At 67.6% G+C, this 48,560-nt stretch carries 44 protein-coding genes; 31 read left to right on the plus strand and 13 right to left on the minus strand.

The window, feature by feature from the left end; all coding sequences use genetic code 11:
• Nucleotides 1–384 precede the first annotated feature (384 nt).
• Entirely contained in the window at nucleotides 385–1,212 is an 828-nt protein-coding gene (locus LQD00_RS13315) for an enoyl-CoA hydratase/isomerase family protein (RefSeq protein ID WP_232717676.1), read from the minus strand.
• A gap of 115 nt (nucleotides 1,213–1,327) precedes the next feature.
• Nucleotides 1,328–1,519, minus strand: a complete 192-nt coding sequence (rpmB, locus tag LQD00_RS13320; protein ID WP_004023092.1) for a 50S ribosomal protein L28 — start codon at nucleotides 1,517–1,519, stop codon at nucleotides 1,328–1,330.
• Nucleotides 1,520–1,794: 275 nt separating this feature from the next.
• On the opposite strand from rpmB, the gene LQD00_RS13325 reads away from it, so the two are divergent.
• The 4 genes from LQD00_RS13325 (at nucleotide 1,795) to LQD00_RS13340 (ending at nucleotide 7,367) form a co-directional block, all read left to right on the plus strand.
• Complete coding sequence (locus LQD00_RS13325) at nucleotides 1,795–3,444, plus strand: DAK2 domain-containing protein (protein ID WP_232717677.1); 1,650 nt, start codon at nucleotides 1,795–1,797, stop codon at nucleotides 3,442–3,444.
• Nucleotides 3,441–5,696, plus strand: a complete 2,256-nt coding sequence (recG, locus tag LQD00_RS13330) for an ATP-dependent DNA helicase RecG (protein ID WP_232717678.1) — start codon at nucleotides 3,441–3,443, stop codon at nucleotides 5,694–5,696. Before LQD00_RS13325 ends, recG begins: the two co-directional genes overlap by 4 nt.
• Before the next feature lie 267 nt (nucleotides 5,697–5,963).
• Nucleotides 5,964–6,752 (plus strand): HNH endonuclease family protein, encoded by a 789-nt coding sequence (locus tag LQD00_RS13335; protein ID WP_232717679.1) that lies wholly within the window; start codon nucleotides 5,964–5,966, stop codon nucleotides 6,750–6,752.
• A 96-nt stretch (nucleotides 6,753–6,848) separates the two neighbouring features.
• Nucleotides 6,849–7,367: an ester cyclase gene (locus LQD00_RS13340; RefSeq protein WP_232717680.1), complete on the plus strand. Its 519-nt coding sequence runs from the start codon at nucleotides 6,849–6,851 to the stop codon at nucleotides 7,365–7,367.
• A 1-nt stretch (nucleotide 7,368) separates the two neighbouring features.
• Here LQD00_RS13340 and LQD00_RS13345 read toward each other — a convergent pair whose 3' ends face one another.
• Complete coding sequence (locus LQD00_RS13345) at nucleotides 7,369–7,707, minus strand: DMT family transporter (protein ID WP_232717681.1); 339 nt, start codon at nucleotides 7,705–7,707, stop codon at nucleotides 7,369–7,371.
• A gap of 108 nt (nucleotides 7,708–7,815) precedes the next feature.
• Complete coding sequence (locus LQD00_RS13350; RefSeq protein ID WP_232717682.1) at nucleotides 7,816–7,980, minus strand: hypothetical protein; 165 nt, start codon at nucleotides 7,978–7,980, stop codon at nucleotides 7,816–7,818.
• A gap of 302 nt (nucleotides 7,981–8,282) precedes the next feature.
• Here LQD00_RS13350 and LQD00_RS13355 point away from each other — a divergent pair, with 302 nt between their 5' ends.
• The 14 genes from LQD00_RS13355 (at nucleotide 8,283) to holA (ending at nucleotide 22,502) form a co-directional block, all read left to right on the plus strand.
• Nucleotides 8,283–9,566 carry a glutamate-5-semialdehyde dehydrogenase gene (locus LQD00_RS13355; protein WP_232717683.1) on the plus strand — a complete coding sequence of 428 codons (1,284 nt, stop codon included), beginning with the start codon at nucleotides 8,283–8,285 and terminating at the stop codon, nucleotides 9,564–9,566.
• A complete protein-coding gene (locus LQD00_RS13360) occupies nucleotides 9,566–10,489 on the plus strand; it encodes an AAA family ATPase (protein ID WP_232717684.1) in 924 nt (307 codons plus the stop codon). The genes LQD00_RS13355 and LQD00_RS13360 overlap by 1 nt, the downstream gene beginning before the upstream one ends.
• Complete coding sequence (locus LQD00_RS13365; protein WP_232717685.1) at nucleotides 10,489–11,883, plus strand: vWA domain-containing protein; 1,395 nt, start codon at nucleotides 10,489–10,491, stop codon at nucleotides 11,881–11,883. The genes LQD00_RS13360 and LQD00_RS13365 overlap by 1 nt, the downstream gene beginning before the upstream one ends.
• A 30-nt stretch (nucleotides 11,884–11,913) precedes the next feature.
• Complete coding sequence (gene nadD / locus LQD00_RS13370) at nucleotides 11,914–12,639, plus strand: nicotinate-nucleotide adenylyltransferase (RefSeq protein WP_232717686.1); 726 nt, start codon at nucleotides 11,914–11,916, stop codon at nucleotides 12,637–12,639.
• 18 nt (nucleotides 12,640–12,657) lie between these two features.
• Nucleotides 12,658–13,020, plus strand: a complete 363-nt coding sequence (rsfS, locus tag LQD00_RS13375) for a ribosome silencing factor (RefSeq protein WP_010841291.1) — start codon at nucleotides 12,658–12,660, stop codon at nucleotides 13,018–13,020.
• A complete protein-coding gene (locus LQD00_RS13380; protein ID WP_006865742.1) occupies nucleotides 13,017–13,730 on the plus strand; it encodes a histidine phosphatase family protein in 714 nt (237 codons plus the stop codon). The genes rsfS and LQD00_RS13380 overlap by 4 nt, the downstream gene beginning before the upstream one ends.
• 38 nt (nucleotides 13,731–13,768) lie before the next feature.
• Nucleotides 13,769–14,476 (plus strand): diglucosylglycerate octanoyltransferase, encoded by a 708-nt coding sequence (gene octT / locus LQD00_RS13385; RefSeq protein WP_232717713.1) that lies wholly within the window; start codon nucleotides 13,769–13,771, stop codon nucleotides 14,474–14,476.
• Between the two features lie 59 nt (nucleotides 14,477–14,535).
• Nucleotides 14,536–15,396 carry a DegV family protein gene (locus tag LQD00_RS13390; protein ID WP_232717687.1) on the plus strand — a complete coding sequence of 287 codons (861 nt, stop codon included), beginning with the start codon at nucleotides 14,536–14,538 and terminating at the stop codon, nucleotides 15,394–15,396.
• Nucleotides 15,397–15,593: 197 nt separating this feature from the next.
• Nucleotides 15,594–16,604, plus strand: a complete 1,011-nt coding sequence (locus tag LQD00_RS13395; RefSeq protein ID WP_232717688.1) for a ComEA family DNA-binding protein — start codon at nucleotides 15,594–15,596, stop codon at nucleotides 16,602–16,604.
• Between the two features lie 2 nt (nucleotides 16,605–16,606).
• Entirely contained in the window at nucleotides 16,607–17,992 is a 1,386-nt protein-coding gene (locus LQD00_RS13400) for a ComEC/Rec2 family competence protein (protein WP_232717689.1), read from the plus strand.
• Between the two features lie 198 nt (nucleotides 17,993–18,190).
• Complete coding sequence (locus LQD00_RS13405; RefSeq protein ID WP_232717690.1) at nucleotides 18,191–18,934, plus strand: hypothetical protein; 744 nt, start codon at nucleotides 18,191–18,193, stop codon at nucleotides 18,932–18,934.
• The gene (gene mddA, locus LQD00_RS13410; RefSeq protein WP_232717691.1) at nucleotides 18,931–19,776 is read left to right on the plus strand and encodes a methanethiol S-methyltransferase; all 846 of its coding nucleotides are present in this window, start codon (nucleotides 18,931–18,933) and stop codon (nucleotides 19,774–19,776) included. Before LQD00_RS13405 ends, mddA begins: the two co-directional genes overlap by 4 nt.
• A 23-nt stretch (nucleotides 19,777–19,799) precedes the next feature.
• On the plus strand, nucleotides 19,800–21,356 hold the full coding sequence (locus LQD00_RS13415) for an HD domain-containing phosphohydrolase (RefSeq protein ID WP_232717692.1): 1,557 nt from the start codon (nucleotides 19,800–19,802) through the stop codon (nucleotides 21,354–21,356).
• Between the two features lie 177 nt (nucleotides 21,357–21,533).
• Entirely contained in the window at nucleotides 21,534–22,502 is a 969-nt protein-coding gene (gene holA, locus LQD00_RS13420; RefSeq protein WP_232717693.1) for a DNA polymerase III subunit delta, read from the plus strand.
• 396 nt (nucleotides 22,503–22,898) lie between these two features.
• Here holA and rpsT read toward each other — a convergent pair whose 3' ends face one another.
• Entirely contained in the window at nucleotides 22,899–23,159 is a 261-nt protein-coding gene (gene rpsT, locus LQD00_RS13425; protein WP_006865751.1) for a 30S ribosomal protein S20, read from the minus strand.
• Between the two features lie 228 nt (nucleotides 23,160–23,387).
• Here rpsT and LQD00_RS13430 point away from each other — a divergent pair, with 228 nt between their 5' ends.
• From LQD00_RS13430 to LQD00_RS13445, 4 genes are all read left to right on the plus strand, one after another.
• Nucleotides 23,388–24,542 carry a sulfotransferase family protein gene (locus LQD00_RS13430; protein WP_232717694.1) on the plus strand — a complete coding sequence of 385 codons (1,155 nt, stop codon included), beginning with the start codon at nucleotides 23,388–23,390 and terminating at the stop codon, nucleotides 24,540–24,542.
• A gap of 79 nt (nucleotides 24,543–24,621) precedes the next feature.
• Nucleotides 24,622–26,442, plus strand: coding sequence for a circularly permuted type 2 ATP-grasp protein (locus tag LQD00_RS13435; protein WP_232717695.1), 1,821 nt, complete (start codon nucleotides 24,622–24,624; stop codon nucleotides 26,440–26,442).
• On the plus strand, nucleotides 26,439–27,416 hold the full coding sequence (locus LQD00_RS13440; RefSeq protein WP_232717696.1) for an alpha-E domain-containing protein: 978 nt from the start codon (nucleotides 26,439–26,441) through the stop codon (nucleotides 27,414–27,416). Before LQD00_RS13435 ends, LQD00_RS13440 begins: the two co-directional genes overlap by 4 nt.
• Nucleotides 27,413–28,261 (plus strand): transglutaminase family protein, encoded by an 849-nt coding sequence (locus LQD00_RS13445; protein WP_232717697.1) that lies wholly within the window; start codon nucleotides 27,413–27,415, stop codon nucleotides 28,259–28,261. The genes LQD00_RS13440 and LQD00_RS13445 overlap by 4 nt, the downstream gene beginning before the upstream one ends.
• Nucleotides 28,262–28,905: 644 nt before the next feature.
• Here LQD00_RS13445 and LQD00_RS13450 read toward each other — a convergent pair.
• Both LQD00_RS13450 and LQD00_RS13455 read right to left on the minus strand, forming a co-directional pair.
• A complete protein-coding gene (locus LQD00_RS13450; RefSeq protein ID WP_232717698.1) occupies nucleotides 28,906–29,331 on the minus strand; it encodes a type II toxin-antitoxin system PemK/MazF family toxin in 426 nt (141 codons plus the stop codon).
• The gene (locus LQD00_RS13455) at nucleotides 29,328–30,026 is read right to left on the minus strand and encodes an alpha/beta hydrolase family protein (RefSeq protein WP_232717699.1); all 699 of its coding nucleotides are present in this window, start codon (nucleotides 30,024–30,026) and stop codon (nucleotides 29,328–29,330) included. The genes LQD00_RS13450 and LQD00_RS13455 overlap by 4 nt, the downstream gene beginning before the upstream one ends.
• A gap of 50 nt (nucleotides 30,027–30,076) precedes the next feature.
• Here LQD00_RS13455 and lepA point away from each other — a divergent pair, with 50 nt between their 5' ends.
• The 7 genes from lepA to LQD00_RS13490 all read left to right on the plus strand — a co-directional run bounded on the left by lepA (nucleotide 30,077) and on the right by LQD00_RS13490 (nucleotide 38,995).
• On the plus strand, nucleotides 30,077–31,963 hold the full coding sequence (lepA, locus tag LQD00_RS13460) for a translation elongation factor 4 (RefSeq protein ID WP_232717700.1): 1,887 nt from the start codon (nucleotides 30,077–30,079) through the stop codon (nucleotides 31,961–31,963).
• Nucleotides 31,964–34,015, plus strand: a complete 2,052-nt coding sequence (locus LQD00_RS13465; RefSeq protein ID WP_232717701.1) for a M3 family metallopeptidase — start codon at nucleotides 31,964–31,966, stop codon at nucleotides 34,013–34,015.
• Nucleotides 34,016–34,028: 13 nt separating this feature from the next.
• Entirely contained in the window at nucleotides 34,029–34,934 is a 906-nt protein-coding gene (locus LQD00_RS13470) for a cation diffusion facilitator family transporter (RefSeq protein WP_232717702.1), read from the plus strand.
• Nucleotides 34,935–35,078: 144 nt separating this feature from the next.
• Nucleotides 35,079–36,194, plus strand: a complete 1,116-nt coding sequence (locus LQD00_RS13475) for a sulfate ABC transporter substrate-binding protein (RefSeq protein ID WP_232717703.1) — start codon at nucleotides 35,079–35,081, stop codon at nucleotides 36,192–36,194.
• On the plus strand, nucleotides 36,191–37,072 hold the full coding sequence (gene cysT, locus LQD00_RS13480; RefSeq protein WP_232717704.1) for a sulfate ABC transporter permease subunit CysT: 882 nt from the start codon (nucleotides 36,191–36,193) through the stop codon (nucleotides 37,070–37,072). Before LQD00_RS13475 ends, cysT begins: the two co-directional genes overlap by 4 nt.
• On the plus strand, nucleotides 37,069–37,998 hold the full coding sequence (gene cysW / locus LQD00_RS13485; RefSeq protein ID WP_232717705.1) for a sulfate ABC transporter permease subunit CysW: 930 nt from the start codon (nucleotides 37,069–37,071) through the stop codon (nucleotides 37,996–37,998). The genes cysT and cysW overlap by 4 nt, the downstream gene beginning before the upstream one ends.
• 1 nt (nucleotide 37,999) lies before the next feature.
• A complete protein-coding gene (locus tag LQD00_RS13490; protein WP_232717706.1) occupies nucleotides 38,000–38,995 on the plus strand; it encodes a sulfate/molybdate ABC transporter ATP-binding protein in 996 nt (331 codons plus the stop codon).
• Between the two features lie 140 nt (nucleotides 38,996–39,135).
• Here the strand turns inward: LQD00_RS13490 and LQD00_RS13495 are convergent, their stop codons facing one another.
• On the minus strand, nucleotides 39,136–41,163 hold the full coding sequence (locus LQD00_RS13495; protein WP_006865765.1) for a glycoside hydrolase family 15 protein: 2,028 nt from the start codon (nucleotides 41,161–41,163) through the stop codon (nucleotides 39,136–39,138).
• 95 nt (nucleotides 41,164–41,258) lie between these two features.
• Here LQD00_RS13495 and LQD00_RS13500 point away from each other — a divergent pair, with 95 nt between their 5' ends.
• Nucleotides 41,259–41,459, plus strand: a complete 201-nt coding sequence (locus LQD00_RS13500; protein WP_006865766.1) for a hypothetical protein — start codon at nucleotides 41,259–41,261, stop codon at nucleotides 41,457–41,459.
• 100 nt (nucleotides 41,460–41,559) lie between these two features.
• On the opposite strand, the gene LQD00_RS13505 is transcribed toward LQD00_RS13500, so the two are convergent.
• Genes LQD00_RS13505 through LQD00_RS13525 form a run of 5 tightly spaced genes read right to left on the minus strand, consistent with a single transcriptional unit; the run spans nucleotide 41,560 to nucleotide 47,051 of the window.
• The gene (locus LQD00_RS13505) at nucleotides 41,560–42,291 is read right to left on the minus strand and encodes a sirohydrochlorin chelatase (protein ID WP_232717707.1); all 732 of its coding nucleotides are present in this window, start codon (nucleotides 42,289–42,291) and stop codon (nucleotides 41,560–41,562) included.
• Nucleotides 42,288–43,583: a sulfate adenylyltransferase subunit 1 gene (locus LQD00_RS13510; protein WP_232717708.1), complete on the minus strand. Its 1,296-nt coding sequence runs from the start codon at nucleotides 43,581–43,583 to the stop codon at nucleotides 42,288–42,290. The genes LQD00_RS13505 and LQD00_RS13510 overlap by 4 nt, the downstream gene beginning before the upstream one ends.
• Nucleotides 43,583–44,539 (minus strand): sulfate adenylyltransferase subunit CysD, encoded by a 957-nt coding sequence (gene cysD, locus LQD00_RS13515; RefSeq protein ID WP_232717709.1) that lies wholly within the window; start codon nucleotides 44,537–44,539, stop codon nucleotides 43,583–43,585. Before cysD ends, LQD00_RS13510 begins: the two co-directional genes overlap by 1 nt.
• Nucleotides 44,521–45,273, minus strand: a complete 753-nt coding sequence (locus tag LQD00_RS13520) for a phosphoadenylyl-sulfate reductase (RefSeq protein ID WP_232717710.1) — start codon at nucleotides 45,271–45,273, stop codon at nucleotides 44,521–44,523. Before LQD00_RS13520 ends, cysD begins: the two co-directional genes overlap by 19 nt.
• Nucleotides 45,270–47,051, minus strand: a complete 1,782-nt coding sequence (locus tag LQD00_RS13525; RefSeq protein WP_232717711.1) for a nitrite/sulfite reductase — start codon at nucleotides 47,049–47,051, stop codon at nucleotides 45,270–45,272. The genes LQD00_RS13520 and LQD00_RS13525 overlap by 4 nt, the downstream gene beginning before the upstream one ends.
• A gap of 403 nt (nucleotides 47,052–47,454) precedes the next feature.
• On the opposite strand from LQD00_RS13525, the gene hemW reads away from it, so the two are divergent.
• The coding region (gene hemW / locus LQD00_RS13530) for a radical SAM family heme chaperone HemW (RefSeq protein ID WP_232717712.1) at nucleotides 47,455–48,560 on the plus strand (1,106 nt) is incomplete at its 3' end.

Below are 48,560 nucleotides of genomic sequence, written 5' to 3' on the forward strand. Positions count from 1 at the left end.
AAGAGTCACGGCCCAGCAGCCAGACACGGTCCTAATCAGGTCACACCCGCCCCGGCCCTCACAGGTCAGGGTTTCGTAGATGACCGACCGCCGGGACGACAAATCTCGTCCAAGACAGCACCGTCAGCCACGAAGCAGGTCAGACCCAAACACGATCAATCACCCACAACCATTCTCACTGCCACGAAGGGCCTGGTGAGCGGATACTCACCAGGCCCTTCGTGGCTCGCTTCGCTCGCACCTCAGGGAGCAGGGACGTGCTTCGCTCGCACCTCAGGGAGCGAGAGGTGGTGGTCGCTCGCACCTCAGGGAGCGAGGACGTGCTTCGCTCGCACCTCAGGGAGCAGGGACGTGCTTCGCTCGCATCGTCGGCGCGCTTGGAACTCAGCGGGTCTTGCCGAACTCCGGCACGCGCTTGCCGACGAACGCGTCGACACCTTCGATGCCCTCGGGCAGGCCCGACCGCTCGGAGATGGAACGTCCTTCGAGGGCGAGCTGCTCGATGAGGGAGTTCTCCGACGAGACCGAGAGCAGGCGCTTGGTGCCCGAGTCGGCGGAGCGGGGGCCCGCGGCGATCTTCTCGGCGTTGGCGCGTGCCACGGCCTCGACGTCCTCGTCGGCGACGATCTCGGAGAAGATGCCCCAGTTCAGTGCGTCGTCGGCCGAGAGGACGCGGTCGGTGAGGATGATCTGGCGGGCCCGGGCGGCGCCGACGGCGCGGGGGAGGGTCCAGGTGAGTCCGCCGTCGGGGGTGAGTCCGATGCCGCGGTATGCCGGACGCAACTTGGAGGAGGTGCCGCCGATCGCGACGTCGGCGTGCAGGACCAGCGACATGCCGGCGCCGGCCGACCAGCCCTTCGCGGCGGCGACGACCGGGATCTCGGCCTCGTACAGAGCCGCGACGAAGGCGTGGAAGTTGTCGGCGATCTGGCGCAGGTAGGTGGGACGGTCGTCGGCAGCGGCGAAAGCGCGGACGTTGCCGCCTGCACAGAAGTTCTTGCCCGGACCGACGAGCAACACCGCACCCACGTCGCGACGGCCACGAGCCACCTCGCGCAGCGCCTGGGTGCCGGCGGCGATCCCGTCGTCGTCGAGGGAGTTGCCCGCGCCCGCAGCCGAAACCGCGATCGTCAGGACGCCGTCGGCCTCGCTGACGAGAGCCGGGGCGCCGGGCTGGGTGGTGTCGGTGGCGGGGGATTGCGTGGAGGTCATGCGCGAAACATTATCCCGCGCACACCAAAGACCCGACGCCGGGGAGCTTGCGCTCGGTGGCATCGGGTCTTGTGCTCTCAGAACCCCGGATCACCCGCATGCGGGTGACGGAAGATCAGACAGCTGCGGTCTTGCCGGCCTTCAGGCAGGAGGTGCAGACGTTCTTACGCTTGCGGTTGCCCGGGGCGACCTCGACGCGAACAGACTGGATGTTCGGGTTCCAGCGGCGGTTGGTACGGCGGTGCGAGTGAGACACCGACTTGCCGAAGCCCGGGCCCTTGCCGCAAATGTCGCAGACGGCAGCCATCGTCGAACTCCCTTGATAGATGAATATGGTCTTTGGTCAGCCTTCCGGATCGGCACCACCGGAAGGTGTGCGCGTGGACCGAAAGGCAACCCTGCAAGGATAACCAGCTCGGGTGGGCGTGACCAAATCCGGGTCGGAGTGCGCCACCTCGCGGTGCGGACGTCCCCGGGTCGTCGGGGACGCCGAGTAACCTGACACACATCCTTCCAGCCGGTTCCGTCGGCCCGCGACCCAGCCCCGTCGTATGCCCACGTCAGAGCGAGAAAGAGTCACGCGTGATCGCCCGCACCATCAACCCGCAGCTGCTGCGCGACTGGGCCCGTGTCTGTGTCGACCAGCTCGAGGAGTTCCGCGGCGAGATCAACGACCTCAACGTCTTCCCGATCCCCGATTCGGACACCGGCAGCAACATGCTCTTCACCATGCGTGCTGCCGCCGAGGCTGCTGACGCGGCACCGGATGATGCGACGCTGCCGCAGGTCGCGCGGGCGATGGCCGACGGTGCGGTGGCGCAGGCCCGCGGGAACTCCGGCATCATCCTGTCCCAGGTTCTCGTCGGTCTGGCCGACGGCGCGGAGATCCTCGGCGACACCGACTCCTTGACCTTCGGAGATCTGGCGTCGCTCGGCCTGCGCCTGGGGTCGCTGGCGGCGACCCGCGCGGTCAGCGAGCCTCGCGAGGGCACGGTGCTGACCCTGGTGCGGGTGGCCGCCGAGTCGGCTGCCGCGCACGAGAAGGAGACCGCCGCCGACATCGTCCGGGCCGTCGCCGACGACTGCGCCGAGGCGCTCGAACGCACACCGGAGCAGTTGTCTGTTCTCGCCTCTGCGGGCGTCGTCGACGCCGGCGGGCGCGGCTTCCTCGTCATCGTCGACGCGATGGTCCGGGTGATCACCGGCGTCGCCAACCGCCGCCGCCGCTACCGGGGCATCCTCACCGACAGTGCGACCCTCGGACACGGAGTCGACGACTCGTGCGTGGAGAGCAGCGATCAGGACTTCGAGGTCATGTACCTGCTCGACGGCGCGGCCGGTGAGCAGATCGCCCGACTCCGCGAGCGGCTGAACGAACTCGGCGACGCCGTGGTCATCGTCGGCGACAGTTCGAGCGGCGAGGGCGAGCGCTTCTCCGTTCACGTCCACACCTGCGAACCCGGTGCCGCCGTGGAGGCCGGTGCGGGACTGGGGCGCCTGTCGGACGTCCGCATCAGCTGTTTCGCACTGGATGCCATTCGCTCACAAGCAGATTCGAACGAGCCTCCACCTCGGCACAAGCGGGCGGTGGTCGCGGTCGCATCCGGCGAGGGGGCTGCCGACCTCTTCGCTGAGGCCGGGGCGACCGTACTCCGCGCCGACGACGGGCTGACCGCACACGCGTTGGGGCAGGCGATCCGCGACACCGACAGTGCACACGTGGTCGTGATGGCCAACGGCGCCCTCAGTTCTCAGGATCTCGTCACCGTTACCACCGAAGTCCGATCGACGCAGCGGTCGGTGCTGATGCTCCCGACGTCGTCGATGACCCAGTGCCTCGCCGCGCTCGCCGTGCATGACCCGAGCGAGATCCCCGATGTCGACGCCTACGCGATGGCCGAGGCGGCCGCCGGTGCGCGGTGGGGATCACTGCAGCTCGCGACCACCAAGATGATGACGCTGGCCGGGATGTCGGAGGTCGGAGATGTCCTGGGACTCATCGGCGACGACGTCCTGGTGGTGGCGCCCGACCAGACCTCCGCGGGGACCGCACTCATCGACCTGATGCTCGCGACCGGTGGGGAGCTGGTGACCGTGCTCGCTGGGACCGACGTCGACGAGGACGCGCTCGAGGCCGTCGGGGAGCAGATGCGCCGCAACTACCCGGGCATCGAGCTCGCGGTCTACCGGACCGGGCAGCACAGCGATCTGCTGCAGGTGGGTGTGGAGTGAACGAACTGGCCCTGGCGGATTCGCTGTCCGACGTCCTCGGAGCCAAGCCTGCCGAGAAGCTCGCGGGACTCGGTGTGACCACGGTCGGTGAACTGCTGCGTTACACGCCGCGTCGGTACATCCGGCGGGGTCTCGTGGCCGACCATCAGCGACCCGAACCGGGGGAGTGGCTGACCATCGTCGGCCGGATCACCAAGTCCGAGCTGATCCAGATGAAGAGTCGTCGCGGTCAGTTCCTGAAGGTCAAGGTCACCGACGACAACGAGGTCTACGAGGCGAGCTTCTTCAACCCGAAGTTCATTCGGCACCAGTTGCGCCCCGGCGCCCGGGTGATGATGGCCGGGACGGTCAAGTACTTCCGTGAGCAGATCCAGTTGTCGCATCCGGAGTGGATGATCCTGCCCGACGGCGACCCCGAGATCGAGGACCATGTCGTCGGCTCCAAGATGCTGACCGAGATGTACGCGGTCGAGGAGGAGATCGCCAAAGACGAGGGGGTACATCCGGTCGTCGCGATGTTCGACCGCGAGATCCTGCCGATGTATCCGGCCACCAAAGAGGTTCAGACCTGGGACATCCTCGGTGCGGTGCGGCGAGTTCTGGATCACTGCGCGCCGATCCCCGATGCGTTGACCGATGCACAGCGTCGTGAGCGCGGACTCGTCTCGACCGACGAGGCGATCCGTAAGATCCATCTACCCGACTCCGAGGACGACGTGAAGGTCGCCTCGCATCGGCTGAAATTCGATGAGGCGCTGGCGATCCAGACGGTACTCGCCCAGCGGCGTCTTGCGGGTCGCAGCGAGGCGGCGCCACCGTGCCCGCACGTGCCCGGCGGCCTCGAGGACAAGCTGCGCGATCGCCTTCCGTTCACTCTGACCGAGGGGCAGGTCGCGGTCGGGGAAGAACTGGCCGCAGATCTCGAGCTCGCACAACCGATGTCCCGACTGCTGCAGGGCGAGGTGGGTTCCGGTAAGACTCTCGTCTCGCTGCTCGCGATGCTGCGGGTCGTCGACAACGGATACCAGTGCGCCATCCTCGCTCCCACCGAAGTGCTTGCTGCGCAGCATCATCGGACGATGAAGAAGATGCTCGGTGACCTCGCCGAGGGTGGCGAGCTGACTGCGGCCGAGGGGGCGACCCGGATCGCCCTGCTGACCGGGTCGATGAAGACCAAGGGGCGGCGCGAGACGTTGCTCGACGTGGTGACCGGCACCGCCGGAATCGTCATCGGCACCCATGCCCTGCTGGAGGAGAAGGTCGAGTTCTTCGACCTGGGCCTCGTCGTGATCGACGAACAGCACCGGTTCGGCGTCGAACAGCGTGATGTGTTGCGCAACAAGGGTCGTGACGGTCGCATCCCGCACTTCCTGGTGATGACCGCAACCCCGATCCCGCGCACCGTCGCGATGACCGCCTTCGGCGACCTCGAGACGTCGGTCCTCCGTGAACTGCCGCGCGGTCGTCAGCCGATCTCGACGTCGGTGGTGCCGATGGGCCGGCAGAACTGGGTCGACCGGGTGTGGTCGCGAGCCAACGAGGAGATCGACGCCGGCCGCCAGGTCTACGTGGTCTGCTCACGTATCGGCGACGACGACTCACCGGAACCCGAACCCGGCCCCGACGGCGAAAAGGGGCCGAAGACGACGTCGGTGGTCGAGCAGTACGAGGCCCTCGTGGCCGGTCCGTTCGCGCATCGTCGGGTCGAGATGCTGCACGGCCGTCTGGCGCCGGAGGAGAAGGCCGAGATCATGGACGCGTTCGGCCGCGGCGAGGTCGATGTCCTGGTGTCCACCACCGTCATCGAGGTCGGCGTGGACGTCCCCAACGCCACCACGATGGTCATCGTCGACGCCGAGCGGTTCGGAGTCAGTCAGCTCCATCAGCTGCGCGGTCGCGTCGGCCGTGGTCAGCATGCGGGCCTCTGTCTGCTGATGACCAACAGCAACGAGATCTCCCAGTCGATGCAGCGTCTGCGCGCGGTCGCCGGGTCGAACGACGGCTTCGAACTCGCCCGCGTCGACCTCGAACAGCGCCGCGAGGGTGACCTGCTCGGTTCGCTGCAGTCCGGTGTCAACACCTCGCTGCGGTTCCTGTCGCTGCTCGAGGACGTCGAGGTGATCGAGGATGCGCGCGGACTCGCCGAGGAGGTCGTGAGCGAGGACATCACGCTGCTGCACCACAGCCCGCTGGCCGATCTCGTCGACGGGATTCTGGTACCGCAGAAGATCGCGTATCTCGACAAGTCCTGAGCGCGCCGGTGGTCCCGCCCTCTACTCCCTGAGGTGCGAGGAGCGATAGCGACGAGTCCAGCCCGCTCCCTGAGGTGCGAGGAGCGATAGCGACGAGCCCAGCCCGCTCCCTGAGGTGCGAGGAGCGATAGCGACGAGCCCAGCCCGCTCCCTGAGGTGCGAGGAGCGATAGCGACGAGCCTCGAAGGGCCGGCGACGTAAATCGTTGCGTGGTAACGACTTTTCGCGTCCGTGGAACCGCGCCGGCCCGCAGTGCGTCAAAGTTCCATGGTCCTTCACGACGCGACGCTCCGTCTGCCGACGCCACGGCGGTGGCGTATGCGTCTTCGGTGGATCGGCTGGAACGGAGCGGCATCCGGGGCGTGGCCGGCGCGGCAGTGGGGGCTGCTGGTCCTCGTGGTGGTCACGGCGGTCGTGGTCGCGGTGGGGTCCGGTGGATTCGGCTCGCGACCCGACACCGACCCGCGGGTGCGTGCGATGGCGCGAGAGGCGTTGGCACGGTTGGGGTCCATACCTGTTTACGCCGAGCGTCCGGACCGTGACGACTACGACCGCAGCGCGTTCGGTTCGGCGTGGACGGATGCGGTGGCCGTCGCCGGAGGCGGCAACGGATGCGACACCCGCAACGACATCCTGGCCCGCGATCTCCACGACATTCGGGCCGGACCGGTCTCGAGCTGTCCGAGAGCGGTTCTCGCGGGGGAGTTCCGGAGTCCGTACAGCGGAGAGTTCGTGGTGTTCCGTCGTGACCGCGGGGCGTCGAGCGTGCAGATCGATCACATCGTTCCGCTGGCCTATGCCTGGGACATGGGCGCGTGGTCGTGGGAGTTCGGCCGACGACTCGACTTCGCGAACGATCCGGCCAACCTGGTCGCCGTCGACGGGGCGTCGAATCAGGACAAGAGCGACTCGGAACCGGCACGGTGGATGCCGTCGGAGCGGGGGTTCTGGTGCCAGTACGCGATCCAGTTCGTCACGGTCAGCGCGACATACGGTTTGACGATCGATGCGGGGACGAGGACGGTACTCGCCGACGCTCTGCGATGTGGCTCCTGAAGACGTGTCCGGCTACCCGTTGCTTGTGGGCTGCGGGCGGCGGATGCTGGAGGTCGAGTGCCGTTGTGCTGGAACTCGAGTCTCTCGGAGGTCACGATGACCATGTCGGATCCGGTCGAGATCGCGGTCCGGGCGATGACGGCGATGGGAAGTGGAACCCGTGCGGACATGGTCGCCGTCACCCACCCCGACGCCGTGAACCGAGAGGCGATCAACGAGCCGCCGGAGTGCCGGGGTCGTGGCCCCGACGCCATGTGGGCGACTGCGATCTGGCTTCGCACGGCATTCTCGGATCTTCGGCACACGCCGCATGATGCGGTGGCCCAGGGGGATCTCGTCGTGATCCACGCGACCATGTCGGGAACGCAGACCGGCCCGTTCGTCGCCTACGACGAGAAGGCCTCGATCACAAAGGTTTTCGCGCCGACCGGACGGGACTTCGCCGTGACCCAGACGCACTGGTTCCGGCTACAGGACGATCTCTGCATCGAGCACTGGGCCAATCGCGACGACCTGGGGATGGGGGAGCAGTTGGGATGGGTGCCGCCGACACCGCTCTACCTGTTGCGGTGCGCGCGGGCCAAGCGCACTGCACTGCGCGCCGAGCGGATGTGAGTCAGGCGGCTTCACCGCCGGATGCGTTGTGCAGCAGGTTCAGTCCGACGACACCGACCAGGATGAGGAAGATGCACCCGAGACGAGCGAGTCCCGCGGGCTCGCGGAGGAACAGCATGCCGTAGATCGACGTGCCGACGGCGCCGATGCCGACCCAGACCGCGTAGGTGGTGCCGAGCGGGATGGATCGGATCGCGTACGCGACACCGGCCATGCTGGCGATGACGCCGACGACGAAAATGGCTGTGGGCCACAACCGGGTGAAGGTGTCGGACTTCTCCAGCGCGGCCATGTAGACGATCTCGATCAACCCGGCGGTTACCAGCACAACCCACGGCACGTCCGACACTCCTCGCAAACCCGGCTCCACACTCGTTCGTCACCCTAAGTGCGGTCGGGCCGGTCCGCTGATCGAGCGAACAGGGGGCCGGCAGCCGGAACTGCGGCATCAGTGAGTGCCGATGAGCTTCGCGACGATTCCCCGTGCGCCGACCCAGAAGACGGTCGCGCCGAACAGGGCCGCGATCAGTGATTCCGCGAGTGTTCCGATCGACGCCGACATGGTCGAGTCCAGGCCGGCCTCGGGAACGTAGGACGCGGCTGCGAACAGCATCACGCATCCGATCACCACAGCGCTCGCGCGTACGGCTGATGAAGTGCCCACGCGCCGGAGGCGCTCGTGGGCATACGAAAGAACGGTCATCGAATCTTCTCCCCGCGGCAGATGCGACAGCTGACCCGCTCACTGGAGTGCAGCGAATTCAAATAGCAAAGATCGGTGTACCGGAGGAACCGCGGCGTGAGCAGCCCCACATATCCCTTTGGGGACGGATCGACGACGGCGCTACTCTTGACAACGGCATATCTCCCGCGGCGACCTCGTCGCGGTGACCACCCGCGAAGTCGAGGAAGTTGATGAGCGCACCCACCGCAGAGCCCTCCGTCGCAACAGGCGAGTCCGACACCCAGAAGGTCGTCCTCGGACTCGCCAGAGCTGCGAAAACGGCATCCCGCTCGCTGGGTGGACTGACGACGGCGGACAAGAACGACGTCCTGCTCGCGGCAGCCGACGCCATCGAGGCAGCTACTGAGACGATCCTCGCGGCCAATGCCGAGGACATCCAGCGTGCCGAGGAGGCGGACATCGAGGCGAGCCTCCTCGACCGCCTGCGTCTCGATGCCTCCCGCGTCGTCGGCATCGCCAACGGCCTGCGACAGGTCGCAGTCCTGCCGGACCCCATCGGTGAGATCGTCGCCGGCAAGACCCTCCCGAACGGACTCCAGCTCCGACAGCTCCGGGTTCCGCTCGGTGTCGTCGGCATCGTCTACGAGGCGCGTCCCAACGTCACGGTCGACGCCTTCGGTATCGCCTTCAAGTCGGGCAACGCGGTGCTGCTCCGCGGGTCGTCATCGGCGCGGTCGTCGAATACCGAACTCGTCCGCATCCTGAGGGAGACCCTGTCCTCCAAGGGGGTCAGCGCCGACGCCGTGTCGTTGCTGCCCAGCGAGGACCGCTCGAGCGTCACCGCGCTCATCCGCGCCCGCGGGCTCGTCGACGTCGTGATCCCGCGCGGCGGTGCCGGACTCATCGAGGCCGTCGTCTCCAATGCGACCGTCCCGACCATCGAGACCGGCGTCGGCAACTGCCACGTCTACATCCACGCGCTCGCCGACCTCGACGTCGCCGTCCGCGTCATCCTCAACTCCAAGACGCGCCGGCCGAGTGTCTGCAACACCGCCGAGACCGTCCTCGTCGACAAGGCGGTCGCCGCCGACGCGCTGCCCCGGATCACCCAGGTGCTGCAGTCCCAGGGCGTGGTCATCCACGGCGACGAACCCGGCATGGAACCGGCCACCGAGGACGACTGGCACAAGGAGTACCTGTCGATGGACGTCGCGCTGAAGATCGTCGACGATCTCGACGCCGCGGTCTCGCACATCGACACCTACGGCACCGGGCACACCGAGGCGATCATCACCACCGACCTCGCGGCCGCAGATGAGTTCACCCGCCGTGTCGACGCCGCCGCCGTCATGGTCAACGCGTCGACCGCCTTCACCGACGGCGAGCAGTTCGGGTTCGGCGCGGAGATCGGCATCTCCACCCAGAAGCTGCACGCCCGCGGCCCGATGGGCCTGCCCGAACTGACCTCCACCAAGTGGCTGGTCTGGGGCAACGGCCACGTTCGGCCGGCCTGATGACGACCCCCGCCGAGTACACCGGCTCCGGACCGCAGGTCGTCCCGTCGTTCACCTCCGTCGACGACGTCGTCGGAAAGTTGCGTGAGACCGGCTACCTCGCCGACGATGCCACCGCGACGTCGACCTTCCTCGCCGACCGGCTCGGCAAGCCGCTGCTGGTCGAGGGGCCCGCGGGTGTCGGCAAGACCGAACTGGCCAAGTCGATCGCCGCGGCCACGGACGCCGAACTCGTCCGCCTGCAGTGCTACGAGGGCATCGACGAGGCGCGGGCGCTCTACGAGTGGAACCACGCCAAGCAGATCCTGCACATCCAGGCCACCGGCAACCGCGCCTGGGAAGAGGCGAAGACCGACATCTTCTCCGATGAGTTCCTGCTGCCGCGCCCGCTGCTGAAGGCGATCTCGCGCGAGGGTTCGACCGTCCTGCTGATCGACGAGGTCGACAAGGCCGACGTCGACATGGAAGGTCTTCTCCTCGAGGTGCTCAGCGACTTCGCGATCACCATCCCCGAGATGGGAACCGTTGCCGCGCAGCGTCGTCCGATCGTGCTGCTCACCTCGAACGCCACACGGGAACTGTCCGAGGCGCTCAAGCGTCGCTGCCTGTACCTCTACATCGACTTCCCCGACGCCGAGCGGGAGAAAGAGATCCTCGCATCGCGGGTGCCGAACCTGTCGTCGTCGCTGAGCGCGGAGCTCGTTCGCATCGTCGGGGTGCTGCGGACGCTGGACATCCGTAAGAAGCCGTCGGTGGCCGAGACGATCGACTGGGCCAACACCCTGCTCGCCCTCGGAGCGGGCGAGCAGGCCGACACCAAGCGCGGCGGTCTCGACGACGGCCTCATCGCGCGCACGCTCGGTGTGGTGCTCAAGCATCGGCCCGATCTGAAGACGGCTCTCAAAGAACTCAAGTTGGGCTGATGACGACTCCGCTCGTCGCGCACCTCACCGATTTCGTCGACGAGCTGCGTCGTCGTGGGATCGTCGTCGGGCCGTCGGCCCTGATCGACGCGGCGAGCGCCATGGAGGTCCTCGACCTGCTGGAGCGTTCCCGTCTCCGCGAGGGTCTGGCGACCACGCTGCTCGTCGACAACGCCCATCGCGGGGTCTTCGACCGCGTCTTCGACCTGTGGTTCCCGGTGGGAGCCGGAATGCGCACCGTCACCGAGGATCTGCCGCGCGACGAGGAGGGCGACCTCGACGTCGAGGCCGTGCGCGATGCGCTCGCGGAGATGCTGGCCGACGATGCGGCAGCCAGTGACGGCCGGCTCGAGCAGGCGATCGCGATGATCGTCGACGAGCTGGGCCGTTACGGTTCGACGAAGGGTGAGGCCTTCTCGGCATATCAGGCGATCTCCGCGGTCAGTCCGCAGACGCTGATCGCCAAGATCGCCGCGGCGATGGCCGGGGACGGCGAGGGCGACGGCGGCCGACCGGGCACCGAGCCGCTGTACCGCCAGGCCGCCCGGCAGAAGGCCGCCGATCTGCGCGCTGCGATCGAACGCGAGACGCAGCGTCGGATGGCGGATCGCAACGGCCGCGACAAGGTCGGGGCCTACGCGGTGCCGCCGCTGCCGGAGAACGTCAACTTCCTCTCCGCCGGCGCCAAGGAACAGGTGGAGATCCGCAAGACCATCGAGCCGTTGGCCCGGCTGCTCGCGGCAAAGCTCGAGACCCGACGACGCCGGGCCCATCGCGGTGCGGTGGACGTTCGCAAAACGCTGCGTGCGTCGATGTCCACCGGCGGTGTCCCGATCGAACTCAGTCACCGCAAGCCGCGTCCCGGCCGCCCCGAGCTGATCATCATCTGCGATGTGTCGGGGTCGGTCGCCGGCTTCAGTCAGTTCACGCTGCGGCTGGTGTACGCACTGCGCCAACAGTTCTCGAAGGTGCGGGTGTTCGCGTTCGTCGACACCGTCGACGAGGTGACCGAGTTCTTCGACCACGGCGAAGAGGATTTCGGCGCGGCGATGCACCACATGATCTCGACTGCGCGGATCTCCACGCGCGACGGGCATTCCGACTACGGCAACATGCTCGCCGGTTTCGTCGGCGACTACGCCGAGACGCTGACGCATCGAGGAGCGCTGCTGGTCCTCGGCGACGGCCGCAACAACTACCACGACGCCCACGTCGACGCCCTCGCCGAACTCGTCGACCGCGCCCGCCACGCGTACTGGCTGAACCCCGAGGCCAGAGAGCACTGGGGGACCGGTGACTCGGCCGCCACCGACTACGCGGAGGTCATCGACATGTTCGAATGCCGCAACGCGACGCAGCTCGGCACGGTCATCGCCGACCTGCTGCCGATCTGACCGCGGCGTCACCGCGTAGACTGACCATCCATGTCAACCGACCGCCACCGTGCGCGCCGCATCGGCGTGATGGGTGGCACGTTCGATCCGATCCACAACGGACACCTCGTCGCGGCCAGCGAGGTCGCTCATCGCTTCGACCTCGACGAGGTGATCTTCGTCCCGACCGGGCGCCCATGGCAGAAGCTCGGCGAGCACACGATGGTGAGTCCGCCCGAGGACCGCTACCTGATGACGGTCATCGCCACGGCGTCGAATCCGCAGTTCAGCGTCAGTCGCGTCGACATCGACCGCGACGGCGACACCTACACCGTCGACACGTTGCGCGACCTGCGGAAGCAACTGCCCGACGCGCAGCTGTACTTCATCACCGGCGCCGATGCGCTGGAATCGATCCTGTCCTGGCAGGATTGGGAAGAACTGTTCGACCTCGCCCGCTTCGTGGGCGTGAGCCGGCCCGGTTACGAACTCGACGCCACGCACCTGGCCCAGCACCTCGAGCAGATGCCCGATGACACGCTGCACCTGCTGGAGATCCCGGCGCTGGCGATCTCCTCGACGGAATGCCGCACGCGTGCGGCGAAGGGCCGCCCGGTCTGGTACCTGGTGCCCGACGGCGTCGTGCAGTACATAGCCAAGAGGAAGCTGTATCGTGCGCCTCGGGCGTCGTCGCCCGGAGTAGCTGCACCGGGAGCGGAGCGGGTGGGCTACGAGGAGCCTGCACCCGGGGCGGACCGGGCGTCGACCCGTAAGTGAATTTTCGAGAGGACTTGTGTGACTGCGTCAGCTGAAGCGTTGGAGATGGCCAAGGTGGCTGCTCTGGCGGCCGCGGAGAAGCTCGCCCATGAGGTGACCGTGATCGATGTGTCGGAACAGTTGGTGATCACCGACGCCTTCGTCATCGCGTCGGCGGACAACGAGCGACAGGTCAATTCGATCGTCGACGAGGTCGAGGAGAAGCTGCGCGAGGCCGGTCACAAGCCGCTGCGCCGCGAGGGCACCCGTGAGGGACGTTGGGCGCTGCTCGATTACGCGGACATCGTCGTGCACATCCAGCACACCGACGAGCGCCGGTTCTACGCGCTGGAGAGTCTGTGGAAGGACTGCCCGGTCGTCGAGGTCGAAGGACTTTCGTGAGCGGGGGTCCCGACACCCACGACACCGCGGTCGAACGTCTGACCCCGGTCGTCCGGCGGCTGATCCTGTTGCGCCACGGGCAGACCGAGTACAACGCGGGTAGCCGTATGCAGGGACAGCTCGACACCGACCTGTCCGAGCTCGGTGTGCGGCAGGCGAATTCGGCCGCCATCGAACTGGCGAAGCGACAGCCGCTGGTGATCTGGTCGTCGGATCTGAAGCGCGCCCGCGACACCGCGGAGGCGCTCGCCCAGCGAACCGGACTGGCGGTGACAACCGATGTGCGTCTTCGTGAGACGCATCTCGGCGAGTGGCAGGGCCTGACGCATCTCGATGTCGACGAGGTCATGCCGGGCGCGCGTGCGGTGTGGCGCGACGACGCGACGTGGACGCCGCCGGGCGGTGAGAGCCGCGTCGACGTGGCGAGGCGCTCCACCCCGCTGGTCGACGAGCTGATCGAGCAGTTGCCCGACTGGGGTGTCGGCGACAATCCCGAGGCTCCGGTGGTGCTGGTGGCCCATGGAGGGGTGATCGCGGCGATGACGGCGGCGCTTCTCGGTCTGCCGGTGGACAACTGGCCGGTCTTCGGTGGTCTCGCGAACACGAGCTGGGTGCAGCTGTCGGGCCACGGTGCGCCCGGCGACCTTCCGCGGTGGCGGCTGGACGTGTGGAACGCGTCGGCCGAGGACTCGGACCCCGCCGTTCAGTGACCGACGTGAACGGCGGCGCCCCGTCGGGGGAGCGCTGCATGATGGTCCTGTCCGACTCGCTGGCCTACTACGGCCCGGTCGGCGGGTTGCCCGCGAACGACCCGCGGATCTGGCCGTCGCTGGTCGGAGCCGAGGTGGGTCTGCCGGTGAAGCTGTTCGGCCGGATCGGCTGGACGAGCCGTGACGTCTGGTGGGCGCTGACCCAGGACCCGAACATCTGGGCGACCGTGCCGCACACCGACGTCGTCGTCCTGGCGTTCGGCGGCATGGACACGTTGCCCTCGCCCTTGCCGACCGCGCTGCGCGAGCAGATCCGCTATGTGCGGCCGAATCGACTGCGGCAGTTGGTCCGTGACGCGTACTCGTGGGTGCAACCCCGTGGCTCGCGTCTGGGGTGGCCGCTGGCGCTGCCGCCGAAGGTGACCGTCGAGTACCTCGACAAGATCCGTGAGGCCCTCACACAGCTCCGTCCGGATCTGCCGATCGTCGTGTGCCTGCCGCCGACGCATCGCAGCCCGTACTACGGCTATGTCCACACGGGCCGGATCCCGACGACGGCGGCGATCGCGCGGTGGGCCGAGCAGCACGGATTGCCCTGCGTCGACTTCTATCCCGTGACCCGGGATGCCTTCTGGGATCCGGCGGCGGAGATGAACCCGGACGGCATCCACTGGGGCTTCTCCTGCCATCGACAGATCGCCGATCTGGTGGCGCCCGTGGTCGAGAAGAGCCGGGCGAACACGTAGTAGGCGGAGGTCGTGACTCCCATGTGAGGTCCGACCGGTGAACCGGCTAACGTAGACGGGTGCCTGTCGTCGTCGTCACAGATTCGTCGTCTCGGTTACCGGAAGCGGTCACCGAGCGATACGGGATCCGGCAGGTCCCGCTGCATCTCACGATCGAGGACAAGGATTACCGCGAGGGCGTCGACCACATCCCGGAGGATGTCGTCTCGACGCCGGGAGTGACCACCTCGGGCGCCAATCCGAGCGAGCTGACCGAGTACTACGAGTCGGCACTCGAAGCGAGCGAAGGTGCCGGCGTGGTGGCCGTGCACATGTCGCGGAAATTGTCCGGCACCTGGAGTTCGGCGCGGCTGGCGGCGGAGAAGTTCTCCGGGCAGGTCCGCATCGTCGACTCCCGATCTGTCGGTCTCGCAGTGGGTTTCACGGCCATCGCGGCGGCACAGGCGTCCGCGGACGGCGCCGATCGGGATCGCGTGTACGAGTCCGCGATCCGGCAGGCCGCGACCGTCGACTCACTGCTGTGTGTCCAACAGCTCGACAACCTGCGCCAGAGCGGCCGGATCTCCGCCGCCGGCAAGCTCTTCGGTTCGGCGCTGTCGATCAAGCCGATCCTGCACATGGTCGACGGCACGCTCCAGCTCAAGGAGCGTCACCGCACCTTCTCCAAAGCCCTCGACAAGATGGTCGACGCGGCCGTCGAGTCGGCCGGCGGACGCGCGGTCACGGTCGGCGTCCAGCACTGTGAGACCCCCGACGTCGCGGCGGAGGTCCTCGCCACACTCCGAAACCGGCTGCGAATGGTGACGTCCGAGCTGACCGTCGACCTTGGACCGATCCTCGGCTCCCACGTGGGCCCGGGATCGGTGGGCATCGTCATCGCTTCGCATCTCGAACCGATCGACGGACTCGAGGAAGACTGAGCCGGTCCCGCGGCCGGAATGATGTCGCATGCGACATCGCTCCGACGGCACGACGTCGGTCGAGTTCGCGTGTGCGGATCGACGTCGCGCGCGACTCGAGCCGGGACCGGTGCACAGTCTGGTTGCTGTCCACAGATCTCTCGGCTGCCCGCTTTCCCAGGTCGATTCGGCGCTGAAACGCCCTAGCGTGTGGCGCCATGAGCGCATCAGGACGGCGGAATCCGCTGGACCGTCTGGGACCGGTCGTCGAGTCGCCGGCGCGGCGGGACCTGTCGCCGGCCGCCGCCGAATCCGACCCACCGCCCGGTGTCGTCGACCCGGTCGCGGCAGCTGTCGCGGTCGAGGAAGCCGAACATCCCGGCTGGGGGATCGGCGGGATGCCGACGTGGCTGGATGCGGCGCCGGCACCGCCACCGTCGCGACCACGGCCCGACCGGCTCGGGCGGTTCGACGAGGTCCTCGACCCCCACGACGACCAGGTGGGAGGGGACTGGGACGAGGACGACGATCCCGTTCCGCGTCGACGCTTTGCCGTGGCACCGCCCGCGGCGATCGCACTGATCGCGGTCGGGGTGATCGCCTGCGTCGTGGCCGGATTCGGACTGTTCCGCGGAACAGATACGACACCGGTGGTGGACTTCGGCACGGCCGGACCGTCGTCGACGGCCGACGTTTCCGCACCCCCGGTTCCACCACCCAGTACGACGCCGGCGCAACTGGTGGTGAGTGTCGTCGGGCTGGTGAACAAACCGGGACTGGTGCGGCTGGCTCCCGGCGCCCGGGTGGCGGAGGCGATCGATCAGGCCGGCGGGGTGCGCAAGGGTGCGGACCTGTTGTCGCTGAATCTCGCCCAGGTGCTGCGAGACGGGGATCAGGTGCTCGTCGGTTACGCCGGTGGCGATGGTCAGATGTCGATGCGCAGCGCGGTGGTCGGTGCGGACGGCGCATCAGCGGCACCCGGTCCCTCTGCGGGTCCGAGCGGTCCACCATCCGAGTCGTCGGCGGCCGCACCCGGCGGTCGGGTCGACCTGAACACGGCGACCGAGACGGAGTTGGATGCGCTGCCCGGCATCGGACCGGTGACGGCGAAGGCGATCCTCGACTGGCGAGAGCGCAACGGGCGCTTCTCGTCGGTGGACCAGCTCGCCGAGGTCGACGGGATCGGCCCGGCGCGACTGGCGAAACTGCGTGACCACGTGACGGTTTGACGATGGACTTCCGGCTGCTCGTGCCGGCGGTGATGGTGTGGTCGGTGACGGCGTGCGGTCTGGTGGCCCCGGTTGGTGTGAGCGTCGGCATCGCGATCATCGGGTCGGTGGTCGCCGTCGCCGGTGCGTTCGGCTCCCGCCGGTTTGGTTGGGGAGTGGTGGGGCTCGTGGTCGTGGGAGCCGGCCTGGCCGCTGCGTGTGCGGCATCGCTCGCTCTCCGGCAGGAAGTGCGCGCCGATCATCCGTTGGCGCATGTGTCGGGAAAGGCTACGGCGGTCATGACCCTCCGCAGCGATCCGACCCCGATCGGCCCCGTCGGTCAGGGACGCATCCGGGCACGAGTGGAGGTCGAACAGATCGGCGGTCAGCGGGTTACGAGCGCAGCTGCAGACCTGCGCGGTGCGGCACAGGCATGGTCGGGGTTGTTGCCCGGCCAGCGGGTTGTCGCGGTCGTGAAGGTGCGGGCACCGCCGGACCGAACCCTGCTCGTAGCATCGGTGACGGCTTCGACTCCGAAGCTGGTCGGTGAACCGCCCACGTATCAGCGAGTCGCCGGTTCGATCCGGCAGCGCCTCCAACTGGTGGCCACCCGCGGCCTCGAACCAGAGGCAGCGGGTCTGCTGCCGGGGCTGGTGATCGGTGACGAGAGCGGCGTCGACGAGGACCTGCGCGACGACTTCCGCGCCGCCGGGCTCAGCCATCTCACGGCCGTGTCGGGAGCGAACTTCGCAATCGTCTGCGGTGCGGCGCTTCTCATCGTCCGGAGCATCGGGGTGCCACCTCGCGCGGCGGCGGTGATCGGGCTCGTGGTGATCGTCGGGTTCGTGATGCTCGTCCGACCCACGCCGAGCGTGCTGCGGGCTGCGCTGATGGGGGCGGTCGGGGTGCTGGCGCTGTTCGCGTCGCGGCGCTCGCAGTCGATGCCGGCTCTCGGGGCCGCGGTGATCGGTGGCTTGCTGTGGTGGCCCGAACTCGCCCTGCAACCGGGTTTCGCGCTGTCGGTGGCGGCCACGTGCGCCATCGTGCTGTGGGCACCGCGTCTTCGGGACCGGTTGCGGGCGTGGCGATGTCCGACTGGGCTGGCGGAGGTGATCGCGATGGCGGTTGCCGCGCAGGTGGTCACCGCGCCGATCGTCGTACTGGTCACGGGTCGGCTGTCGGTGGTCGGAATCGTGGCCAACCTGCTCGTCGCGCCGGTCGTTGCGATCATCAGCGTGGTTGGTACCGTCGCCGCCCTCGTGGGTGCGATCGGGCCGCCGGACGGGGTCGGCGCGGGGATCGCGGAACTGCTGGTCCGCGCACTCGGGCCGGAGCTGTGGTGGATGGTCCGGTGCGCGCACGTCCTCGGCGGGCCGGGGTGGGCGAGTGTCGACATGCCGTGGGCATGAAAACCGCCCCTGAAATCCGCCCCTGGGAACCGCCCCCAGGATGCGCCCTCCAGAAACTGGCCGTCGACACTATGTCGCCGACGTCGCTGCACAGGGCGCTTTCCGGGGGTGGTTTTCTGCGAGCCCGAGAGGGATTCGAAACGGAAGATGAGGCAGATGCCCCACGCGGGTGAGGTGGGCGCGGACGACGCTGGGGTCATGAACACACAGACACCCCGTCAGGTCGTCGCCGATCTGCACGCCCACCCTCAGCTCGTGGATACCAGCGACGAACGATTCGCCGGATACGGCGTCATGGGATTGCCGTTCGCGTCGGGCCACTATCTGGCCCTGCGCGACATGATCGCCAGTTCCATCGGGCCCGCGTACCGGTCCGTCTGGCATCGGAATCCGAACGGGCACTGGACGATCTACACGACGACCGAGCCCGAACAGAGTTGCCCACGCTACTTCGGTAAGGGGGCGACCACCCGCTACGTTCCCTCGATCGACGTCGGATGGAACGACGACCGGACCATCGAGGTGGCGATGGGCGAGACGTTCCGCTGGCAGATCGAGCTGACCTCGTCACCGGCGACGAGCCTGATGACCGCCCTGAGCGGTGCGACGCCGGCCGCAGCGTGGCATAGCCGGGCCCTGCTGCATGCAATCGGGCCGATGGCGACCGTGATGTTGCGCGCCGGCCGGATCCGGATGTGCGCACGAACCCCCAACGGACCGGAGTTCCGCGGCACGCCGCTGTATGTCTGGCGTGTCGCCGACAGCCGGGCATCGCTCGACGGCCAGGACTTCGGCGCTCCCGCACCACTCGACGAGCAGATCAGCGTCGGCGACATCCCGCTCCCGCAACGCGGACTGTTCTTCGTCGGACGATCGGCCTTCGATGCACCCGACACCGCAGACACTCACCAACATCTCACCGACACAGGAGTTCAGACATGACCACGACAGAGACCGCCTCGACAACTGATACCGTCCCGCCGACAAGTCTTCTCACGCGCACCGGGTACCTCGCCTACGGGGTGGCGGCCTACGTCGCCTTCCTGGTGGTGTTCCTGTGGGCCATCGCCTTTGTCGAGGATGCCTCGATCGTGATCGGAGGCGTCGAGATCGTGCCGCGGACCATCGACCGCGGCGGGCCGTCGGCGGGCGTCGTGACCGCGCTGACGATCGACCTCGGACTGCTGACACTGTTCGCCGCACAACACAGCGTCATGGCGCGCGACGGATTCAAACGACGGTGGACGCTAATCGTGCCGCAACCGATCGAGCGCAGCACCTACGTTCTGGCGGCCACGGCATGCCTGGCAGCCCTCCTGTGGTGGTGGCACCCGATCACCGCCACCGTCTGGGATGTCTCCATCCCCGCCCTGCGGTGGATCCTCGTCGCGGTGTCGCTGTTCGGCTGGGTTCTCGTCCTGACCTCGACGTTCCTCATCAACCACTTCGACCTGTTCGGTCTGCGGCAGGTGGTCGCCCACGCACGTCGGCGGCCGCTCCCGCCGTATCGGTTCATCACGCCCCTCTGGTACGGGATCGTGCGTCATCCGATCTACCTGGGCTTCGTCATCGCATTCTGGGTGACCCCGACGATGACCGTCGGACATCTCGTGTTCGCGTGCGCGACGACGGGATACATCTTCGTCGGAATTCACCTCGAGGAACGGGATCTGATCCGGTCGTTCGGGGACGACTACGTCGAGTATCGGCGTCACGTCCCGATGCTGGTGCCCGGGCTACGTACGCGTCGAGCGTCGTCGCGGACGCACGCACAGGTCGGCTGACACCCGAGGCGATGAGGGCGACAATGAACGCCATGAGCCCGCAGACGGTGCTGCCGCGTCGTGTCGAGGTGCTGGCCGGCCTGTCGGTCGCCATCGACCTCGGGCTCGGCCAGCCCGCCGAGCACATGCTGCGGTCTGCGGTCGTCGCCACACGATTGGCACGCCGGCTCGGGCTCGACCGCTCGCAGCAGGACACGGTGTACTACGCGACGCTGGTGATGTGGATCGGTTGTCATGCCGATTCCGCCGAGTATGCGCGCTGGTTCGGCGACGACATCGCGGTGCGTCGCGACGCCTATCTCGTCGACTGGTCGGGGCTTCCGTACCTACGTTTCCTCGTCGGCAATCTCGGTCGCGGAGAATCACTTCCGCATCGGATGAAGATCATGGCCGAACTCTTACGGGATTCACGCGGCAACTTCGCGGCACTCGTGCACTCGCATTGCCTGTCGGCGGCTGCATTGGCCGCCCACATCGGACTGGGGCCCGACGTGGAACAGGCGATTACGTACACCTTCGAGCGGTTCGACGGGGGAGGGCTTCCCAGCGGGATGTCCGGCGCGGAGATCCCGATCGAGATGCGGGTGGCACAACTCGCGGACATGGCCGAGGTCCATCAGCGCACGTATGGCCTCGACGGTGCGGTCGCGATGGCGCGGAGCCGGCGGGGTGGGCATTTCGATCCCGACGTCGTCGATGTGTTCGTCGACGATCCCGCTGAACTGTTCCCGGCGGACTCCGATGACCCGTGGGAACTGGCGCTGGCCATCGCGCCGGATGCCGAGTTGCGTCTCGACGATCCGGGACTCGATCACCTTCTGCTGGCCATCGGAGATTTCGTCGATCTGAAATGTCCCTTCGCGCTGGGGCATTCACGCGGGGTATCGACGTTGGCGGAATCGGCTGCCGGACACCTCGGTCTCGAGCGGTCGGAGATCGACGAGACCCGTCGTGCGGGCTGTCTCCATGACGTCGGGCGGATCGGGGTGTCGAACCAGATCTGGTCGAAGGCCGGCGACCTCACCGCGGCGGAGTGGGAGCGCGTTCGCATGCACCCGTATCTCACCGACCGCGTCCTCACGCGCATCCCCGGGCTCCGGGACGTGGCACGCATCGCCCGCACCCACCACGAGCACCTCGACGGCACCGGCTATCCGCTGGGACTCAGCGGACCGGCGCTCGGGCAGCCGGAACGCATTCTTGCTGCCGCGGTCGCGTATCGGTCGGCGGTCGAGCCACGGCCGTATCGGGAGGCGATGTCGACGGACGAGGCGGCTGCACGGCTCGAGCGCCGTGCCCATCGCGGTGAGCTCGACGCCGACTGCGTCGAGGCAGTCCTCGCCGCCGCGGGTCACGCGCGGGCCCGGGCACGACGCACCGACGCGCTCACACCGAGGGAGCGGGAGATCCTCGGACTCGTCGCGCGTGGGCTGACCAACCGGGAGATCGCGTCGAAGCTGGTGTTGAGCGAGAAGACCGTGCGCAACCACGTCGAGCGGACGTACACGAAGATCGGGGCGTCGAACCGGGTGGGCGCGAGCCTGTATGCGCTGGAGAACGGGTTGGCGGGACCGGCATGAGTCGCCGCCTGAAATCCGCCCCCGGAATCCGCCCCTGGAAACGACCCTCCAGCGGGCCGCGGCCGACAATACGTCGTCGGAGCCGCTGCACAGGGCGCTTTCCGGGGGCGGATTTCAGCGGGGGCGGACCGGCCACACCCGCGAACCCGTGTCGGCCCGATCTGGCACGATGAGCACGTGACCGATCGCCTGCACCTGCTCCTCGGAGACGACGACTTCCTGACCGGCCGGGTGATCTCCGGGGTCGCCGAGGCGACGTCGAAGGAGGCGGGCACCCCGGTCCCGGTGACCCGGGTCCGAGCGGGTGACGTCAGCGAACACGAGCTCGCCGAGTTGCTGAGCCCGTCGTTGTTCGCCGAGGAACGCATCGTCGTCGTCGAGTCCGCCGCCGAAGCGGGCAAGGAGCCGGCGGCGCTCATCGCGGCGACGGCCTCATCCCTGCCCGAGGGCATCACGCTGATGGTGATCCACACCGGTGGCGGACGTGCCAAGTCGATGGTGCCGGCGTTGAAGAAGGCCGGAGCCGTCGAGCATGCGACCACCGCACCGAAATGGGCGTCGGACCGGATGACCTTCGTCCGCAACGAGTTCCGGTCGCTAGGTGTGAAGGTCAGCGCCGACGTCGTCGAGCAGGTCGTCGAAAGCGTGGGTTCGGAACTGCGCGAACTCGCTGCCGCGTGTGCGCAGCTCGTCGCCGACACCGGCGGCAAGGTGAACCGCGAGAGCGTGCAGCTGTACTACCAGGGCCGGTCCGAGGTGACCGGTTTCGAGGTCGCCGACAAGGCGGTCCTGGGGGACAGGGCCGGAGCGCTCGAGTCACTCGCCTGGGCGCTGCACCACGGTGTGCCGCGCGTCCTGCTGGCCGATGCCCTCGCCGAAGCCGTCCACGCCATCGCCCGCATCCGGCCGATGGGTTCGATCGATCATTTCGCCGCCGCCTCCGAACTCGGCATGCCGCCGAACCGGGTCAAGAGCGTGCAGGCGAAGGCCAAGGCGTGGGACTCGGAGTCGATCGCCCGCGCGGTCGGGGTAGTTGCGAAACTCAACGGCGACGTCAAGGGCCAGGCCGCCGACGCCGACTACGCACTGACCTACGCCGTCGCCGCGGTCGCGGACCTGCGGCCGGACGGTCGACGACGCAGCTGATTCAGCAAAAGGTTCCGCTGAGCGATACCTGTTGCTGAATCGCGTCGGGCAGGGCTGGTTTCGATACAGCTCCTCGCTGCGCTCGTCGCCACTCAACCGGCGTTCGGTGGGCGTCGCTGCGCTCGTCGCCACTCAACCGGCGTTCGGTGAGCGTCGCTGCGCTCGTCCCACTCAACCGGCGTTCCGTGAGCGTCGCTGCGCTCGTCGCCACTCAACCAGGAGGTGGCGAGGTGCGCGTGGGGTAGCTCAGCCCGCGTGGGGAGCCGCCCGAACCGGCAGGGCCGAAGAACGACGATCACCCCGGCAACCGCGTGGATGCTGCCGGGGTGATCGTGAGTATGAACATATGGCGGCGCGCTACGCGCCGAGGCGACCCGGGGGTCGGGGTGGGTCAGCTCAGAGCTTGTTGACCGCGAGAGCGATGGCCGACTTCTTGTTGGCGGCCTGGTTGGCGTGGATGACGCCCTTGCTGGCGGCCTTGTCGAGCTTGCGGCTCGCAGCCTGACCGAGCTCGGCAGCCTTGTCCTTGTCGCCGGCCTCGACGGCCTCACGGAAGCTACGGATCGAGGTACGCAGTGCCGACTTCACCGACACGTTGCGCTGCCGGTTCTTCTCGTTGGTGCGGTTGCGCTTGATCTGAGACTTGATGTTCGCCACGCGTGTTACCTCTGTCGTTGCTGGTGGATATGTCTGTCTGTTCTGGTCGGGCGGCGGACCGGGTGGCCCGAACTCGCACCGCGCGGTGTCGGCGCGTGAAGGATCTTCACGGCGTCACCGCAACAGCGGACAACATTACCAGCCGGGATCAGTCAGCCCAAAATCCGTGGTCGGGCCGATGTGCGCCGAAAAGAATCATCGTGGGTGAAAGTCTAGGCTCGAGTCATCATGTCCGTCGTTTATGTACACATCGGCCTTCCCAAGACCGGCACCACGCACCTGCAGGATCGACTCTGGCGTAACCGTGACCTGGCGTTACAGACGTCAGGGTTGCTCTACCCGGGCAATGTGATCTCCGATCACTTCCACGCCGCGGTCCACCTCCAGCCGGAGCGCTACCTCGACTGGGCCGACCCGGCCTTCTCGGGGGTGTGGCCCAAGCTGCTCGGTCAGATGCGGGCCTGGCCGCAGACCTCGCTGCTGTCGCATGAGCTCTACAGCACCGCGACGAGCGAGCAGATCGAGCGCCTCCTGGCCGACCTGTCGTTCGCCGACGAGGTCCACGTCATCGCGACCGTCCGCGACCTCGCCCGGCAGCTTCCGTCGGTCTGGCAGGAGAACGTCAAGAACCAGCGTCGTGCCTCCTTCGACGAGTTCGTCGACGCGGTCGCGTTCGCGGCGGAGTCGAACACGGTGGGCGAGGCATCCGCGGAGGATGCCGGTCCGCTCGTCGAGGACGAACCGTTCTGGGAGTTCCAGGACCACGTCGGCATCCTCGCGAAGTGGGCGAGGTTCGTCGGACCGGAACGCGTCCACGTGGTGACCGTGCCGCGTGGCCGTCCGGAGCCGGGCGACACCCTCTGGGATCGCTTCCTCCGCGTGATGGAGGTCGACCCGGCACCGTTGAACATCCCGGTGCCGAGCCTCAACAGTTCGCTGTCGGCGTCGCAGGCCGAGTTCCTCCGCGGTCTGAATCAACGCCTGCAGCCGGAGACCATCGAATGGCGCCGGTACGAACGAGTCATCAAGGGACAGGTGATCGGCGAGATCCTGTTCGAGGCGCGCTCGGGCGCACCCCAGGGGCTGACGGTCAAACACCGGCAATGGGCCGCCGCGCAGGCGACCACGATGGTGGAAGCGGTACGCAGCGCGGGATACGACGTCGCGGGTGACCTCGCCGACCTCGACGTGTCGCCGGACGGCGCCACCGACGACGCACCGATGCCGTCCGATGGGGAAGTGCTCGACGTGGCTCTCGACACGATCGCCTCGATGGTCCTCGCCGCGCCGCTGCCCAAGGTCGGACCGCCGGTGAAGACGCGCGCAGCCAATGTCCTGCGGCGGGTCAAGCGCCGCGCCCTCGCGATGCGACGCTCACTCTGAGGCGCCGGCGCGCAACGCGCACGACACGGTCTGCCAACCGCCGTGCCGATTTCGCGGTTATGCGGCACCATGGCAAATTATGACCCCCGCATCGACAAGTGCGCCCGCCAAGAAGGCGGCGCGTAAGTCCGCATCCGCGAAGACAACGACGTCGAGCTCGTCCGGGAAGGCGGCTTCGGGCCGTTCCGGATCGTCGAAGAGTTCGGGGTCGGGAGGCAGATCCGGCAAGTCGAGCGGTGAGCAGAACTTCACCGGCAACTTCGGCGGCTACTCAAAAGGCCCGTACGGCAAGGCATATGACGAGATGTTCGATGCCGCGGGGGATGTGCGCACCCCGTACCGCGGCATCTACAAGGCGATGGCCGACGAGGACTCGTCCGACCTGGTCGAGGCCCGCGTCGAAGCACTGGGTCGCGCCTACCTCGATCAGGGTGTGACCTTCTCGCTGTCCGGCCAGGAACGCCCCTTCCCGTTGGACATTGTGCCGCGCGTGATCTCGGCCGGTGAGTGGAGCAAGCTCGAAGCGGGTATCACCCAGCGAGTGCAGGCGCTCGAGCTGTTCCTCGACGACATCTACGGCGAGCAGGAGATCCTGCGCGACGGCGTGCTGCCGAAACGGCTCGTCCACTCCTGTGAGCACTTCCATCGGCAGGCTGCAAACATCCGTCCGCCCAACGGTGTTCGCATCCACGTCGCCGGCATCGACCTGATCCGCGACGAGAACGGCGACTTCCGGGTCCTCGAGGACAACCTGCGGTCGCCGTCGGGTGTCTCGTACGTGCTCGAGAACCGCCGTGCCATGGCGCGCGTGTTCCCCGACCTCTTCTCCAAACACCGCGTCCGCGCGGTCGCCGACTATCCGAGCCACCTGCTGCGAGCGCTGCGGGCGTCGGCGGCGTTCAACGAGGCCGACCCGAACATCGTCGTGCTCACCCCGGGTGTGGCGAACTCCGCGTACTTCGAACACTCGCTGCTCGCACGCCTGATGGGCGTCGAGCTCGTCGAGGGTCGAGATCTGTTCTGCCGCGACAACGTCGTCTACATGCGCACCACCGAGGGCGAACAGCGCGTCGACGTCATCTACCGCCGCATCGACGACGACTTCCTCGACCCCATGCAGTTCCGTCCCGATTCGATGCTGGGTGTCGCCGGACTTCTCAACGCGGCCCGGGCCGGCAACGTGGTCATCTCGAGCGCGGTCGGCAACGGTGTCGGCGACGACAAGCTGATCTACACCTACGTCCCGGAGATCATCGAGTACTACCTCGGTGAGAAGCCGAGCCTGCAGAACGTCGACACCCTGCGCTGCTGGCTCCCGGAGGAATGCGAAGAGGTGCTCGACCGCATCGACGAACTCGTCGTGAAACCCGTTGAGGGATCGGGCGGTTACGGCATCGTCTTCGGGCCCGAGGCCACCAAGGCGGAGCTGGACACCCTGGCCCGCAAGGTGCGCAACGACCCGCGCGGCTGGATCGCACAGCCCGTCGTCCAGCTGTCGACGGTGCCGACGAAGATCGGCAACGAGATCCGCCCCCGTCACGTCGACCTGCGTCCGTTCGCCGTCAACGACGGCGAGTCGGTCTGGGTCCTACCCGGCGGACTCACTCGCGTCGCCCTGCCGGAAGGGTCGCTGGTGGTGAACTCCAGCCAGGGCGGCGGCTCCAAGGACACCTGGGTGCTCGCCAGCCGGACGTCGGAGGCCGAACGCGAACTCTCCGGCGCGAAGGTGGTCACCACCAGTGGTGTCGCCGCGGCCCGGCCCGCCGACAACGCCCCCGACCCGGTGCACACCCAGACCCAGCAGCAGCAACAGGGCGTGTCAGCCCAGTCGCAGTCACCGGGCAAACAGTCCCAGAGTCTCGGCGGCATGACTCAACAGCAGGGTGGTGATCTCCGATGATGTTGGCGCGCAACGCCGAATCCTTGTACTGGATCGGCAGGTACGTGGAACGCGCCGACGACATGGCGCGCATCCTCGACGTCGCGATCCACCAGCTGCTCGAGGACACCACCGTCGACGTCGACCAGCAAGCTCGCCTGATCATCCAGGTGCTCGGGCTCGAGGCGCCGGAGACCGACGAGGAACTCGACGTCTGGTCGCTGACGGAACGGGTGGCCTACGACGCCGACGCGGTCGGGTCGGTCGTCGACCTCATCCGCGCGGCGCGCGAGAATGCCCGCGGCGCACGGGAAGTCACGTCGAGTGAGCTGTGGGAGTGTCTCAACACCACCTACAACGGACTCGACGCCGCCGAACGCCGTGCGCGCCGACTCGGTCCGCACGAGTTCCTCTCGTACGTGAAGAACCGGGCGGCCATGTTCGCCGGCCTCGCCGACGCCACCCTCAGCCACGACGACGGCTACCGCTACCTGCTGCTCGGCCGTTCCGTGGAACGGGTCGACATGACGATCCGAATGCTGTTGTCGCGAGCGGGGGATCGCACCTCGTCGCCCGCATGGGTCAACGTACTGGTCTCCGCCGGCGGCCACGACACCTTCCTGCGCACCTACCGCGGCGTCCTCGACGCGGAGAACATCGTCGAGTTCATGTTGCTCGACCGCCTGTTCCCGCGGTCGATCTTCCACGCGCTCAGCGTCGCCGAGCGCAACCTCGGACAGCTGGAGAAGGGCCCCAGCCGTGTCGGTGCCCAGGCCGAGGCCCAGCTGCTGCTCGGTCGGGCGCGGAGTTCGCTGGAGTTCCTCGAACCCGGCGAGCTGCTCGACGGGCTGCAGGAACGTCTCGTCGATTTGCAGGACACCTGCCGTGCCGTCAACGAGGCGGTCACCAAGCAGTACTTCCATGTGTCGCCGTACGTTTCGTGGGCCGACACGCGCGTCAGCGACAACCAAGTGATCGAGGAGAGTGAACTGTGAGCTGGCGTCTGCGCGTCGTCCATTCCACCGGTTTCGCCTACCACAGTCCCGTCACCTCGTCGTACAACGAGGCCCGGATCACGCCCCGCAGCGACGCCCGGCAGAACGTGATCGTCAACCGTGTCGAGACCGTGCCGGCCACCAGGTCGTATCGGTACACCGACTACTGGGGTACCGCGGTCACCGCCTTCGATCTCCATGCGCCGCACGAGGAACTCGAGGTGTCGGGTATGTCGGTCGTGGAGACCGATGCCGGACAGCGCCCGTCCGAGGAGGACCAGGCGTCGTGGGAGGACATCCGCAGCGAGGCCATCATGGACCGCTACGACGAGATGCTCTCCAACACCACCTACGTGCCGAAGAATCGTCAGCTGATCGCGGCGGCGAAGAAGGTCGCCAAGGGGCTCACACCGGAGGAGACGGTCGAGGCGCTGGCGCGATACGTCCACCAGGAGATGGAGTACATGCCCGGCACCACCGGCGTGCACACCACCGCCGTCGACGCCTGGAACGAACGCAAGGGCGTCTGTCAGGACTACGCGCACCTCACCCTGGTGATGTTGCGCGGCTTGGGTATTCCGGCCCGCTACGTGTCGGGATACCTGCACCCGAAGCCGAATGCGGCGATCGACAAGACGGTCCAGGGTCAGAGCCACGCATGGATCGAGGCCTGGACCGGTGGCTGGTGGGGCTACGACCCGACCAACGACACCCCGATCACCGAACAGCACGTGTCGGTCGGCGTCGGCCGCGACTACGCGGACGTGTCGCCGCTCAAAGGGGTCTACACCGGCGGCGGCGCAACGGATCTCGACGTCATCGTGGAGATCACCCGGTTGGCGTAGGGGCGTCACCAGGCCTTCGAGGCTCGTCGCTTGCGCTCCTCGCACCTCAGGCAGCGAGGGGGTGGCGGCGCAACGGATCTCGACGTCATCGTGGAGATCACCCGGTTGGCGTAGGGGCGTCACCAGGCCTTCGAGGCTCGTCGCTTGCGCTCCTCGCACCTCAGGCAGCGAGGGGGTGGCGGCGCAACGGATCTCGACGTGATCGTGGAGATCACCCGGTTGGCGTAGGGGTGTCACCAGGCCTTCGTGGCTCGTCGCTTCGCTCCTCGCGCCTCAGGCAGCGAGGGGGGGCGGCGCAACGGATCTCGATGTGATCGTGGGATCACCCGGTTGGCGTAGGGGTGTCACCAGGCCTTCGTGGCTCGTCGCTTGCGCTCCTCGCGCCTCAGGCAGCGAGGGGGGCGGCGCAACGGATCTCGATGTCATCGTGGAGATCACCCGGTTGGCGTAGGGGTGTCGCCAGGCCTTCGTGGCTCGTCGCTAGCGCTCCTCGCACCTCAGGCGGCAGGGGTGGGTCGCTTTAGCTCCTCGCACCTCAGGCGGCAGGGGTGGGTCGCTTTAGCTCCTCGCACCTCAGGCGGCAGGGGCGGCGGCGCAACGGATCTCGATGTCATCGTGGAGATCACCCGGTTGGCGTAGGACTCTTAGCGCCAGCCGAAGCGTGACCTGAGTTCGTCGGCGACCGCGTCGAAGCGGCGACGGTCGAGGATGGCGCCCTCGCGTCGGATGCCGTCGGCGTCGACGACGAGGACGCGGTCGAGGCGGACGAAGCTCGGCCGGTTCTGTGAGTCCCAGCTCCCGGTGCCGACGGCGAACCAGTCGTCGTCCTGGTGATAGTCCTTGCTGGACAACATGAGTCCGAGGACGTCGTCGGCGGTCTCTGCGTTGGCGTCGCGGCCAACGACGAGCACCGGGCGGTCCTTGCCCTGGCTGGGGTCGTCCTCGTAGGCGACCCAGGTCCACACGATCTCGCCGGGATCGGCGTCGCCGTCGAGTTCGGGGTTGTAGCTGATCGTGCGGGCGACCTCGGCGGTGGCGCGGAGGCGGGATCGGAGGCTGCGGTTCGTCACGCCCGAGATCCTTTCATCAGGAACTCGTCGACGGCGTCGGCGGTCAGCTGCGCGGTCGGCTTCTTCTTCGGGTTGAGGTCGTGACCGACCTTCTCGAGTTCGACGATCCGCGTCGGCGCGTCGATCAGGCCGATGGCCGCGGCCATCTCCTCGGTGGTGCCGAACGGGTCGGTGCTGCCGTGGACGACGAGGGTCGGCACGGTGATCGACGGCAGGTGTTCGGTGCGCAGCCGGTCTGGCTTTCCGGGCGGGTGCAGGGGATAGGAGCTGAGCAGGAGGCCGTCGGCGAGGTCGGTGCCGTCCTCGGCGACCGCCATCGACGCCTGACGCCCGCCGTAGGAGTGGCCGCCGACGAACAGCGGGCCGTCGGACTCGCCGCGGAACATCGCGCAGGCGGCGCGGATGCCGTCGCGATCGGCCGGCGACGTCGACGGACTCGGCGGTCCCTTGGGACGGCGGCGGCGATAGGGGAGGTCGATTCGGGCGACGACGTAACCGCGTGAACTCAGTTCGTCGGCGAGCGCGCGCAGGATGACCGCGTCGCGGTTGCCGCCCGCGCCGTGGGCCAGGACGATCGTGGCGCGGGGTGTGCCGTCCGGCCGGTGCACGTCGGCGGCGACGTCCTCGGTCTCGACGGTGGTGATGGTGGTCGCTGGCTTTTCCGACTCGGCGGACTCGGCTGTCACGGCTGTCACGGTAGCGCCCCGCCATCCGCTTGGGCACCATTCCCGGCGCTCATGAGAACATGGTGGTCAACGTACGTGTCCATCCTCGAGGAGTAGTTCCAATTCCCACCTTCGCCGACCAGACCTTCACCGACCCGGCGCGCATCCGGAACTTCTGCATCATCGCCCACATCGACCACGGAAAGTCGACGCTGGCCGACCGGATGCTGCAGCTCACCGGTGTCGTGGAAGAGCGCCAGATGCGGGCGCAGTACCTCGATCGCATGGACATCGAGCGCGAGCGCGGCATCACCATCAAAGCGCAGAACGTGCGACTGCCGTGGCAGCTCGACGGTGACGAGTACGTCGTGCACCTCATCGACACCCCCGGTCACGTCGACTTCACCTACGAGGTGTCGCGTGCGCTCGAGGCGTGTGAAGGCGCGGTCCTCCTCGTCGACGCCGCCCAGGGCATCGAGGCCCAGACGCTCGCCAACCTGTACCTGGCGATGGAGAACGACCTCACCATCATCCCGGTCCTGAACAAGATCGATCTGCCCGCGGCCGACCCCGAACGGTATGCCGCCGAGCTCGCCCACATCGTCGGTTGTGAGCCGGAGGACGTCCTGCGGGTGTCCGGCAAGACCGGCGTCGGCGTCGGCGAACTGCTCGACGAGGTCATCCGCAAGGTGCCCGCCCCCGTCGGGAACGCCGACGCCCCGGCACGCGCGATGATCTTCGACTCGGTCTACGACACCTACCGCGGCGTGGTCACCTACGTCCGTGTCGTCGACGGCAAGATCGTGCCGCGCGAGAAGATCCAGATGATGTCGACCGGTGCGACCCACGAGCTGCTCGAGGTGGGCATCGTGTCGCCGGAACCGAAGGCCACCCAGGGCCTCGGCGTCGGCGAGGTGGGTTACCTCATCACCGGTGTGAAGGACGTCCGCCAATCGAAGGTCGGTGACACCGTCACCAGCGCCCGCAACGGCGCGAGCGAAGCGCTCACCGGTTATCGCGAACCGCGACCGATGGTCTACTCGGGTCTGTACCCGATGGACGGATCGGATTACCCGGTCCTGCGTGAGGCGCTGGAGAAGCTGCAACTCAACGACGCCGCGCTCACCTATGAGCCGGAGACCTCGGTGGCACTGGGCTTCGGATTCCGTTGCGGCTTCCTGGGTCTGCTCCACATGGAGATCACCCGCGAGCGTCTCGAGCGCGAGTTCAACCTGGATCTCATCTCGACCGCACCCAACGTGGTGTACCGCGTGGTGATGGAGGACGGCTCCGAACACATCGTTACCAACCCGTCGGACTGGCCGGAGGGCAAGACCCGCCACATCTACGAGCCGATCGTCAAGACCACCGTGATCGCGCCGAGCGAGTTCATCGGCGCCATCATGGAGCTCTGCCAGTCGCGTCGCGGCGAGCTCGGCGGCATGGACTACTTGTCGGAGACCCGCGTGGAACTCCGCTACACCCTGCCGATGGCAGAGATCATCTTCGACTTCTTCGACTCGCTGAAGTCGCGCACCCGCGGCTATGCCTCGCTCGACTACGAGGAGGCGGGAGAGCAGGAAGCCGACCTGGTCAAGGTCGACATCCTGTTGCAGGGCGAGGCCGTCGACGCGTTCAGCGCGATCGTCCACCGCGACGCCGCCTACGCCTACGGCAACAAGATGGCGCTCAAGCTCCGCGAGCTCATCCCACGCCAGCAGTTCGAGGTCCCGATCCAGGCGGCCATCGGCTCGAAGATCATTGCGCGCGAGAACATCCGGGCGATCCGCAAGGACGTCCTCGCGAAGTGCTACGGCGGCGACATCAGCCGTAAGCGCAAGCTGCTCGAGAAGCAGAAGGAAGGCAAGAAGCGGATGAAGACCATCGGCCGTGTCGAGGTCCCGCAGGAGGCGTTCGTCGCAGCGCTCTCCACCGATGCAGCAGGTGACAAACCGAAGGGGAAGTAGATGACGGGGCAGGACAGCGCAACCAATCCGGTACTGGCACAGAGTGATCTGCCCTACGATCTACCGGACTTCGCGTCGATCTCCGACGACGACTTCCTGCCCGCCTTCCGCGAGGCGATGGCGTCGCACCTCGCCGAGGTCGAGGCCATCGCCGCCGACCCCGCCGCACCGACCTTCGCCAACACCATCGAGGCACTGGAACTCTCGGGTCGTGACCTGGCCCGTGCCTCGGGTGTCTTCTTCAACCTCGTCGGCCCCGACACGAACCCCAGGCGCAACGAGATCTCCCAGGAACTCTCGACGCTGCTGACCGACCACGGCAACACCATCGCGATGAATCCGGTTCTGTTCGGCCGGATCTCGGATCTCGCCTCCCGCGCCGACGAACTCGACCTGACCGAGCCGCAGCGTCGTCTTCTCGACAAGCGGTACCGCGAGTCCGTGCGCGCCGGTGCCGGTCTGCCCGAGGCGGAGCAGGAGGAGATGCGCCAGATCGCCTCCCGGCTCGCCTATCTGACGACGACCTTCTCGCAGAAGATCCTCGACGACACCAACGATTCGGCGGTCCTCGTCGACGATGCGGCCGACCTCGACGGTCTGTCCGCCGGCCAGATCGCGGCCGCTCGACGCGCGGCAGCCGACGCCGGCCACGAGAACGGCTACCTGATCACCCTGGAACTGCCGACCAGCCAGTCGGTGCTGACCGAGCTGACGAATCCCGCCGTGCGGCAACGGGTATTCGACGCGTCGGTGAACCGCTGCTCGCGCGGCAACGACCACGACACCCGCGAACTCGTCCTCGAGATCGTCCGGCTGCGTGCTCGCCGTGCCGAGCTGCTGGGGTACCGCGACCACGCCGAGTTCGTGATCGCCGAGCAGACCGCACCCGACCCGTCCGCGGTAGACGACCTGCTGCGCGAACTCAACGAGTCCGCGATGCGTGCCGGGGGTCGGGAACTGACCCGGCTCACCGAGTTCGCCGGCGACGTCGAGATCGGACCCGCCGACCTGACCTTCTGGCTCGAACGCGAGAAGCAGGCCAAGTCCTCGGTGCCGCTCGACGGTTTCGCCGACTACTGCGAGCTCGACACCGTCCTGACCCGCGGAGTCTTCTACGCGGCCAACAAGCTGTACGGCCTGACTTTCGTCGAACGCACCGGGCTGCCCGTCTATCACCCCGACGTGCGGGTGTGGGAGGTGCGGGACGACTCGGACACCGGCATAGGACTGTTCCTCGGCGACTACTACGCGCGGCCGTCGAAGCGCGGCGGTGCCTGGATGAACAACATCGTCGACCAGTCGTCGGTGCTGCAGACCCAGCCGATCATCGTCAACGTCCTGAACCTGACGAAACCCGACGAGGGACAGCCATGTCTGCTCACCATCGATCAGCTGACGACCCTGTTCCACGAGTTCGGGCACGCGCTGCACGGTCTGTTGTCGTCGGTCGAGTACCCGTCCCAGTCGGGCACGTCCGTGCCGCGCGACTTCGTCGAGTTCCCGTCGCAGGTCAACGAGATGTGGGCGCTGCACCCGGAGGTGCTCGCCAACTATGCGCTGCACCACGCGACCGGTGAGCCGATCCCGGCCGAACTGGCCGCCGCCGCACGGGAATCCGCGGGCGCCGAGACCGCGCACGGGACCATCGAGTACCTCGCGGCGTCGTCTCTCGATCTCGCCTGGCACCGGCTGACGGTCGAGGAGGCCGCGGCCGTGACCGACGTGGAGGCATTCGAGGCGAAGGCACTCACGGAGGTCGGCCTGCAAACCGACCTGATCCCGCCGCGCTACCGCAGCGCCTACTTCAACCACATCTTCGGCGGCGGCTACTCGGCCGGCTACTACAGCTACATCTGGTCGGAGGTCCTCGACGCCGAGACCGAACAATGGTTCCTCGCCTCGGGCGGCCTCGAGCGCGACAACGGACGACGCTTCGCCGAGGCGACGCTGTCGCGCGGTGACAGCATCGACCCGCTGGTGTCGCACGAGGCCCTGATCGGCCGCAAGCCGCAGATCGAGCCGCTCCTGCGTCGTCGGGGGCTCGCGGCCTGAGCCGGCCCCGATCATGACAAGCGGACAACGCCGTAACCTCGCGCGGTTCGCGGTGCTCAGCATCGTGACCGCGGTGGTCGTGTTCGGGCTCAAACTGCTGGCCTGGTGGATCACCGGGTCGGTGGGCCTGCTGTCCGACGCGCTCGAATCGATCGTCAACGTCGTCGCCGCCGTGGGCGCGTTCGTCGCACTACGGGTCGCCGCGAAGCCACCGGACCGGGGACACAACTTCGGGCACACCAAGGCCGAGTACTTCTCGGCGGTGTTCGAAGGTGTCCTGATCGTCGTGGCGGCGGTGATCATCGTCGTGACCGCGATCGACCGGCTCATCAACCCGCGCGAGCTCGAAGAGGTCGGACTCGGGCTCGGCATCTCGGTGGGCGCCACGGTACTCAATGCGGCGGTGGGGTTGATCCTCATCCGGGCCGGCCGCAAACACCGGTCACTGACCCTCGAAGCCGACGGCAAGCATCTGATGACCGACGTGGCGACCACGGTCGGCGTCCTCGTGGGTGTGTTCCTGGTCGCGTTGACCGGCTGGCTACCGCTCGACCCGCTGATCGCCATCGCGGTCGCGATCAACATCATGGTCGTCGGCAGCCGGCTGGTGTGGCGCTCGGGTGCGGGTCTGATGGACTCCGCGCTCCCCGCCGAGCAGCGCTCCGCCATCGACGGCGTACTCGACCGACACCGTGCCGACGGCATCGTCTTCCACGACATCCGCACCCGCGAGGCCGGTCACGAACGGTTCCTGCAGCTTCACATGCTCGTTCCCGGTGACTGGTCGGTGCAGCGCGCCCACGATCTCACCGAGGTCGTCGAGGACGAACTGCACGCTGCGGTACCGGACCTGAACATCACGACACACGTCGAACCGGTCAACGATCCGCGTGCCTACGAGGAGTGGCGACTGGAATAGGAACGGCGCCCTGACCATGGCCTGCGGAGAGTTTCGATCTCACTGATTTGAACTCGGGCGACGGCCCGGCAGGTTGCTAGCGTAGTCCGGTCTCCGCCGGTCACAGCCCTCATCAGACCGGCCCCGCCGAGTCTTGGAGGAAGAGTGAGCGCTGGCCCTGTCACGCCGCGCGGCACCCGAGTGCTGGTGAGCCTACTGGCGTTGGCGATGGTGTTCGTCGCGGGCTGTGGTGGCGGATCGACCGACGAGCCCGGCGGAGTGGACATCTCCAGCGGCGACCGGCACCTCGACCTGGTCGCCTACGCCGTCCCCAAGATCGGCTTCGACGAGATCATCCCGGCGTTCCGCGATACCCCTGAGGGCCACGACATCGGCTTCTCGGCGTCGTACGGCGCCTCCGGTGACCAGTCGCGCAAGGTGGCCCGTCGTGTTCCTGCCGACGTCGTGAACTTCTCGGTCGAGCCCGACATCACCCGACTGGTGAAAGCCGGCCTGGTCGATGAGGACTGGAAGAAGCAGGCGCCCAACAACAGCACCCCGTTCGGGTCGGTCGTCGCGCTGGTGGTCCGCAAGGGCAACCCGAAGGGCATCCGCGACTGGGACGATCTGCTGAAGCCCGGCGTACAGGTGGTCACCCCCAACCCGGGCAGCTCCGGCTCGGCGAAGTGGAATCTGTTGGCGCCGTACGCCGCCGTCAGCAACGGCGGCCGGGATTCACAGGCAGGCCTGGACTACGTGGCCGAACTGGTCCGCGATCACATCAAGGTGGTGCCCAAGTCGGGTCGCGAGGCCACCACGGCGTTCGAGCAGGGTCAGGGCGACGTCTTGATCAGCTACGAGAACGAAGCAATCATGCTCGACAAGAACAACGCCACCGCCGGCCCGAACAGCCAGGTCGAATATGTGATCCCGCCACAGACCTTCAAGATCGAGAACCCCGTCGCGGTCGTCAACACCTCCGACGACATCGCCGGCGCACGCTCCTTCGTCGACTTCCTCTTCACCCCGGAGGCGCAGCTGATCTGGGCCGAGCAGGGATTCCGGCCGGTCGACCCCGCGGTCATCGAGGCGACCCGGGATCTGTTCCCCGGAGACATCGCGAAGCTGTGGACCATCGCCGAAGTCGGCAAGGTGCTCGGGGAGGGCACCGCCGAGGACAACGACGGCAAGGACCTGACCGGCTGGAAGGCCGTCGACGAGGCGCTGTTCGGCAAGAAGGGCGCCATCACCAAGATCTACGACTCAGGGGGTAAGCAGTGACTCCGGTCGACTCGACGGCCACGGACGCCGGGACACCCGTTCCCGACTCCCGGCCGCCCCGCGGGTTCCTCGGACGCTCGCGCACCTTCGCCGGCGTGAGCCCGATGACCATCGGCGTCGCCTGGCTCTGGCTCAGCGTCATCGTGCTGCTGCCGCTGGCCGCCATCACGGTGCAGTCCTTCGAGGACGGCTGGAGCGGCTTCTGGGAGGCGATCTCGGCGCCCGCCGCGGTGGACACCATCTGGATCACGGTGCTCGTGTCCGTGATCGCGGCGTTGATCAACGTCGTGTTCGGCACCCTGATCGCGTGGGTGCTGGTCCGAGACGAGTTCCCCGGCAAGGGTGTCGTGAACGCCATCATCGACCTGCCGTTCGCGTTGCCGACGATCGTCGCCAGCCTCGTTCTGTTGTCGCTGTACGGGCCGAACAGTCCCATCGACATCCAGCTCAACGCCACCAAGCCCGCACTGGTGATCGCACTGACCTTCGTCACCCTGCCGTTCGTGGTGCGCCAGGTACAGCCGGTTCTCATCGAACTCGATGTCGACGTCGAGGAAGCGGCAGCGGTACTGGGCGCGAACAACGCCACGATCTTCCGCAAGATCGTGCTGCCGGCCCTTCTCCCGGCGATCCTGACCGGTGCCGGCCTGGCGTTCACCCGCGCCATCGGCGAGTTCGGTTCCGTGGTGCTCATCGGCGGCAACATCCCCGGCGACACCCAGGTGGCCTCGCAGTACATCCAGCAGCAGATCGAGATCGACGCACCCGTCAACGCGGCCGCGATCTCGGTGGTGCTACTGCTGATCGCCTTCGTCACGCTGCTCGTCCTGCGCGTCGCGGGCCGCCGACAGTCCAAGAGGGAGGACGCAGACCGATGAAGGTTGCACCTCTGACGAAGTACGGGCTGCGCACCGTCGCGCTCGTCTACCTGTTGATCCTCCTGGTGGTCCCGGTCGGCACGATCTTCTACCGCTCCTTCGAACACGGCCTCGGCCAGTTCTGGGAGTGGATCACCACGCCGGCCGCCATCTCGGCGCTACAACTCAGCCTGCTGATCGTCGCCATCGTGGTGCCGCTCAACGTGATCTTCGGCGTGATCACCGCGCTGGCCCTGGCTCGCGGCCGCTTCCCCGGCAAGGGATTGCTGCAGTCGGTCGTCGACCTGCCGTTCGCGGTGTCGCCGGTGGTCGCCGGCGTCGCCCTGATCCTGCTGTGGGGTTACGGCGGCTGGTTCGGCGGCATCGAGAGCCTCGGCTTCCGGATCATCTTCGGCTTCCCCGGATTGGTGCTGGCCACGCTGTTCGTCACGCTCCCGTTCGTGGCCCGCGAGGTCGAACCGGTGCTCCGGGAGATCGGAACCGAACAGGAAGAGGCCGCTGCGACACTGGGCGCCAACAACTGGCAGGTCTTCTGGCGGGTGACCCTTCCGGCGATCCGCTGGGGCCTGACCTACGGCATCGTGTTGACCGTCGCGCGAGCGCTGGGCGAATACGGTGCGGTGACCATGGTGTCGTCGAACTATCCCGGTGTGTCCCAGACGCTGACGTTGCTGGTCCACTCCCGCTACACCGACGACTACAACGAATTCGGTGCCTATGCGGCCGCAACCCTGCTGATGTTCGTCGCCATCCTGGTGCTCGTGCTGATGTCGCTGATCGAGCGCCGCGCCAAGTCCCGACTCGTCGACGCCAGTGAGTCCACGTCCACCGACGTCGAACTCGATCTGACCCCGCCGCACGGCCCCGAGTCCGTCGACGCCAAGCAGATCGTCCATCCCAACGCCCAGCACAAGGAAGGCGTGTGACATGTCCATTCAGGTGATCGGCGCGAACAAGCGCTATGGCGACTTCGCCGCCCTCGACGACGTCTCCATCGACATCCCGGACGGTCAGCTCACCTCGTTGCTGGGGCCGTCGGGCTCCGGCAAGTCGACGCTGCTGCGCGCGATCGCCGGCCTCGACACACTGGACTCCGGCATCGTCCGTATCAACGAGAACGACGTCTCGCAGAAGTCGCCGCAGAAGCGCGACATCGGTTTCGTGTTCCAGCACTACGCCGCGTTCAAACACCTCACCGTGCGCGACAACATCGCCTTCGGCCTCAAGATCCGCAAGCGGCCCAAGAAGGAGGTCGACGCCAAGGTCGACGAACTCCTCGAGGTGGTCGGACTGGCCGTCTTCCAGCACCGCTTCCCGGCGCAGCTGTCGGGTGGTCAGCGGCAGCGTATGGCGCTCGCCCGCGCCCTCGCCGTCGACCCCAAGGTGCTGCTGCTCGACGAGCCGTTCGGCGCCCTGGACGCGAAGGTGCGAGATGACCTGCGCCGCTGGCTGCGTCGTCTCCACGAGGAGGTGCACGTCACCACCGTGCTGGTCACCCACGACCAGCAGGAGGCACTCGACGTCAGCGACCGGATCGCCATCCTCAACAAGGGGCGCATCGAGCAGGTCGGCACGCCCGACGACCTCTACGACCGCCCGGCCAACGAGTTCGTGGCGTCGTTCCTCGGTTCGACGGTGCGTCTGAACGGCGAACTCGTTCGCCCGCACGACATCCGGATCGGACGCACCCCGGAGATGGCCTCCCCGGCTGCCGACTCGTCGCTCGACACCGGCGTCATCAAGGCGACCGTGCTGCGCGTGGTGAACCTCGGCTTCGAGACCCGCGTCGAACTCGTCGCCGCCACGACCGGTGACGAGTTCGCCGCCCAGATCACCCGCGGGGACCAGAACGCCCTCAACCTCCAGGCCGGGGAGACCGTGTACGCGCGGGCGACCAAGGTCGCGGCGCTGACCGACGCCTGAGGCCCGGCCGAGAACCGCCACCGAAAACCGCCCCTGCGATCCGCCCCCGGAAAGAGCCCTCTGCAGCGGCGCCGACGACATAGTGTCATCGGCCGCCGCCTGGAGGGTCCTTATCGGGGGCGGATTTCAGTTGCCGGGCGTCAGTGATTGGCCGGCTGGAACGTGTGCTGGTGCTCGGCCTCCTCGGCGCGGATGACGTGCATGACGGCGTTGATCAGCGCCAGGTGGGTGAACGCCTGCGGGAAGTTCCCAAGATGCTGGCCGGTCTTCGCGTCGATCTCCTCGGCGTAGAGCTTGAGCGGACTCGAGTAGTTCAGCAGCCGCTCGCACAGAGCCTTGGCCCGCTCCAGCTCACCGATCTCGACCAGCGCCGACACGAGCCAGAACGAACAGATCGTGAAGGTGCCCTCCTCGCCGGTGAGGCCGTCGTCGGTCTCGTCGACCTTGTAGCGCAGCACGAGACCGTTGTCGGTGAGTTCGTCGGCGATCGCGAGAACCGTTGCGCGGACACGGTGGTCGTCGGGCGGCAGGAACCGCAGCAACGGCACGAGGAGCAGTGAGGCGTCGAGGGCGTCGTCGCCGTAGCGCTGGGTGAAGACCCCTCGCTCGTTGACGCCGTGGGCGAGGATGTCGGCTTTGATCTCGTCGGCGATCGCCGCCCACTCCCGCGCGTGGGTCTCTTCGCCGTGCATCGTCGCAAGGCGGGAGCCGCGATCCAGGGCGACCCAGCACATCACCTTCGACGAGGTGAAGTGCTGCGGTTCGCCACGCACCTCCCAGATGCCGCGATCAGGATCGCGCCAGTGCTTGATCGCCTCCTCGACCTGCGCCTTGAGTACCGGCCACAGTGTCTCGGGGACAGACTCGTGGGACTTGATGTTGAGGTACACCGAGTCCAGCATCGTGCCCCAGATGTCGTGCTGCGCTTGGTTGTACGCGCCATTGCCGATCCGGACCGGGCGCGCGCCGTCGTAACCCGAAAGGTGCGTGAGCTCCTCCTCCTCGAGCGTCCGCTCGCCGCCCACGCCGTACATCACCTGTAGCGGGTGACGTTCGCCGTTGGTGATGCCGGAGACATCGGCGATGAAGGAGAAGAAGTCGTCGGCCTCCCGGTCGAGGCCCAGCGTGTACAGGCCCCACAGGGCGAACGTCGAGTCGCGCACCCATGCGTAGCGGTAGTCCCAGTTGCGTTCGCCCTGAGGCGTTTCCGGCAGCGAGGTGGTCGCGGCGGCCAGCAGTGCGCCGGTCGGGGAGTAGGTGAGTCCCTTGAGGGTCAGCGCGGAGCGCTGCAGATGAGAGCGCCACGGGTGGTCGGGAAAGGTGCCGATGTTGATCCACTGCCGCCACGATTCGGCCGTGGACCACATCTTCTGGGCCGCCTCGTCCCAGTTCTGCGGAGCAGGAAACCGGGACCAGCTCAGGGCGACGAACCGGTTGTCGCCCTCGACGAGTCGTGTGCGGGCACGTGCCTCCCGCCCTTCGAGACCGAGGCGGAGGTCGGTGGTGAGCTTGAGGGTGGGCGTGTCGGCGTCGGTGTCGCGGGCGGTGGCGATTGCCTCACCGTAGGCGGGGCCGGAGTACTCCCACTTGGTGGTCCCGCGGTGGTAGTCGAACGCCGGCTCACAGCTCATGTGCAGTTCGACGGTGCCGGAAACACAGCGCACCGTGCGCAGCAGGATGTGCTCGGCATCCCAGTCGGTGGGCGTACGGCGATGGGTGCGGGAGCGCCGATCGTTGTCGTGCCACGGGCCCATCACCAGCGCGTCGCGCACGATGATCCAGCCCGTCTCGGTCTGCCAGGTCGTCTCGACCATCAGACTGCCCGGCAGGTACCGGCGATCCACGGGCACGTTCACGCCGTACGGCGCGAGGCGGAAGTGGCCGGCACTCCGATCGAGCACCGCCCCGAAGACGCTCGGCGAATCGGGTCGCGGTACGCACATCCACTCGACCGAACCGTTACGGGCGATCAGGCAGTTGGTCTCGGTGTCGGACAGGAACGCGTAGTCGCCGATGGGGGGAAACGCACTCCGGTGCGCCGGATTGGTCGGAGCCATCGGCGCCGGACCCGGAGCGCTGACTCGTGCGGCGTCGGTGCCGGCCGCCTCGCCCTGCGGGGAAGTCGCGGTCGGCAGGGACGTTACGGTGGAGTCATCTGCAACAGACATGGGAACTATCATTGCGACGGACGCTGTCCGATGCCAGTCGGCCTGAACGGGGCCGGGTCGACAGTTGATCCGAATCGGACGGACGAGGTGATGAGGTGACGGCGTTCTTCGCCTGGTGGGACGGTGTGGAGGAGTGGCTGACCGGCCTGTCCTTCGTTCCGCAGCTCTTGGTCACCGTCGCCGTGGTGATTCCTGTCGCGATCCTGATCGCCTATGTTCTCAATCTCTTGGTCGACCTGGCGGCAACGCTGTTCGACCGCCGACGCTTCGCCGACGACGATGGGACCGGACTGTGAAACTGATGCGCTCGCCGGTGACCCTCGCCCTGCTGGCATTGCTGATCCTCGTCGTGATCGCATGGCTCATCACGATGTGAGCCGCCGGATCTGACGGGTCTCAGCGCCCGGCGATCACCGTGCGACGCTGAGCCGCCGTGCGATAGAGACCGCAGATTCCCTCGACGACGTCGGGGTGTGCGCCGAGTGGGCCGGCCACGAGAGTCTCGTCGGCCAACGCGTCCAGCGCCGACTCGACCCGCTCGATCAGGAGACCGGCCGAGAGGAAGTACGGGCTGAGCGCGATGCGCTGCGCGCCGGCGACCCGGAGACGACGGACCGCCGAGGCGACCGCGCGGTTGTTCGGGCCGAGCTTGGTGGCGAAGACCACCTCGACCGGTCGATTCAGGTACGTCGACAGTTCGATGGCCCGGCGGCGGACGTGACGGTCGGCGGACTCGTCGGAGGAACCGACCGCCGACAGGATCACCCCGTCGCGCGCGCCGAGGCCTGCTTCGAGCAGACGATCGGCGAGGGCCGTCGTGAACGACCGGGTGCCGATGACGTCGGTCTGATGCGCGAACGGCCGGTGCTCGGCGATGATCGCCGGCAGGTCGACCTTGTGGTGATACCCCGCCGACAGCAGCAGCGGGACCACGACGGGATCGTCACCTGGATCGTTCGCGACAGAGGCGAGGACGTCGCCGACTAGCGGCTCGTCGAGATCGAGATAGGACAGGACCACCTCGACGCCCGGCAGAGCGGCGGCGACGGCGTCGCGCACACGGCGCGCGGTCGCGCCGAAGCGCGGATCGCGGCTGCCGTGTGCGACGAGGACGAGAGAAGGACTCACACCAACTCTTTGAGGTGCAGCGGCGCGAGTGCGTCGCCCACCAGACCGGCGGCGAGGGTGTTGCCACCCTGCGGGTCGATCAGCAGGAAGCTGCCCGACTCGCGGTTCACCTGGTAGTCGTCGGCCGGGATGGGTTCGGCGGTCTGCACCGAGATCCGCACGATCTGGTTGAGCTCCACCGACTCCGGGGCCTCCACTAGCGCCAGGTTCTGCTCGTCGAAGAGGGCATCGAGCCCGCCGACGATGGCCTGGGTGGTCTTGGTGCCGTGCTTGAGGAGCAGACGCGCACCGGGGCGCAGTTGCTTCTCGGCGAGCCAGCAGACGGTCGCGGTGAACTGCTGCACCGGTTCCGGTGCGTCGACCGCGGCGGCGATCAGGTCACCGCGCGAGATGTCCACGTTGTCGGCGAGCAGGATCGTGACGCTGCGTCCGGTGTGGGCGGACTCCAGCGGGCCGTCGGCCGTGTCGATCTGGCTGACGGTGGTCCGCTGCCCCGACGGCAGGACGACGACCTCGTCACCCACCGACACCCGACCGGCCGCGACCTGACCGGCGTATCCGCGGTAGTCGGGGTACTCGGGGGTGCGGGGACGGATCACGTACTGCACCGGGAAACGCAGGCCCACCGGGGCACGCTCGGTCAGGTTCGGCACCGTCTCGAGGTGCTCGATGAGGGTCGGGCCGTCGTAGAACGGCGTGTTCTCCGAGCGGTTCGCGACATTGTCGCCGTGGAGCGCGGACACCGGGATGGCGGTGACCTGTTCGTCGGACCAACCCAGCGAACGGGTCAGTTCGCCGAACTCGGCGGAGATCTGGGCGAACACCGAGGCCTGATCGTCGACGAGGTCGATCTTGTTGACCGCCAGCACGAGCTGCGGCACACCGAGGAGAGCCATCACCGCGGCGTGGCGACGGGTCTGCGAGACGACGCCGTTGCGGGCGTCGACGAGCAGGATCACCAGCTGGGCGGTGGAGGCGCCGGACACGGTGTTACGCGTGTACTGGACGTGGCCGGGGGTGTCGGCGAGAACGAAAGAGCGTGCAGGCGTGGCGAAGTAGCGGTACGCCACGTCGATGGTGATGCCCTGCTCGCGTTCGGCGCGCAGGCCGTCGACGAGCAGCGACAGGTCGGGGCCCTCGAGACCGCGGTCGACCGAGGCCTTGGTGACGGCGTCGATTTGGTCGGCCAGAACGGATTTCGTGTCGTACAGGAGACGGCCGACAAGCGTCGACTTGCCGTCGTCCACACTGCCGGCGGTGGCGATGCGGAGAAGGTCGGGTGCGTGCCTCATCAGAAATATCCTTCGCGCTTGCGGTCTTCCATGGCGGCCTCGGAGACCCGGTCGTCGCCACGGGTGGCGCCGCGTTCGGTCAGTCGCGATGCGGCGACCTCGGCCAGGACGGCGTCGTTGTCGGCGGCCTCGGAGAGCACCGCGCCGGTCGATGAGCCGTCGCCGACGGTGCGGTAGCGGACCGAGAGGCGCTGCAGCTCTTCGCCTTCGCGGGGTCCGCCCCAGACGCCGGGGGTCATCCACATGCCGTCTCGCAGGAAGACGTCACGTTCGTGTGCGTAGTAGATCGAGGGGAGCAGGACCTGCTCGCGGGCGATGTAGCGCCAGATGTCGAGCTCGGTCCAGTTCGACAGCGGGAACACGCGAACGTGCTCGCCCGGTGCGTGGCGGCCGTTGTAGAGGTTCCACAGCTCGGGGCGCTGACGCTTCGGGTCCCACTGGCCGAAGGCGTTGCGCAGCGAGAAGATCCGCTCCTTGGCGCGCGAGCGCTCCTCGTCGCGGCGGCCACCGCCGAAGACCGCGTCGAAGCGGTTCTCGGTGATCGCGTCGAGCAGCGGGATGGTCTGCAGCGGGTTGCGGACGCCGTCGGGGCGCTCGGTCAGCCGGCCGTCGGCGAGGTAGTCCTCGACCTTGGCGACGTGCAGACGCAGGTTGTGACGCTCGACGACGTTGTCGCGGAACTCGAGGACCTCGGGCAGGTTGTGTCCGGTGTCGACGTGCAGCAGCGAGAACGGCAGCGGCGCAGGCCAGAAGGCCTTCAGTGCGACATGCAGCAGGACGGTGGAGTCCTTGCCGCCGGAGAAGAGGATGACCGGGCGCTCGAATTCGCCTGCCACCTCACGGAAGACGTGGATGGCCTCGGACTCCAGCGCGTCGAGCGTGGTGAAGTCGTCGGTGTCGGCGGAGACGGTCAAGTCGCGGACGGGTTCGGTGACGGTCATGCGTGGAGCCCACATTCTGTCTTGGCGCGACCGGCCCAGCGGCCGCTGCGCGGATCGGATCCGGGTTCGGGTTTGGCGGTGCACGGAGCACAACCGATGGAGGGGTAGCCCTCGTCGACCAACGGGTTGACCAGCACTCCGTTGGAGTCGATGTAGTCCTGCATCTGCTCGTCGGACCACGGGGCGATCGGGTTGATCTTGACCAGCCCGAAGCCCTCGTCGAACGAGATGAGCGGAGCGTTCGCGCGGGTCGGCGCCTCCACGCGGCGGATGCCGGTGATCCAGGCGTCGTAACCGGCCAGTCCCGCCTTGAGCGGGACGACCTTGCGCAGCCGGCAGCATTCGCCGGGGTCACGCGCGAAGAGGTTGCGGCCCAGCAGTTCGTCCTGCTGCGCGACGCTGTGCTCGGGGTTGAGGTTGACCATCTCGACGCCATACACCTGCTCGACGGCGTCACGGGTGCCGATGGTCTCGGCGAAGTGGTAGCCGGTGTCGAGGAACAGGACCTTGACCGGGTCGCCGCCGAGGTGTTCGCGATCGATGTTCTTCACCGCGAGGTCGACGAGGGCCGCATCCTGCATGTTCGACGCGACGACGAAGTTGGTGCCGAAGGTCTCCGCGGTCCAGCGGATCAGTTCCTCCGGGGTGGCGTCGGGACCGAGGTCGGCCGCGCCCTTCGCCGCGATCGCGCGGAGTTCGTCCTCGCTGTGGCGGCGACCGGTGGCCGGCGCCGTGGTGCTGATCGTCATCGGAGTGCCTCCTCGTCGGCGCGAACGGCCCACTGCGCGAACCGTTCACCCTCTTCGCGCTGATCCACGAAGTTGCGGACCACGCGTTCGATGTAGTCGCCGAGCTCGGTGCCGAGCACCTTGTGCTGGCGCAGCTTGCGACCGAAACCGGAGTCCAGGCCGAGGCTGCCGCCCAGGTGGACCTGGAAGCCGTCGGTCTGGCCGCCCTCGCCGTCTTCGACGAGCTGTCCCTTGAAACCGATGTCGGCGATCTGTGACCGTCCGCAGGAGTTGGGGCAGCCGTTGATGTTCACCGTGATCGGCACGTCGAGCTTCGAATTGATGTCGGCGAGACGCTCGTCGAGCTCCGGCGCGAGAACCTGTGAACGCTTGCGGGTCTCGGTGAACGAGAGCTTGCAGAACTCGATACCGCTGCACGCCAGCAGATTCCGGCGCCACTGCGTCGGGCGTCCGTGCAGGCCTAGTGGCTTGAGCTCGTCGATGAGCCATTCGACCTTGTCGTCGGGGACGTCGAGGACGATCAGCTTCTGGTACGGGGTGAAGCGCACGCGGTCGGAACCGACGGCGGCGACGGCCTCGGCGGTCTTGGTGAGGATCGTGCCCGACACGCGACCGGCGATGGGGGAGAAGCCGATCGCGTTGAGGCCGTTGCGCAGCTTCTGCACGCCGATGTGGTCGATCGGGCGTTCGGGCTGCTCCGGCGCCGGGCCGTCGATCAGCTTGCGGCCGAGGTACTCGTCCTCGAGCACCTGACGGAACTTCTCGATGCCCCAGTCCTTGATGAGGAACTTCAGGCGCGCCTTCGCGCGGAGGCGACGGTATCCGTAGTCGCGGAAGATCGAGACCACGGCCTCCCACACGTCGGGCACCTCGTCGAGTGGGACCCAGGCGCCGACGCGCTGGGCGAGCATCGGGTTGGTGGACAGGCCGCCGCCGACCCAGAGGTCGAGGCCGGGGCCGTGTTCGGGGTGGACGACGCCGACGAAGGCGACGTCGTTGATCTCGTGGACCACGTCCTGCTGGCCGGAGATCGCGGTCTTGAACTTGCGCGGCAGGTTCGAGTACTTCGGGTCGCCGATGTAGCGGCGGACGATCTCGTCGATGGCCGGGGTGGGGTCGAGGACCTCGTCGAAGGACTCGCCGGCGAGCGGCGAACCCAGCACGACGCGGGGGCAGTCGCCGCAGGCCTCGGTGGTCTTGAGACCGACGGCTTCGAGGCGGTCCCAGATCGTCGGGACGTCTTCGATCCGGATCCAGTGGTACTGGACGTTCTCGCGGTCGGAGAGGTCGGCGGTGTCGCGGGCGAACTCGGTGGAAAGCTCGCCGAGAGTGCGCAGCTGCGCGACATTGAGTGCTCCGGCGTCGCAGCGCACGCGCATCATGAAGTGCTTGTCTTCGAGGATGTCGATGTTCTCGTCGCCGGTCCAGGTGCCGTCGTAACCCTCGGCGCGCTGCGTGTAGAGGCCCCACCAGCGCATCCGGCCGCGCAGGTCCTGCTTGTCGATCGAGTCGAATCCCTGCTTGGAGTAGATGTTCTCGATGCGGGCGCGGACGTTGAGCGGGTTGTCGTCCTTCTTGACCTGCTCGTTGGGGTTCAGCGGCTCGCGGTAGCCGAGCTTCCACTGACCTTCGGCGCGGCGCTTGGCCGGGCGGGCCTTGCGTGCGGGACGAGCGGGCTTCTCGGTGCCGGCCTCGCCTGCCGCGGCAGCGGGCTTGACGGCATCAGGCTGTGAGCCCGTGCTGGAGACAGCAGCAGGGGCGTCGGTTGTGGACGTCATGAAATCTCCTGTGCCGGCGCACAGGGCCGGCGTTCATTGCACGAAAAGTGGGCTGAAACGTGCCGGCATCCCCGGATTCAGGGATCAGTCAGGGCCGAGACGTCGCTAGATGCGACAGAAAGCGCTGTTGACGCGCTTGAGATCAATGTGGCGACGCGCTGCGAGCCACACCCCTGGGAAAATCACGGGCTCCATATTGCCACGCCCATCATCGCCTCGTCTACTTGGGGTTATTTTCCATCACGATGATGGAAACGCGCCTGGGCCGGTGGGGCCGCAGGTCTCACCTCGAGTCGATCAATCACACCCGGCATGTGGTTATTCCCGGCCCGGGCCGTGGTGTCGTCCGGCCCGGTCGATGCGGCGATTTCGGTGCTGACGTCGGGGTCGTCATGATGGAACGGTGAAGGTCGACATCGAAGCACCCACCCCCGAGCTCACCACGCAGCTCATCGACGGGGCGTGCCGAGACGTCGACTCCGACGTGCCGTTCGGTCTCTACCTGCACGTCCCGTTCTGTGCGACACGCTGCGGCTACTGCGACTTCAACACCTACACCGCAGGGGAGCTCGGCTCGACGTCGTCTCCGGAGTCCTGGCAGGAGGCGGTGGCCGCGGAGCTGGAGTCGGCGGCGCGGCTGCTGACGCCGACTCGGAAGGTGTCGACGATCTTCGTCGGCGGCGGCACCCCGTCGCTGCTCGGCGCAGACGGGCTCACCCGCCTGCTCGACTCGGTGCGCGCCAACTTCGACCTCGCCGCAGACGCGGAGGTCACCACCGAATCGAACCCGGAGTCGACGTCGCCGGCGTTCTTCGAACAGTTGCGGTCGGCCGGGTTCACGCGCATCTCGCTGGGCATGCAGTCCGCCGCCCAGCACGTCCTCAAGGTGCTCGACCGGGTGCACACCCCGGGGCGCGCGGTCGCCGCGGCGCGCGAGGCTCGGGCGGCCGGCTTCGACCACGTCAACCTCGACCTGATCTACGGGACCCCCGGGGAGACCGACGCCGACCTGCACGCCACCCTCGACGCCGTGCTGTCCGCGGGCGTCGACCACGTGTCGGCCTATGCCCTGATCGTCGAGGACGGCACCGCGCTGGCGCGTCGGATCCGGCGCGGCGAGATGCCCGCCCCCGACGACGACGTGCTCGCCGACCGCTACAAGATCCTCGATGATCGGTTGAGCGCCAACGGGTTCGGTTGGTACGAGGTGTCGAACTGGGCCCTCGACGACGCGGGCGCGTGTCGCCACAACCTCGCCTACTGGAACAGCTCGGACTGGTGGGGGATCGGCCCGGGCGCGCACTCCCACGTGAATGGCGTGCGCTGGTGGAACGTGAAGCATCCGGCGCGCTACGCGCAGACCCTCGGTGAGGGTGTGCTGCCCGCGGCGTCGTCGGAGCAGCTCACCGCCGAGGACCGCCACATGGAGGCGGTCATGCTCACCACGCGACTCCGTACCGGGATCCCGACCGAACTCCTCGACGACGCCGAACGCGCGAACGCCGAAAA

It is taken from the genome of Gordonia metallireducens (assembly GCF_021245825.1).
Classification (GTDB): domain Bacteria; phylum Actinomycetota; class Actinomycetes; order Mycobacteriales; family Mycobacteriaceae; genus Gordonia; species Gordonia namibiensis.

Coding starts and splice junctions, on each gene's coding strand:
- LQD00_RS13335 (WP_232717679.1), top strand. CDS start 5,964: ATGGTCCTTCACGACGCGACGCTCCGTCTGCCGACGCCACGGCGGTGG.
- LQD00_RS13490 (WP_232717706.1), top strand. CDS start 38,000: ATGTCCATTCAGGTGATCGGCGCGAACAAGCGCTATGGCGACTTCGCC.
- mddA (WP_232717691.1), top strand. CDS start 18,931: ATGACCACGACAGAGACCGCCTCGACAACTGATACCGTCCCGCCGACA.
- LQD00_RS13440 (WP_232717696.1), top strand. CDS start 26,439: ATGATGTTGGCGCGCAACGCCGAATCCTTGTACTGGATCGGCAGGTAC.
- LQD00_RS13405 (WP_232717690.1), top strand. CDS start 18,191: ATGAACACACAGACACCCCGTCAGGTCGTCGCCGATCTGCACGCCCAC.
- LQD00_RS13355 (WP_232717683.1), top strand. CDS start 8,283: ATGAGCGCACCCACCGCAGAGCCCTCCGTCGCAACAGGCGAGTCCGAC.
- rpmB (WP_004023092.1), bottom strand. CDS start 1,519: ATGGCTGCCGTCTGCGACATTTGCGGCAAGGGCCCGGGCTTCGGCAAG.
- LQD00_RS13365 (WP_232717685.1), top strand. CDS start 10,489: ATGACGACTCCGCTCGTCGCGCACCTCACCGATTTCGTCGACGAGCTG.
- LQD00_RS13315 (WP_232717676.1), bottom strand. CDS start 1,212: ATGACCTCCACGCAATCCCCCGCCACCGACACCACCCAGCCCGGCGCC.
- cysW (WP_232717705.1), top strand. CDS start 37,069: ATGAAGGTTGCACCTCTGACGAAGTACGGGCTGCGCACCGTCGCGCTC.
- LQD00_RS13510 (WP_232717708.1), bottom strand. CDS start 43,583: ATGAGGCACGCACCCGACCTTCTCCGCATCGCCACCGCCGGCAGTGTG.
- LQD00_RS13415 (WP_232717692.1), top strand. CDS start 19,800: ATGAACGCCATGAGCCCGCAGACGGTGCTGCCGCGTCGTGTCGAGGTG.
- LQD00_RS13495 (WP_006865765.1), bottom strand. CDS start 41,163: ATGTCTGTTGCAGATGACTCCACCGTAACGTCCCTGCCGACCGCGACT.
- octT (WP_232717713.1), top strand. CDS start 13,769: ATGATGGTCCTGTCCGACTCGCTGGCCTACTACGGCCCGGTCGGCGGG.
- nadD (WP_232717686.1), top strand. CDS start 11,914: ATGTCAACCGACCGCCACCGTGCGCGCCGCATCGGCGTGATGGGTGGC.
- LQD00_RS13465 (WP_232717701.1), top strand. CDS start 31,964: ATGACGGGGCAGGACAGCGCAACCAATCCGGTACTGGCACAGAGTGAT.
- LQD00_RS13400 (WP_232717689.1), top strand. CDS start 16,607: ATGGACTTCCGGCTGCTCGTGCCGGCGGTGATGGTGTGGTCGGTGACG.
- cysD (WP_232717709.1), bottom strand. CDS start 44,539: ATGTGGGCTCCACGCATGACCGTCACCGAACCCGTCCGCGACTTGACC.
- LQD00_RS13470 (WP_232717702.1), top strand. CDS start 34,029: ATGACAAGCGGACAACGCCGTAACCTCGCGCGGTTCGCGGTGCTCAGC.
- LQD00_RS13360 (WP_232717684.1), top strand. CDS start 9,566: ATGACGACCCCCGCCGAGTACACCGGCTCCGGACCGCAGGTCGTCCCG.
- lepA (WP_232717700.1), top strand. CDS start 30,077: ATGGTGGTCAACGTACGTGTCCATCCTCGAGGAGTAGTTCCAATTCCC.
- LQD00_RS13350 (WP_232717682.1), bottom strand. CDS start 7,980: ATGCTGTTCGCAGCCGCGTCCTACGTTCCCGAGGCCGGCCTGGACTCG.
- LQD00_RS13395 (WP_232717688.1), top strand. CDS start 15,594: ATGAGCGCATCAGGACGGCGGAATCCGCTGGACCGTCTGGGACCGGTC.
- LQD00_RS13520 (WP_232717710.1), bottom strand. CDS start 45,273: ATGACGATCAGCACCACGGCGCCGGCCACCGGTCGCCGCCACAGCGAG.
- LQD00_RS13340 (WP_232717680.1), top strand. CDS start 6,849: ATGACCATGTCGGATCCGGTCGAGATCGCGGTCCGGGCGATGACGGCG.
- LQD00_RS13430 (WP_232717694.1), top strand. CDS start 23,388: ATGTCCGTCGTTTATGTACACATCGGCCTTCCCAAGACCGGCACCACG.
- LQD00_RS13435 (WP_232717695.1), top strand. CDS start 24,622: ATGACCCCCGCATCGACAAGTGCGCCCGCCAAGAAGGCGGCGCGTAAG.
- LQD00_RS13525 (WP_232717711.1), bottom strand. CDS start 47,051: ATGACGTCCACAACCGACGCCCCTGCTGCTGTCTCCAGCACGGGCTCA.